At 67.8% G+C, this 54,959-nt stretch carries 64 protein-coding genes, 1 tRNA gene and 1 pseudogene (1 of these 66 running past the window's edge); 4 read left to right on the top strand and 62 right to left on the bottom strand.

The features are described from left to right. Positions 1-1,435: the 5' portion of a HAMP domain-containing protein gene (locus tag EAO75_RS13020; protein WP_147995275.1), read on the bottom strand. Its footprint begins 833 nt before the window's first position; only the first 1,435 of its 2,268 coding nucleotides appear in the window; its start codon is at positions 1,433-1,435; its stop codon lies off the left edge, out of view. Between the two features lie 210 nt (positions 1,436-1,645). Continuing rightward, the gene (locus tag EAO75_RS13015; RefSeq protein WP_261989256.1) at positions 1,646-2,848 is read right to left on the bottom strand and encodes a CapA family protein; all 1,203 of its coding nucleotides are present in this window, start codon (positions 2,846-2,848) and stop codon (positions 1,646-1,648) included. A 167-nt stretch (positions 2,849-3,015) separates the two neighbouring features. Between EAO75_RS13015 and EAO75_RS13010 the strand changes: the two genes are divergently transcribed. Beyond that, positions 3,016-3,828 (top strand): hypothetical protein, encoded by an 813-nt coding sequence (locus EAO75_RS13010; RefSeq protein WP_261989255.1) that lies wholly within the window; start codon positions 3,016-3,018, stop codon positions 3,826-3,828. A gap of 17 nt (positions 3,829-3,845) precedes the next feature. Here the strand turns inward: EAO75_RS13010 and truA are convergent, their stop codons facing one another. The 55 genes from truA to EAO75_RS12725 form a co-directional block, all read right to left on the bottom strand. Continuing rightward, a complete protein-coding gene (truA, locus tag EAO75_RS13005; protein WP_147995170.1) occupies positions 3,846-4,706 on the bottom strand; it encodes a tRNA pseudouridine(38-40) synthase TruA in 861 nt (286 codons plus the stop codon). Positions 4,707-4,847: 141 nt separating this feature from the next. Further along, positions 4,848-5,348, bottom strand: coding sequence for a 50S ribosomal protein L17 (gene rplQ / locus EAO75_RS13000; RefSeq protein ID WP_147995169.1), 501 nt, complete (start codon positions 5,346-5,348; stop codon positions 4,848-4,850). 118 nt (positions 5,349-5,466) lie between these two features. After that, on the bottom strand, positions 5,467-6,489 hold the full coding sequence (locus tag EAO75_RS12995; RefSeq protein WP_003966937.1) for a DNA-directed RNA polymerase subunit alpha: 1,023 nt from the start codon (positions 6,487-6,489) through the stop codon (positions 5,467-5,469). Between the two features lie 152 nt (positions 6,490-6,641). After that, positions 6,642-7,046, bottom strand: coding sequence for a 30S ribosomal protein S11 (gene rpsK, locus EAO75_RS12990; protein ID WP_003956432.1), 405 nt, complete (start codon positions 7,044-7,046; stop codon positions 6,642-6,644). Positions 7,047-7,112: 66 nt separating this feature from the next. After that, positions 7,113-7,493, bottom strand: coding sequence for a 30S ribosomal protein S13 (gene rpsM / locus EAO75_RS12985; protein WP_037680379.1), 381 nt, complete (start codon positions 7,491-7,493; stop codon positions 7,113-7,115). Between the two features lie 189 nt (positions 7,494-7,682). Further along, on the bottom strand, positions 7,683-7,796 hold the full coding sequence (rpmJ, locus tag EAO75_RS12980; protein WP_003998809.1) for a 50S ribosomal protein L36: 114 nt from the start codon (positions 7,794-7,796) through the stop codon (positions 7,683-7,685). Between the two features lie 59 nt (positions 7,797-7,855). Next, positions 7,856-8,077 (bottom strand): translation initiation factor IF-1, encoded by a 222-nt coding sequence (gene infA / locus EAO75_RS12975; protein ID WP_003948620.1) that lies wholly within the window; start codon positions 8,075-8,077, stop codon positions 7,856-7,858. 180 nt (positions 8,078-8,257) lie between these two features. Next, entirely contained in the window at positions 8,258-9,094 is an 837-nt protein-coding gene (map, locus tag EAO75_RS12970; protein WP_147995168.1) for a type I methionyl aminopeptidase, read from the bottom strand. 141 nt (positions 9,095-9,235) lie between these two features. After that, positions 9,236-9,898, bottom strand: coding sequence for an adenylate kinase (locus tag EAO75_RS12965; RefSeq protein ID WP_147995167.1), 663 nt, complete (start codon positions 9,896-9,898; stop codon positions 9,236-9,238). Beyond that, positions 9,898-11,214, bottom strand: a complete 1,317-nt coding sequence (secY, locus tag EAO75_RS12960; protein WP_147995166.1) for a preprotein translocase subunit SecY — start codon at positions 11,212-11,214, stop codon at positions 9,898-9,900. The genes EAO75_RS12965 and secY overlap by 1 nt, the downstream gene beginning before the upstream one ends. Positions 11,215-11,459: 245 nt before the next feature. Next, positions 11,460-11,915, bottom strand: a complete 456-nt coding sequence (gene rplO / locus EAO75_RS12955; RefSeq protein ID WP_023547373.1) for a 50S ribosomal protein L15 — start codon at positions 11,913-11,915, stop codon at positions 11,460-11,462. 2 nt (positions 11,916-11,917) lie between these two features. Further along, the gene (gene rpmD, locus EAO75_RS12950; RefSeq protein WP_005481207.1) at positions 11,918-12,100 is read right to left on the bottom strand and encodes a 50S ribosomal protein L30; all 183 of its coding nucleotides are present in this window, start codon (positions 12,098-12,100) and stop codon (positions 11,918-11,920) included. Continuing rightward, the gene (gene rpsE / locus EAO75_RS12945; RefSeq protein WP_007494753.1) at positions 12,100-12,705 is read right to left on the bottom strand and encodes a 30S ribosomal protein S5; all 606 of its coding nucleotides are present in this window, start codon (positions 12,703-12,705) and stop codon (positions 12,100-12,102) included. The genes rpmD and rpsE overlap by 1 nt, the downstream gene beginning before the upstream one ends. Before the next feature lie 40 nt (positions 12,706-12,745). Continuing rightward, positions 12,746-13,129: a 50S ribosomal protein L18 gene (gene rplR, locus EAO75_RS12940; protein ID WP_147995165.1), complete on the bottom strand. Its 384-nt coding sequence runs from the start codon at positions 13,127-13,129 to the stop codon at positions 12,746-12,748. Between the two features lie 3 nt (positions 13,130-13,132). Then, positions 13,133-13,672: a 50S ribosomal protein L6 gene (gene rplF / locus EAO75_RS12935; RefSeq protein ID WP_147995164.1), complete on the bottom strand. Its 540-nt coding sequence runs from the start codon at positions 13,670-13,672 to the stop codon at positions 13,133-13,135. A 24-nt stretch (positions 13,673-13,696) separates the two neighbouring features. Next, positions 13,697-14,095, bottom strand: coding sequence for a 30S ribosomal protein S8 (gene rpsH / locus EAO75_RS12930; RefSeq protein WP_030046382.1), 399 nt, complete (start codon positions 14,093-14,095; stop codon positions 13,697-13,699). Between the two features lie 213 nt (positions 14,096-14,308). Further along, the gene (locus tag EAO75_RS12920) at positions 14,309-14,494 is read right to left on the bottom strand and encodes a type Z 30S ribosomal protein S14 (protein ID WP_003948630.1); all 186 of its coding nucleotides are present in this window, start codon (positions 14,492-14,494) and stop codon (positions 14,309-14,311) included. 5 nt (positions 14,495-14,499) lie between these two features. After that, the gene (gene rplE / locus EAO75_RS12915; protein ID WP_020135807.1) at positions 14,500-15,057 is read right to left on the bottom strand and encodes a 50S ribosomal protein L5; all 558 of its coding nucleotides are present in this window, start codon (positions 15,055-15,057) and stop codon (positions 14,500-14,502) included. Next, positions 15,057-15,380: a 50S ribosomal protein L24 gene (gene rplX / locus EAO75_RS12910; protein ID WP_147995163.1), complete on the bottom strand. Its 324-nt coding sequence runs from the start codon at positions 15,378-15,380 to the stop codon at positions 15,057-15,059. The genes rplE and rplX overlap by 1 nt, the downstream gene beginning before the upstream one ends. A 2-nt stretch (positions 15,381-15,382) precedes the next feature. Further along, the gene (gene rplN / locus EAO75_RS12905; RefSeq protein WP_003998823.1) at positions 15,383-15,751 is read right to left on the bottom strand and encodes a 50S ribosomal protein L14; all 369 of its coding nucleotides are present in this window, start codon (positions 15,749-15,751) and stop codon (positions 15,383-15,385) included. Between the two features lie 106 nt (positions 15,752-15,857). Further along, positions 15,858-16,142 carry a 30S ribosomal protein S17 gene (gene rpsQ / locus EAO75_RS12900; protein WP_147995162.1) on the bottom strand — a complete coding sequence of 95 codons (285 nt, stop codon included), beginning with the start codon at positions 16,140-16,142 and terminating at the stop codon, positions 15,858-15,860. Then, positions 16,142-16,366 (bottom strand): 50S ribosomal protein L29, encoded by a 225-nt coding sequence (rpmC, locus tag EAO75_RS12895; RefSeq protein WP_003998824.1) that lies wholly within the window; start codon positions 16,364-16,366, stop codon positions 16,142-16,144. The genes rpsQ and rpmC overlap by 1 nt, the downstream gene beginning before the upstream one ends. After that, positions 16,366-16,785 (bottom strand): 50S ribosomal protein L16, encoded by a 420-nt coding sequence (gene rplP, locus EAO75_RS12890; protein ID WP_009327094.1) that lies wholly within the window; start codon positions 16,783-16,785, stop codon positions 16,366-16,368. Before rplP ends, rpmC begins: the two co-directional genes overlap by 1 nt. 5 nt (positions 16,786-16,790) lie before the next feature. Further along, entirely contained in the window at positions 16,791-17,615 is an 825-nt protein-coding gene (gene rpsC, locus EAO75_RS12885; RefSeq protein WP_147995161.1) for a 30S ribosomal protein S3, read from the bottom strand. After that, positions 17,615-17,962: a 50S ribosomal protein L22 gene (rplV, locus tag EAO75_RS12880; RefSeq protein WP_026290933.1), complete on the bottom strand. Its 348-nt coding sequence runs from the start codon at positions 17,960-17,962 to the stop codon at positions 17,615-17,617. Before rplV ends, rpsC begins: the two co-directional genes overlap by 1 nt. Before the next feature lie 44 nt (positions 17,963-18,006). Beyond that, positions 18,007-18,288, bottom strand: coding sequence for a 30S ribosomal protein S19 (gene rpsS / locus EAO75_RS12875; protein ID WP_147995160.1), 282 nt, complete (start codon positions 18,286-18,288; stop codon positions 18,007-18,009). 12 nt (positions 18,289-18,300) lie between these two features. Next, the gene (rplB, locus tag EAO75_RS12870) at positions 18,301-19,137 is read right to left on the bottom strand and encodes a 50S ribosomal protein L2 (RefSeq protein ID WP_147995159.1); all 837 of its coding nucleotides are present in this window, start codon (positions 19,135-19,137) and stop codon (positions 18,301-18,303) included. A gap of 38 nt (positions 19,138-19,175) precedes the next feature. Next, positions 19,176-19,595, bottom strand: coding sequence for a 50S ribosomal protein L23 (gene rplW, locus EAO75_RS12865; protein ID WP_147995158.1), 420 nt, complete (start codon positions 19,593-19,595; stop codon positions 19,176-19,178). Then, positions 19,595-20,251 (bottom strand): 50S ribosomal protein L4, encoded by a 657-nt coding sequence (rplD, locus tag EAO75_RS12860; RefSeq protein WP_147995157.1) that lies wholly within the window; start codon positions 20,249-20,251, stop codon positions 19,595-19,597. Before rplD ends, rplW begins: the two co-directional genes overlap by 1 nt. An 8-nt stretch (positions 20,252-20,259) precedes the next feature. Continuing rightward, positions 20,260-20,904 carry a 50S ribosomal protein L3 gene (gene rplC / locus EAO75_RS12855; RefSeq protein WP_053753931.1) on the bottom strand — a complete coding sequence of 215 codons (645 nt, stop codon included), beginning with the start codon at positions 20,902-20,904 and terminating at the stop codon, positions 20,260-20,262. A gap of 17 nt (positions 20,905-20,921) precedes the next feature. Continuing rightward, complete coding sequence (rpsJ, locus tag EAO75_RS12850; protein WP_003948644.1) at positions 20,922-21,230, bottom strand: 30S ribosomal protein S10; 309 nt, start codon at positions 21,228-21,230, stop codon at positions 20,922-20,924. A 405-nt stretch (positions 21,231-21,635) separates the two neighbouring features. Further along, positions 21,636-22,775 (bottom strand): pyrroloquinoline quinone biosynthesis protein PqqE, encoded by a 1,140-nt coding sequence (gene pqqE, locus EAO75_RS12845; protein ID WP_147995156.1) that lies wholly within the window; start codon positions 22,773-22,775, stop codon positions 21,636-21,638. Beyond that, positions 22,772-23,044 (bottom strand): pyrroloquinoline quinone biosynthesis peptide chaperone PqqD, encoded by a 273-nt coding sequence (gene pqqD / locus EAO75_RS12840; RefSeq protein WP_147995155.1) that lies wholly within the window; start codon positions 23,042-23,044, stop codon positions 22,772-22,774. The genes pqqE and pqqD overlap by 4 nt, the downstream gene beginning before the upstream one ends. After that, on the bottom strand, positions 23,041-23,778 hold the full coding sequence (pqqC, locus tag EAO75_RS12835; RefSeq protein WP_147995154.1) for a pyrroloquinoline-quinone synthase PqqC: 738 nt from the start codon (positions 23,776-23,778) through the stop codon (positions 23,041-23,043). The genes pqqD and pqqC overlap by 4 nt, the downstream gene beginning before the upstream one ends. Then, entirely contained in the window at positions 23,775-24,674 is a 900-nt protein-coding gene (gene pqqB, locus EAO75_RS12830; RefSeq protein ID WP_147995153.1) for a pyrroloquinoline quinone biosynthesis protein PqqB, read from the bottom strand. Before pqqB ends, pqqC begins: the two co-directional genes overlap by 4 nt. An 8-nt stretch (positions 24,675-24,682) precedes the next feature. Continuing rightward, positions 24,683-24,820 (bottom strand): pyrroloquinoline quinone precursor peptide PqqA, encoded by a 138-nt coding sequence (gene pqqA, locus EAO75_RS12825; RefSeq protein ID WP_147995152.1) that lies wholly within the window; start codon positions 24,818-24,820, stop codon positions 24,683-24,685. Positions 24,821-24,878: 58 nt separating this feature from the next. Beyond that, positions 24,879-25,985 carry a PQQ-dependent sugar dehydrogenase gene (locus EAO75_RS12820; RefSeq protein ID WP_147995151.1) on the bottom strand — a complete coding sequence of 369 codons (1,107 nt, stop codon included), beginning with the start codon at positions 25,983-25,985 and terminating at the stop codon, positions 24,879-24,881. 41 nt (positions 25,986-26,026) lie between these two features. Further along, a complete protein-coding gene (locus EAO75_RS12815) occupies positions 26,027-27,127 on the bottom strand; it encodes a PQQ-dependent sugar dehydrogenase (protein WP_147995150.1) in 1,101 nt (366 codons plus the stop codon). Positions 27,128-27,293: 166 nt separating this feature from the next. Next, a complete protein-coding gene (gene tuf, locus EAO75_RS12810; protein ID WP_147995149.1) occupies positions 27,294-28,487 on the bottom strand; it encodes an elongation factor Tu in 1,194 nt (397 codons plus the stop codon). A 154-nt stretch (positions 28,488-28,641) separates the two neighbouring features. Next, complete coding sequence (fusA, locus tag EAO75_RS12805; protein ID WP_147995148.1) at positions 28,642-30,768, bottom strand: elongation factor G; 2,127 nt, start codon at positions 30,766-30,768, stop codon at positions 28,642-28,644. Positions 30,769-30,807: 39 nt separating this feature from the next. Then, positions 30,808-31,278, bottom strand: a complete 471-nt coding sequence (gene rpsG / locus EAO75_RS12800) for a 30S ribosomal protein S7 (protein ID WP_003992340.1) — start codon at positions 31,276-31,278, stop codon at positions 30,808-30,810. Between the two features lie 2 nt (positions 31,279-31,280). Further along, positions 31,281-31,652 (bottom strand): 30S ribosomal protein S12, encoded by a 372-nt coding sequence (gene rpsL, locus EAO75_RS12795; RefSeq protein WP_003948652.1) that lies wholly within the window; start codon positions 31,650-31,652, stop codon positions 31,281-31,283. A 318-nt stretch (positions 31,653-31,970) separates the two neighbouring features. Further along, the gene (locus tag EAO75_RS12790) at positions 31,971-32,531 is read right to left on the bottom strand and encodes a DUF1707 and DUF4190 domain-containing protein (protein WP_147995147.1); all 561 of its coding nucleotides are present in this window, start codon (positions 32,529-32,531) and stop codon (positions 31,971-31,973) included. A 166-nt stretch (positions 32,532-32,697) separates the two neighbouring features. Further along, complete coding sequence (locus EAO75_RS12785; RefSeq protein WP_147995146.1) at positions 32,698-36,597, bottom strand: DNA-directed RNA polymerase subunit beta'; 3,900 nt, start codon at positions 36,595-36,597, stop codon at positions 32,698-32,700. A gap of 97 nt (positions 36,598-36,694) precedes the next feature. Beyond that, a complete protein-coding gene (rpoB, locus tag EAO75_RS12780) occupies positions 36,695-40,180 on the bottom strand; it encodes a DNA-directed RNA polymerase subunit beta (RefSeq protein WP_147995145.1) in 3,486 nt (1,161 codons plus the stop codon). A 580-nt stretch (positions 40,181-40,760) separates the two neighbouring features. Next, a complete protein-coding gene (rplL, locus tag EAO75_RS12770; protein ID WP_147995273.1) occupies positions 40,761-41,144 on the bottom strand; it encodes a 50S ribosomal protein L7/L12 in 384 nt (127 codons plus the stop codon). A gap of 123 nt (positions 41,145-41,267) precedes the next feature. Further along, positions 41,268-41,798: a 50S ribosomal protein L10 gene (gene rplJ, locus EAO75_RS12765; RefSeq protein WP_147995144.1), complete on the bottom strand. Its 531-nt coding sequence runs from the start codon at positions 41,796-41,798 to the stop codon at positions 41,268-41,270. Between the two features lie 282 nt (positions 41,799-42,080). Further along, positions 42,081-42,932, bottom strand: coding sequence for a hypothetical protein (locus tag EAO75_RS12760; RefSeq protein ID WP_261989254.1), 852 nt, complete (start codon positions 42,930-42,932; stop codon positions 42,081-42,083). A gap of 109 nt (positions 42,933-43,041) precedes the next feature. Continuing rightward, entirely contained in the window at positions 43,042-43,857 is an 816-nt protein-coding gene (locus EAO75_RS12755; protein WP_147995143.1) for a hypothetical protein, read from the bottom strand. Positions 43,858-43,988: 131 nt separating this feature from the next. Further along, positions 43,989-44,714 (bottom strand): 50S ribosomal protein L1, encoded by a 726-nt coding sequence (gene rplA, locus EAO75_RS12750; RefSeq protein ID WP_147995142.1) that lies wholly within the window; start codon positions 44,712-44,714, stop codon positions 43,989-43,991. Positions 44,715-44,794: 80 nt separating this feature from the next. Next, positions 44,795-45,229: a 50S ribosomal protein L11 gene (rplK, locus tag EAO75_RS12745; protein WP_016645192.1), complete on the bottom strand. Its 435-nt coding sequence runs from the start codon at positions 45,227-45,229 to the stop codon at positions 44,795-44,797. Between the two features lie 225 nt (positions 45,230-45,454). Next, positions 45,455-45,982, bottom strand: coding sequence for a hypothetical protein (locus EAO75_RS12740; RefSeq protein ID WP_147995141.1), 528 nt, complete (start codon positions 45,980-45,982; stop codon positions 45,455-45,457). Positions 45,983-46,282: 300 nt separating this feature from the next. Beyond that, complete coding sequence (nusG, locus tag EAO75_RS12735) at positions 46,283-47,131, bottom strand: transcription termination/antitermination protein NusG (RefSeq protein ID WP_147995140.1); 849 nt, start codon at positions 47,129-47,131, stop codon at positions 46,283-46,285. Positions 47,132-47,212: 81 nt separating this feature from the next. Beyond that, positions 47,213-47,497, bottom strand: coding sequence for a preprotein translocase subunit SecE (gene secE / locus EAO75_RS12730; RefSeq protein ID WP_147995139.1), 285 nt, complete (start codon positions 47,495-47,497; stop codon positions 47,213-47,215). Between the two features lie 109 nt (positions 47,498-47,606). Next, positions 47,607-47,679: transfer RNA gene (locus tag EAO75_RS12725), tRNA-Trp, on the bottom strand. 283 nt (positions 47,680-47,962) lie between these two features. Between EAO75_RS12725 and EAO75_RS12720 the strand changes: the two genes are divergently transcribed. After that, a complete protein-coding gene (locus EAO75_RS12720; protein WP_147995138.1) occupies positions 47,963-49,189 on the top strand; it encodes a pyridoxal phosphate-dependent aminotransferase in 1,227 nt (408 codons plus the stop codon). Positions 49,190-49,319: 130 nt separating this feature from the next. Next, positions 49,320-50,357 carry an adenosine deaminase gene (locus EAO75_RS12715; protein WP_147995137.1) on the top strand — a complete coding sequence of 346 codons (1,038 nt, stop codon included), beginning with the start codon at positions 49,320-49,322 and terminating at the stop codon, positions 50,355-50,357. A gap of 37 nt (positions 50,358-50,394) precedes the next feature. On the opposite strand, the gene EAO75_RS12710 is transcribed toward EAO75_RS12715, so the two are convergent. Continuing rightward, complete coding sequence (locus tag EAO75_RS12710; protein ID WP_147995136.1) at positions 50,395-50,991, bottom strand: TetR/AcrR family transcriptional regulator; 597 nt, start codon at positions 50,989-50,991, stop codon at positions 50,395-50,397. Between the two features lie 149 nt (positions 50,992-51,140). Between EAO75_RS12710 and EAO75_RS12705 the strand changes: the two genes are divergently transcribed. Further along, positions 51,141-51,773 (top strand): NAD(P)-dependent oxidoreductase, encoded by a 633-nt coding sequence (locus tag EAO75_RS12705; protein ID WP_147995135.1) that lies wholly within the window; start codon positions 51,141-51,143, stop codon positions 51,771-51,773. Positions 51,774-51,803: 30 nt separating this feature from the next. Here the strand turns inward: EAO75_RS12705 and EAO75_RS12700 are convergent, their stop codons facing one another. From EAO75_RS12700 to EAO75_RS12685, 4 genes and pseudogenes are all read right to left on the bottom strand, one after another. After that, the gene (locus EAO75_RS12700; RefSeq protein ID WP_147995134.1) at positions 51,804-52,859 is read right to left on the bottom strand and encodes a UDP-N-acetylmuramate dehydrogenase; all 1,056 of its coding nucleotides are present in this window, start codon (positions 52,857-52,859) and stop codon (positions 51,804-51,806) included. 86 nt (positions 52,860-52,945) lie between these two features. Then, positions 52,946-53,326 (bottom strand): DUF3291 domain-containing protein, encoded by a 381-nt coding sequence (locus EAO75_RS12695; protein ID WP_147995133.1) that lies wholly within the window; start codon positions 53,324-53,326, stop codon positions 52,946-52,948. A 37-nt stretch (positions 53,327-53,363) separates the two neighbouring features. Further along, complete coding sequence (locus EAO75_RS12690; RefSeq protein WP_261989253.1) at positions 53,364-54,737, bottom strand: MFS transporter; 1,374 nt, start codon at positions 54,735-54,737, stop codon at positions 53,364-53,366. 52 nt (positions 54,738-54,789) lie between these two features. Continuing rightward, positions 54,790-54,959: pseudogene (locus EAO75_RS12685) on the bottom strand (GntR family transcriptional regulator); the annotation flags it as partial.

Below are 54,959 nucleotides of genomic sequence, written 5' to 3'. Positions count from 1 at the left end.
CGAGCACACCCGTGGTGGCGTCGGGGTCGTCCACGTCGATCAGCCGGGTGATGGAGACGAGGTCGGCCTGGGCCTCGTTGAGGGCCCTGCGGACCCGGTCGGCGACAAGGTCGGTGCGGTCGCGCTGGTCGCTGACCATGCTGCTCGGCACGCTCACGGAGGCGTCCGTGCGGTTCAGCAGCAGCCCGACCGGCACGCACCACAGCAACAGCAGGACGGCGGTCAGCGCCAGCGGCACCCGCAGTCCGAGCCGTCCCCTGCGGCCGACGCCGACGCCGTCGCCGGAGCCGGGCTCGGCCGCCCCGCCGGACAGCTGCACCCGCAGCCGCTCCAGGGCGGCACCGACGCGTGCGGTCTCGCCCCAGCGGGGCACCTCGACGGGGCGGGTCAGATCGCCGCGGGCCAGCCGGCGGGACTCCAGGAAGAGCCCCAGCAGGGGCCGCTGCACGGCCACCCACAGCAGGGCCGCCGCCACCAGCCCGAACAGCACCAGGATGCCGGCCGCGACCAGCCCGTACAGCTCGCGTTCCTGCCCGACGGCGTGCTCCTGCACCACGGGCAGCATGGCCACGACCGTCAGTCCGAGGCCCGCGCCGACGCTCCCCCGCTGCGCGGGGTCGGCGGAGGCGAGGGAGGCGTATCCGGCGGTGGCGATACGGCCGTTGTAGGAGTCGCCGAGCAGGGTTCCGCTGACGCCCGGGTAGCCGCGGGAGCCGGGCTCCCGTGCGCTGACGGGGTCCTCCTCGGTCTCCTTGGCCGACCGATCGGACAGCCGGCTCATCTGCTTCTGCAGGAAGTTGAGCTCGCTGCGCTCCGCGTCCGAGTTGAGCGCCTCGGCCTGCTCGAAGCCGGCCGTGGCGAGGACCTCGCCGCCGCGGGCCACGACCGCCATCGCGCGGAAGGGGCCCAGGTTGATGGCGGGCACGGAGAGGCTGTTGGAAGCGATCAGCAGCTGCTGCGGACGGTCCTTCCAGTCGAGGAGGGCCATCGTCATCAGCCGGACGTCGCCGGTCTTCAGGCGCACCATGCGGGGCGTCAGGGCGTTCTCGCCGGTCAGGACGTCCTTGTCCAGCCAGGCAAGGGGAATCGTTTCACCCCGCGCGGCGAGCACCTTGCCGCTCTCCAGGTCCAGCACCGTGGTGCCGGTCCACTTCTGGTACGTGTTGCTCAGGTCCGACAGCACCCGCTCCGGGTCCGCCGGCTTGCCCGCGTTCAGCGCGGCCGCGGTGCGGTCCAGGTCGGTGACCCGCTCGTCGATCGACGCGCGTAGGGCGATCGCGCCGTCCTCGGCGAAGTGCTGCTGCGAGCCCAGCACCGCCTTCGGTACGACCGGGTCGCCGGCCGGGCCCAGCACCTTGGCGGTCAGCCCGGCCAGGGCGAGGATCAGCAGGCACAGCAGCGCGATGGGCGGTCGTATACCGCCCAGGAGCGGCATGTCCGCGCGTCTGCGCATGCGGCGCCGCCCGCCCCGTGCGGGACGCCGTGCACCTCGGGTTGAAGTCACCGGTGGTTTCCTTCGCCTCTTCACTACTCAGGCGCTCGCAGGAGCCACCGCTGACGCGGGCATGAGACGCCGTCCCTTTAAAAGACTGTTAACTCGCGCCGGGGTTGGGTCCCGGGACGCAACAGCTGCGTGTGTCGCTCGTCACGTTCCGAGAGAGAGCTGCTCAAGGCCGTCTCCGCCCGGGGCGCCCCGGTTGTAGAGGAAGCCGCGGGTGCGGTCGGCCGCCAGCTGGTAGCGGGCGAGCCGGTCCTCGGACAGTTCGCCCGGGTGGTCGAGCACTTCCTGCACGTCCACCATCCGGTGATCCGCGACCGCGCCCTCGGGCGCCTTCTCGCCTTCCTCCAGCTCCGGCGGGATGTCGACCAGCGTGGTGCGGTAGCGGGCACTGACGTCCCAGCCGTCGGTCGTCTCCTTGAACTCGAACCAGCCGATCGCGCCCTCCTCGGTGAGGCCGCTCGGCGAGGAGTGACGGGCCACCTGGTTGCCGAGGCTGTAGGCGACCCAGGTGCCGTTGAGCTTCTGGATGGGCTGCACCACGTGGGCGTGGTGCCCGATCACCAGGTTGATCCCGGTGTCCTTGGTGATCCGCTCCGCCAGCTGCAGCTGCGGGACGCTCGGCTCGTTGTAGTGCTCCAGGCCCCAGTGCAGCGAGAGGATCACCACCTCGGCGCCCTTCTTGCGGGCCGTCGCCTCGGCCTTCTTGATGGCGTCGAAGCCGATCCGGTTGAAGGCCCAACGCTCCTTCTCGGGCGTGGGGTTGAGGAAGGACTCCCAGGAGTAGGCGAGATGGGCGACCTTGACGCCGTTGACGTCCCGGATGTTGATCTGCTCTGCTTCCTCGGGCGTACGCGCGGAACCGGTGTGGCCGAGGCCCGCCTTGTCCATCGCGTCCAGGGTGCGCTTCACGGCCTTGAGACCGTGGTCGTAGGTGTGATTGGAGGCCGTCGAGCAGGTGTCGTACCCCACGTCCTTGAGCGTCGTGAGGATCTGCGGTGGAACCAGGAACTCCGGGTACCCCTCGAAGGGGCCCTTGGGTGAGCCGACGGGCGTCTCCATGTGACAGATGGCCAGATCGGCCTTGCTGATGACCGGCTTCACCCCGGCCATGAGTGGTCCGAAGTCCAGCCCGGCCTGCCCCTCACCGGTCTTCTTGGCATCCTTGGCCGCCTGTTCGACCAGCTCGGGGTGGATGAGCACATCACCCGCGGCGGCGACGGTGAACGAGCGCCCACCCGGCTTCACCTGCGATCCGGCCGACTCGGAGGTACAGGCGGCGACGAGGCCGGCCAGAGCCCCCAGAATCGCCAGTGAGCGACCTATACGGAGAGACTTACGAAATGTCACCGCGACATATTCACACGCGCCCCACAACCCAACCGGTCTCTCACGTCACAAGACAGTCACGTTTTGCTCGCATTCTTGCTCAAACGGTTTTGATCCTGGCCTTGGCCGGTTGTCATACGAGTTCGCCCGAAGCGTCGGAACATTCCGTTCCGCAGGCGCGCGAACTCGTGGACCTGCGCAGCCGGATCCTCACGTACACGGCCGACTTCGCACCCGAAGACCCGTACACCGCGCCCGGCGAGTCCCAACTCGACCAGCTGGCAGACGGCGTGGGGCACCTCCTGGACGGCGACGCGGCCGAGGCGGAGCGACAGCTGGCCCCCCTCGGCCTCGGCGTCACCCGCCTCACCGACACCGACTCGGGCCGGCGCTACGACGAGATCGCCGCCCTACGGCCGAACGGCGAGGCCGCACGCTGGGGCCGCCTCTACCTGACCGCGGACTCCGACCTGCGCTGGAACGTCCAGGTGCCGCACCCCGTGTCCGACCGCGACACCGAGGCACTGGGCATCCGGCTGCTGGAGAGCACCGCGTCGGGCTCCCTGGTCGTCGCCGGGGCGCATCGCGACGCCGGCCGATCGGACGCCGCGGACGTCGCCCACCGCGAGGACAGCGTCTTCCACACCATCGTCGTGGAACTCCAGAAGCGCGGGGTGCCCGGTCTCCAACTGCACGGCTTCGCCGAGTCGTCCGAGCGCCCCTACGAGGCCGTCGTCTCCGGCGGCTCCGCCCAGAGCACGTCCCGCGAGGCCTCGGCACTGGCCGACCGCCTGGAGGGGGACGGTCTGCGGGTCTGCCGGGGCTGGTCCGCGCGCTGCCCGCTGGAGGGCACCACGAACGTCCAGGGCAGGTCGGCCGAGCACCGGCACGCCCCGTTCCTGCACGTGGAACTGGCCCCCGACGCCCGCGACGACGGCCACGACGCCGACGAGACCGAGGAGGCCCTCGGCGACCTCCTGCAGACCTGGTCGAACGACTGAGGACCAGGCCTCCCCCCTCAGCAGCAGCCCGCCGCCCCCGGCAACGACCGCTTGTTCCGCGCCTCTTTGTTCCGCGCCGCCAGCAACTCGTCGGCGGGGTAGCCGACCTCTTCCAGCGTCAGCCCGTGCGGCCGTACGACATGCACGGCGGAGTCCCGGACACCGGCGGCCAGCACCTTGCCCGGCCAGTCGGCGGGCCGGTGCCCGTCCCCCACGAACAGCAGCGCCCCGATGAGCGAGCGCACCATGTTGTGGCAGAAGGCGTCGGCCCGCACAGTGGCGGTGACGATCCCGTCGTCCCCCCGCACCAGGCTCAGCTCCTGAAGCGTACGGATGGTGGTGGCACCCTCCCGCTTCTTGCAGTAGGCGGCGAAGTCGTGCTCCCCGAGCAGCCGTCGCGCCGCCTCGTTCATGGCGTCGACGTCAAGCGGCCAGTCGTGCCAGAGCACATGACCCCGCAGCAGCGGATCGACACCGCCGGGGTTGTCGGTGACGCGATAGGCGTACCGCCGCCAGATCGCCGAGAACCGCGCGTTGAACCCGCTGGGCGCCTCCCGCAGCGCCCACACCCTCACGTCCTTGGGCAGCCGCCCGGCAAGCCGCTTCAGCAGCTTCTCGTGATGCTCACGCCACACCTGCTCGGGCAGATCGACATGCGCGACCTGCCCCCGCGCATGCACCCCGGCGTCGGTGCGCCCGGCGACGGTCAGCTCGTACGTCGTCCCGCCCGACCGCGTGACGGTCCGCAGGGCATCCTCGATCTCCCCCTGCACGGTCCGCCGCCCACCGGCCTGCTTGGCCCACCCGGAGAACTCGGAACCGTCGTACGACAGATCAAGGCGAACACGGACGTACCCGGGTGCTACTTCATCACTCACGCACAGATCCTCTCAGCAACACAAGAGCGGGCCCGCTCCTCGAAAGGAACGGGCCCGCAATCGCCCTGAAGGGGCGCGGGGAACTGCGCGACCAGCCGCGACGGCGCCGCAGCCGCAAACCGAACAGCCCCCGGCAGACGCCTAGGCGTCCTTGGACTCCTCGGCGGCAGCCTCGTCGGCCTTGGTCGTGTCGACCTTGGCCTCGGCAACCTCGGCAACCTCGGCGTCCTTGGCGGCACGCTTGGTGGCAGCCTCGGCCTCGCCCGTGGCCTCCTGAGCGACCGTCAGCGCCTCGACCAGCTCGATGACAGCCATGGGCGCGTTGTCGCCACGGCGGTTACCGATCTTGGTGATACGGGTGTAGCCACCCGGACGGTTCTCGTAGCGCGGGCCGATCTCGGTGAAGAGCGTGTGCACGATGCTCTTGTCCGTGATGACCTGCAGCACCTGGCGGCGGTTGTGAAGGTCGCCCTTCTTCGCCTTGGTGACCAGACGCTCGGCGTAGGGCCGCAGACGGCGGGCCTTCGCCTCGGTGGTGGTGATACGGCCGTGCTCGAAGAGGCTCTTCGCCAGGTTCGCGAGGAGGAGCTTCTCGTGCGCGGCACCGCCGCCCAGACGGGCACCCTTGGTGGGCTTCGGCATTTCGTTTCTCCTGTGTGTCTGCCCCGGCCGTATCAGGTACCGAGGTCAGTATCCGAGCAGACGGTTGTCTGTCGGAGATCCGGGGTCCGCTCGCGCGAACCCCGGAGGTGGAGACCGATCAGTACTGCTCGGTCTCCACGAAACCCGCGTCCGCGTCGTCGTCGGCGCCGAAGGCGTCGGCAGCGGCCGTGGGGTCGAATCCGGGCGGGCTGTCCTTCAGGGCCAGGCCCATGCCGGCCAGCTTCGCCTTGACCTCGTCGATGGACTTCGCACCGAAGTTACGAATGTCGAGGAGGTCGGCCTCGGAGCGGGCGACGAGCTCACCCACGGAGTGGATGCCCTCACGCTTGAGGCAGTTGTACGACCGAACGGTGAGCTCCAGCTCCTCGATCGGCAGCGCCAGATCAGCGGCAAGGGCGGCGTCCGTGGGGGACGGGCCCATGTCGATGCCCTCGGCGTCGATGTTGAGCTCGCGGGCGAGCCCGAACAGCTCGACCAGCGTCTTACCGGCGGAGGCCATGGCGTCACGCGGACGCATCGCCTGCTTGGTCTCGACGTCGACGATCAGCTTGTCGAAGTCGGTGCGCTGCTCGACACGCGTGGCCTCGACCTTGTACGTGACCTTCAGCACCGGCGAGTAGATCGAGTCGACCGGGATGCGCCCGATCTCCTGACCGACCTGCTTGTTCTGAACGGCGGAGACGTAGCCGCGACCGCGCTCGACGGTCAGCTCCATCTCCAGCTTGCCCTTGCCGTTGAGCGTGGCGAGGACCAGGTCGGGGTTGTGCACCTCGACACCGGCCGGCGGCGCGATGTCGGCGGCGGTGACCAGACCCGGGCCCTGCTTGCGCAGGTACATCACGACCGGCTCGTCGTGCTCCGAGGAGACGACCAGCTGCTTGATGTTGAGGATCAGGTCGGTGACGTCCTCCTTGACGCCCGGCACGGTGGTGAACTCGTGCAGCACGCCGTCGATACGGATGGACGTGACCGCCGCACCCGGAATCGAGGAGAGGAGGGTCCGGCGCAGGGAGTTGCCGAGGGTGTAACCGAAGCCCGGCTCCAGCGGCTCGATCACGAACCGGGAGCGGAACTCGTCGACGACCTCTTCGGTCAACGAGGGACGCTGAGCGATCAGCATGTGTGGATCAGATCCTTCTTTCGTGGACGCCCGCTATTTGACGTCCGACGGAACCGTCCCCGGCAAAAGGGACGGGTACTGCAAGGGTACGGGCGGCACGACCCGAAGGAGCCGTACCGCCCGGAACCAAGCCTGCGTGAAGCAGCCGTGCGTCAGACGCGACGACGCTTCGGCGGACGGCAGCCGTTGTGCGGGGTCGGGGTGACGTCCTGGATGGAGCCGACCTCGAGACCGGTCGCCTGAAGCGAACGGATCGCGGTCTCACGACCGGAACCCGGACCCTTCACGAACACGTCGACCTTGCGCATGCCGTGCTCCTGGGCGCGGCGGGCAGCCGACTCGGCAGCCATCTGCGCGGCGAACGGCGTGGACTTCCGGGAACCCTTGAAGCCGACGTGGCCGGCGGAGGCCCAGGAGATCACGTTGCCGGACGGGTCCGTGATGGAGACGATCGTGTTGTTGAACGTGCTCTTGATGTGCGCGTGGCCGTGAGCGACGTTCTTCTTTTCCTTGCGGCGCACCTTCTTGGCAGCGCCCTGACGACCCTTGGGGGGCATCTGTACTCCTACGGGAGGTGGTCGGTCCTACAGCGAAGACCGCTGGACGGCGAAGTCCGCTGTGGACTACTTCTTGCCCGGCTTCTTCTTGCCGGCGATGGCGCGACGCGGGCCCTTGCGGGTACGAGCGTTCGTGCTGGTGCGCTGACCGCGGACGGGCAGGCCGCGACGGTGACGAAGACCCTGGTAGCAGCCGATCTCCACCTTGCGGCGGATGTCGGCCTGGATCTCACGACGGAGGTCACCCTCGGTCTTGATGTTGTTGTCGACGTACTCGCGGATCGCGACGAGCTGCTCTTCGCTCAGGTCACGAACACGGGTGTTCGGGTCGATACCCGTCTCCGCCAGCGTCAGCTGCGAAAGAGTCCGGCCGATGCCGAACACGTAGGTGAGGGCAACCTCCACGCGCTTTTCGCGCGGGATGTCAACACCGGAAACGCGTGCCATTCAATGGCTCCAGTTGTCGTTCGGAGGTCTTCCGCAGAACCGGATCCCAGCCGCCGTATCAGGTACGAACTGGGTCCCCGGCCTCCGAGCCGGGGGTGTCGGGCGATGGCTCACCCGGGTTCTGCGTATGAACATATTTACTTGCGTCGCGCGAATCTCTGCGATGGATGCAGAGGGATCGGTCGTGCGTCAGCCCTGGCGCTGCTTGTGGCGCGGGTTCTCGCAGATGACCATGACCCGACCGTGACGGCGGATCACCCTGCACTTGTCGCAGATCTTCTTGACGCTCGGCTTGACCTTCATGGGATTGAGGTTCTCCGGGTCAGTGCCACCACCCCGCCGAAGCGGAGTGCGGGCAAGATCTACTTGTAGCGGTAGACGATCCGGCCACGCGTCAGGTCGTACGGAGACAACTCCACCACGACCCGGTCGTCAGGGAGGATGCGGATGTAGTGCATACGCATCTTGCCGCTGATGTGTGCCAGGACCTGGTGGCCGTTCTGGAGCTCGACCTTGAACATGGCGTTCGGCAGAGACTCGACGACAGTGCCCTCGATCTCGATGGCACCTTGCTTCTTGGCCACGCTTCGCCCTTCGGAATCGACTACCTTGATCGACCCCTGCACTTTCCCTTGCGGGGTGCATGCGGACATGCGAGTGCACGAGAGCCGACGAGTCAGTCTACGTCAGCGCCCCCGGAAAGACGAATCGGGGAAGTCTGCCCTGACAGACAGATCATTAAGCGCCAGGCCTGCGGAAGGCGCTCAGGCCAGCGGATCCGGCGCGGCGACGATCCCGAACTCGGCCAGCTTGGCCTTGCCCGCGTCGGGAGCGGTCAGCACCAGCGGACCCTCCTCCGTGAGCGCGACGGAGTGCTCCCAGTGGGAGGACCAGGTGCCGTCGGTGGTGATGACCGTCCAGTCGTCCGAGAGGACCTCGGTCTTCGGGGTGCCCAGGGACACCATCGGCTCGATCGCCAGGCAGAACCCGGGGACCAGCTTCGGCCCCTTCCCCCGCCGGCGCTCCACGTAGTTCAGCAGGTGCGGGTCCATGTGCATCTCGGTGCCGATGCCGTGGCCGCCGTAGTCCTCGATGATTCCGTAGCGGCCACCACCGGGCTTCGGCTGCCGGCGGATGTACGTCTCGATGGCACGGGAGACGTCGACGAGACGGTTCCCCTGCTTCATCGCCGCGATGCCCGCCCACATCGACTCCTCGGTCACCCGGGAGAGCTCGACCAGCTCCGGAGCGTGACCGGAGCCCACGAAGGCGGTGTAGGCGGCGTCGCCGTGCCAGCCGTCGATGATGGCACCGCAGTCGATGGAGATGATGTCGCCGTCCTTGAGGACGACGTCCTCGGACGGGATGCCGTGGACGACGACGTCGTTCACGGACGTGCAGATCGTCGCGGGGAAGCCGCCGTAGCCGAGGAAGTTCGACTTGGCGCCGTGCTCGGCGAGCACCTTGCGGGCGACCTCGTCCAGATCCTTGGTGCTGGCCCCGGGCACCGCGACCTCGCGCGTGGCCGCATGAATGGCGGCGACGACCAGCCCCGCCTCACGCATCTTGGCGATCTGCRCGGGGCTCTTGATCTGCACCATGGGGACGGGGGCCTTTCCTGCGCCGAATAAAGGGGACTGCATCAACGATAAGGGCGGAGCCGGGGCGCCCCACCCCACGCAGCAGCCGCGGCCCCCTCAGTGGGAACCGCGGCCTGAGCTACGTACGAGCTGAGAACGCTCCTACTCGCCGTCCTCGTCACGCTTGAGCGCCTCCATGGCGCGCGCCGTGACCTCTTCGACCTTGCCGAGCGCGGAGATGGTGACCACCAGTCCCTGCGTCTTGTAGTAGTCGATGATCGGCTCGGTCTGCGTGTGGTAGACCTCGAGCCGCTTGCGGACGGTCTCCTCCGAGTCGTCGTCCCGCTGGTACAGCTCGCCGCCGCAGGCGTCGCAGACGCCTGCGTTCTTCGGCTGGCTGTACGTGACGTGGAAGACGTGGCTGGAGTCCTTGCGGCAGATCCGCCGACCGGCGATCCGCTTGACGACCTCTTCCTCGGGGACCTCGAGGTCCAGCACCGCGTCGAGCTTCATGCTCTCGGACTGGAGCATCTCGTCGAGCGCCTCGGCCTGGGACACATTGCGCGGGAAGCCGTCCAGCAGGAAGCCGTTCTCGGCGTCCGGCTTCTCCATGCGGTCCTTGGCCATCCCGATGGTGACCTCGTCCGGCACCAGGTTGCCCGCGTCCATGTAGGACTTCGCGAGTTTCCCGAGCTCCGTCTGCTGGCTGATGTTGGCGCGGAACAGGTCGCCCGTGGAGATGTGCGGGATCGACAGGTTCTTGGCGAGGAACGCAGCCTGCGTTCCCTTACCGGCGCCCGGCGGCCCGACGAGGACGATACGCATCAGCGGAGGAACCCTTCGTAATTGCGCTGCTGGAGCTGGCTCTCGATCTGCTTCACCGTTTCGAGACCGACACCCACGATGATCAGGATGCTGGTACCACCGAACGGGAAGTTCTGGTTTGCCCCGAAACCAGCCAACGCCATCGTCGGCACGAGAGCGATCAGACCCAAGTACAGCGAGCCCGGCCAGGTGATCCGGTTGAGCACGTACGAAAGGTACTCAGCGGTCGGTCGGCCAGCCCGGATGCCCGGGATGAAGCCACCATACTTCTTCATGTTGTCCGCGACTTCCTCGGGGTTGAACGAGATGGCCACGTAGAAGAACGCGAAGAACACAATCAGGAAGAAATAGAGGGTGACGTGCACGGGTGCCCCCGTGTCCGCCAGGTTCTTTGTGATCCAGGTCGCCCATCCGGACTGACTGGAGTTGGAGAACTGCACGATCAGCGCCGGAATGTAGAGCAGCGAAGACGCGAAGATGACGGGAATCACACCCGCCTGGTTCACCTTGAGCGGGATGTAAGTCGACGTACCGCCGTAGGAACGGCGGCCGATCATTCGCTTCGCGTACTGCACCGGAATTCGACGCTGCGCCTGCTCGACGAAGACCACGAGGCCCACCATGACCAGGCCCACGGCGATGACGGTGCCGAACTCGATCCAGCCGCCGGCCAGGTCGCCCTGCTGCTTGATGGCCCACAGCGCGGACGGGAAGGTCGCGGCGATCGAGATGAACATCAGGATCGACATGCCGTTGCCGATGCCGCGGTCGGTGATGAGCTCACCGAGCCACATGACGACGGCCGTACCGGCGGTCATGGTGACGACCATGGTGATGGTCGTGAAGATCGACTGGTCGGGGACGARCTGGCCGGCGACCGGGCAGCCCTGGAAGAGCGCGCCGCTGCGGGCGGTGGCGACCAGGCCGGTGCCCTGGAGGATGGCGAGGGCCACGGTCAGATAGCGGGTGTACTGCGTGATCTTCGCCGTACCCGACTGGCCCTCTTTCTTGAGGGCTTCCAGACGCGGGATCACAACGGTGAGCAACTGAAGGATGATGCTCGCCGTGATGTACGGCATGATGCCCAGCGCGAAGATCGTGATTTGAAGCAGTGCGCCGCCGCTGAACATGTTGACCAGGCCGAACAAGCCCGTGTTGGTGCTGGCCTGGTCGATACAGGCCTGGACGGCCGTGTAGTCGACGCCCGGGATCGGAACGTGTGTACCGACCCGGTACACGACGATGATGCCGAGCGTGAAGAGCAGCTTCTTGCGCAGGTCGGGCGTCTTGAACGCCCGGGCGAACGCGGTGAGCACGGTGCCTCCTGCGACCCCCGCGCTACTGCGTCAAGGGTGACGGTCTTGAGGTTCGACTAATAGGAACGACTTAGCTAACGGTCAGCTGCCGCTCAGAGTGCCCCACAAGAAGCACTCCGTAAAAGTGGGCAGTGCAGGCCACCTTACCCGCGGGACTGCCCCCCTTGGAACGACCAACCGGGGATACCCCATTTGTGGGGTATCCCCGGTCGGGATCGTTCAAGTCATCGAGACGTCCGATGTGTTCAGACGAGCTCGGTGACGGTGCCGCCGGCGGCGGTGATCTTCTCCTTGGCGGAGCCGGAAACGGCGTCAACCGTCACCTGCAGCGCCACGGAGATCTCGCCCTGGCCGAGGACCTTGACGAGGCTGTTCTTGCGAACGGCACCCTTGGCCACCAGACCCTCGACGGTGACTTCGCCACCCTCGGGGTAGAGCGCGGCCAGCTTGTCGAGGTTCACGACCTGGAACTCGGTCTTGAACGGGTTCTTGAAGCCCTTCAGCTTCGGAAGACGCATGTGGAGGGGCATCTGGCCACCCTCGAAGCGCTCCGGAACCTGGTAACGGGCCTTCGTACCCTTGGTACCACGACCAGCCGTCTTACCCTTCGACGCCTCACCACGACCGACACGGGTCTTGGCGGTCTTGGCGCCCGGGGCGGGACGGAGGTTGTGGATCTTGAGCGGGTTCTGCTCCGCCATGATCAGTCGACCTCCTCGACCGTCACGAGGTGGCGGACGGTGTGCACCATGCCGCGGAACTCGGGACGATCCTCCTTGACGACCTGCGTGTTGATCCCCTTGAGACCAAGGGAACGCAGGGTGTCACGGTGGTTCTGCTTGCTGCCGATGTACGACTTCGTCTGCGTGATCTTGAGCTGCGCCATTACGCACCAGCCCCGGCACGCGCACGCAGCAGAGCCGCGGGAGCGACGTCCTCGAGCGGCAGACCGCGGCGGGCCGCGACCTCCTCGGGACGCTGCAGGCCCTTGAGGGCCGCCACGGTCGCGTGCACGATGTTGATCGCGTTGTCGGAGCCGAGCGACTTCGACAGGATGTCGTGGATACCGGCGCACTCGAGCACGGCACGCACCGGACCACCGGCGATAACACCGGTACCGGGCGACGCGGGCTTGAGCAGCACGACGCCGGCAGCCTTCTCACCCTGGATCGGGTGCGGGATGGTGCCCTGGATACGGGGGACCTTGAAGAAGTGCTTCTTGGCCTCCTCAACACCCTTGGCGATGGCGGCCGGCACCTCCTTGGCCTTGCCGTAACCGACACCCACGGTGCCGTCACCATCGCCCACCACGACCAGCGCGGTGAAGCTGAAGCGACGACCACCCTTCACAACCTTGGCGACACGGTTGATCGCGACAACGCGCTCAACGTAAGCGGTCTTCTCGGCGGCAGCTGCGCCGCCGTCACGGCCCTTCCGGTCCCGCCGCTCGCCGCCACCGGCACCGCCACCGCGGCGCTGGGGTCCAGCCATTGGAATTACCTCTCTCTGTTTCCGCTAGCTACGGAACCGACTAGAACTTCAGGCCGGCTTCGCGGGCGGCGTCCGCCAGGGCGGCGATGCGCCCGGCGTACTGGTTGCCACCACGGTCGAATACGACAGCCTCGACGCCGGCGGCCTTGGCGCGCTCGGCGACCAGGGCTCCGACCTGCTTGGCCTGAGTGGACTTGTCGCCCTCGCCACCGCGGATCGAGGTGTCCAGGGTGGACGCCGACGCCAGGGTGTGACCCTTGATGTCGTCGATCACCTGGGCCACGATGTGGCGGTTCGAGCGGGTAACGACCAGACGCGGACGCTCCGCCGTTCCGTTGATGTGCTTACGGATCCGGATGTGGCGGCGCTTGATCGCGGCGCGCTTGTAGGCGTCGCCCTTGAGGATCTTCTGTCCGTATGCCATGGCTTACTTACCCGCCTTTCCGACCTTGCGGCGGATGACTTCGCCCTCGTACTTGACGCCCTTGGCCTTGTACGGGTCGGGCTTGCGCAGCTTGCGGATGTTGGCCGCAACCTCGCCGACCTTCTGCTTGTCGATGCCCTCGACCGAGAACCGGGTCGGGTTCTCCACCTTGAAGGAGATCCCCTCGGGGGCCTCGACGGTGATCGGGTGGCTGTAGCCCAGAGCGAACTCCAGGTTCGAACCCTTGGCGGTTACGCGGTAACCGACACCACTGATCTCGAGCTTCTTCACGTAACCCTGGGTCACGCCGGTGATCATGTTCGCCACCAGCGTGCGGGACAGGCCGTGCAGGGCCTTGTTCTGACGCTCGTCGTTGGGGCGGGTGACGTTGAGAACGCCGTCCTCACCCTTGGCGATGTCGATCGGCGCGGCAACGGTGTGGGTCAGCGAGCCCTTGGGGCCCTTGACCGAAACCGTACGGCCGTCGATGGTGACGTCCACGCCGGCGGGAACCGTGATGGGGAGCTTGCCAATACGCGACATAGCTGTTTCCTCCGTTCCCTTCCGCTACCAGACGTAGGCGAGGACTTCCCCACCCACGCCCTTCTTGCCGGCCTGCTTGTCGGTGAGGAGCCCGTGCGACGTGGAGATGATCGCCACGCCGAGGCCGCCGAGCACCTTCGGCAGGTTGGTGGACTTCGCGTAAACCCGGAGACCGGGCTTGGAGATCCGCTTGATGCCCGCGATGGAGCGCTCACGGTTCGGGCCGAACTTCAGCTCGAGGACGAGGTTCTTGCCCACCTCGGCGTCCTCGACGCGCCAGCCCGTGATGAAGCCCTCCTGCTGGAGGATCTCCGCGATGTGCGACTTGATCTTCGATGCCGGCATCGTCACGGAGTCGTGGTATGCCGAGTTCGCGTTCCGCAGACGCGTAAGCATGTCTGCGATCGGATCAGTCATGGTCATGAATTGGCCTTCGGCCTCTCTCGCCGTGGTTTCCTGGTGCGCCATCCCTCTCCCCGATCCGAGACGGGACGGGTGCGGCGCGGTGGACCTACGGCGTAGTAAGTCGTACGGGCGACCGTCAGGCGCCCAACCCTCCAAGCCTAAGCCATGGAGAGGAGGGCGCCTGACACGCCCATTGCTTACCGAGAGCCTCTGGAATCCCTAAAAGGGGGATTACCAGGAGCTCTTGGTCACGCCCGGCAGCTCGCCACGGTGAGCCATCTCACGAAGGCACACGCGGCACAGGCCGAACTTGCGGTACACGGAGTGGGGACGGCCGCAGCGCTGGCAGCGCGTGTAACCACGCACGCCGAACTTGGGCTTGCGAGCAGCCTTCGCGATCAGAGCCTTCTTCGCCATCTCGCTCACGCCTCCTTGAAGGGGAAGCCGAGGTGACGAAGGAGCGCGCGGCCCTCAGCGTCGTTGGTCGCCGTGGTCACCACGGTGATGTCCATACCCCGGGTGCGGTCGATCTTGTCCTGGTCGATCTCGTGGAACATGACCTGCTCCGTGAGACCGAAGGTGTAGTTGCCACGGCCGTCGAACTGCTTGGGGGACAGACCACGGAAGTCGCGGATGCGCGGCAGCGCGAGCGACAGGGTGCGGTCCAGGAACTCCCACATGCGGTCGCCACGGAGCGTGACGTGGGCACCGATCGGCTGACCCTCACGCAGCTTGAACTGCGCGATGGACTTACGGGCCTTGGTGACGGCCGGCTTCTGACCGGTGATGGTGGTCAGGTCGCGGATCGCGCCCTCGATCAGCTTCGAGTCACGGGCGGCGTCGCCGACACCCATGTTGACCACGATCTTGACGAGGCCGGGGATCTGCATGACGTTCTCGTACTTGAACTCGTCACGCAGCTTGCCCGCGATCTCCTCGCGGTACTTCGTCTTGAGACGCGGAGTGGTGGTGGTAGCCATCAGATGTCCTCACCCGTCCGCTTGGCAACGCGAACCTTGTTGCCCTCATCGTCGAAGCGGTAACCGACACGCGTGACGACCTTGTTGCCGTCCTTCTCAACGACCAGCTGGACGTTGGAGACGTGGATCGGCGCCTCGGTCGTGACGATGCCACCGGCCTGCGAACCCTTGGCGGTCGGGCCGGCCTTGGTGTGCTTCTTGACCCGGTTGACACCCTCGACCAGAACACGGTCCTCGCGGGGGTAGGCCGCGATGACCTTGCCCTGCTTGCCCTTGTCCTTACCGGTGATGACCTGGACCAGGTCGCCCTTCTTGATCTTCATGCTTACAGCACCTCCGGCGCGAGCGAGATGATCTTCATGAACTTCTTCTCGCGCAGCTCACGGCCGACGGGGCCGAAGATACGGGTGCCGCGAGGGTCGCCGTCGTTCTTCAGAATGACGGCGGCGTTCTCGTCGAAGCGGATGTACGAGCCGTCCGGACGGCGGCGCTCCTTGACGGTGCGAACGATGACCGCCTTGACGACGTCACCCTTCTTCACGTTGCCGCCGGGGATCGCGTCCTTGACGGTGGCGACGATGACGTCACCGATGCCCGCGTAGCGGCGACCGGAGCCACCGAGCACACGGATGCAAAGGATTTCCTTCGCACCAGTGTTGTCGGCGACGCGCAGTCGCGACTCCTGCTGGATCACGTCTATCTCCTGTTTGTCTGCCGGTTCCCGGCAGGGGCCGTTCTCTTACGAGACGAGCCCCTGCCGAGCCTGGCGGAACTGACCTGCGGGATTTGCCCCGCAGGAATTACTTGGCCTTCTCGAGGATCTCGACGATGCGCCAGCGCTTGGTCGCCGACAGCGGACGCGTCTCCATCAGGAGGACGCGGTCGCCGACGCCGGCAGCGTTCTGCTCGTCGTGCGCCTTGAGCTTGTTCGTACGGCGGATGACCTTGCCGTACAGCGCGTGCTTCACACGGTCCTCGACGGCGACGACGACGGTCTTGTCCATCTTGTCGCTGACGACCAGACCCTCACGGGTCTTACGGAAGCCACGGGCCTCTGCGTTCTCAGTCACGTTGCTCTCGCTCATCAGGCGCTCTCCACCGTCTCGATGCCCAGCTCGCGCTCACGCATCAGGGTGTAGATCCGCGCGATGTCCTTACGGACGGCCTTCAGCCGACCGTGGTTCTCGAGCTGACCCGTCGCCGCCTGGAAGCGGAGGTTGAACAGCTCTTCCTTGGCTTCGCGGAGCTTCGCGAGAAGCTCCTCGTCACCCAGTTCGCGCAGCTCGGACGCCTTGGTACCGGCCGACATCACGCTTCACCTGCCTCGCGCTTGACGATCCGGCACTTCATCGGCAGCTTGTGGGCCGCACGAGTCAGCGCCTCACGGGCGATCTTCTCGTTGGGGTACGACAGCTCGAACATCACGCGTCCGGGCTTGACGTTGGCGATCCACCACTCCGGAGAACCCTTACCGGAACCCATGCGGGTCTCGGCAGGCTTCTTGGTGAGGGGACGGTCCGGGTAGATGTTGATCCAGACCTTGCCACCACGCTTGATGTGACGCGTCATGGCGATACGAGCGGCCTCGATCTGACGGTTCGTCACATACGCCGGGGTCAGCGCCTGGATGCCGTACTCGCCGAACGCAACCTGCGTGCCGCCCTTGGCAGCGCCGCTGCGCTTGGGGTGGTGCTGCTTGCGGTGCTTGACCCTACGGGGGATCAGCATGTCGGTCAGGCCTCCGTTCCGGTGCTCTCAGCCGGAGCGGCGGGGGCCTCGGCCTTGGGGGCCTCGGCGCCGGCAGCCTGCTGCGGCTTGCGACCGCGCCGCTCGCCACCACGGCCACCACGGGCCGGGCGGTCGGAGCCGCCGCCACCGCGAGCCGGGCGGTTACCCGCACGGGCGGCAGCGTTCTCGGCGCGGACCTCGGCGATGTTCTTGACGTCGCCCTTGTAGATCCAGACCTTCACGCCGATGCGGCCGAAGGTCGTCTTGGCCTCGAAGAAGCCGTAGTCCACGTTCGCGCGGAGCGTGTGCAGGGGCACACGGCCCTCGCGGTAGAACTCCGAGCGGGACATCTCGGCGCCACCGAGGCGGCCACCGCACTGGATCTTGATGCCCTTGGCGCCGGCCTTCATGGCGGACTGCATGCTCTTGCGCATGGCCCGACGGAAGGAGACACGGGAGGAGAGCTGCTCGGCAACGGCCTGGGCAACCAGCTGAGCGTCGGTCTCGGGGTTCTTGACCTCGAGGATGTTCAGCTGGACCTGCTTGCCCGTGAGCTTCTCGAGGTCACCGCGGATGCGGTCGGCCTCGGCGCCACGGCGGCCGATGACGATGCCCGGACGAGCGGTGTGGATGTCCACACGCACGCGGTCACGGGTGCGCTCGATCTCAACCTTCGAGATACCGGCGCGCTCCATGCCGGACGTCATCATCCGACGGATGGCGACGTCTTCCTTGACGTAGTCCTTGTACAGCTTGTCGGCGTACCACCGGGACTTGAAGTCCGTGGTGACACCGAGCCGGAACCCGTGCGGGTTTACCTTCTGGCCCATTACCGGGTTCCTTCCTTGCTGCTGACGACCACAGTGATGTGGCTGGTCCGCTTGCGGATCCGGTAGGCACGGCCCTGGGCACGCGGACGGAACCGCTTCAGGGTCGGGCCCTCGTCGACGTACGCCTCGCTGATGACCAGCGAGGAGGCGTCCGGGTGGTCGTAGTTGTGCGCGGCGTTGGCGATGGCGCTGTCGAGCACCTTGCCGACCGGCACGGAGGCTGCCTGCGGAGCGAATCGCAGAACAGCCTGAGCCTCCGTGGCATCCATGCCACGGATAAGGTCCACCACGCGGCGGGCCTTCATGGGCGTAACGCGGATGTACCGCGCCTGGGCCCTGGCTTCCATGGTTGTCCCTCTCAGTTACTTACGTGTCTGAATGCGATCCGCTACTAGCGGCGCTTCGACTTCCGGTCGTCCTTGACGTGGCCCCGGAAGGTGCGCGTCGGCGAGAACTCGCCGAGCTTGTGGCCGACCATCGACTCGGTGACGAACACCGGGATGTGGGTCTTGCCGTTGTGCACCGCGAGCGTGTGGCCGAGCATGGCCGGCACGATCATGGAGCGACGGGACCAGGTCTTGATGACGTTCTTGGTGCCTGCTTCGTTCTGCGTTTCCACCTTCTTGATCAGGTGGTCGTCGACGAAGGGCCCCTTCTTGAGACTGCGCGGCATCTAAACCCGCTCCTAGCGCTTCTTGTTCGTCTTGCGGCGGCGGACGATGTACTTGTTCGACGCCTTCTTGGGCGAACGAGTACGACCTTCCTTCTGGCCCCAGGGGCTGACCGGGTGGCGACCACCGGAGGTCTTGCCCTCACCACCACCGTGGGGGTGGTCAACCGGGTTCATCGCCACACCGCGAACGGTCGGGCGGATGCCCAGCCAGCGCTTGCGGCCGGCCTTGCCCCAGTTGATGTTGCTCTGCTCGGCGTTGCCGACCTCGCCGACCGTGGCGCGGCAGCGCTGGTCGACCAGGCGGATCTCACCGGACGGCATGCGGAGGTGGGCCATCGAGCCCTCCTTCGCGAGCAGCTGCACGGAGGCACCGGCGGAGCGGGCGAACTTGGCGCCGCCACCGGGACGGAGCTCGATCGCGTGGATCGTGGTACCGACCGGGATGTTGCGCAGCGCCAGGTTGTTGCCCGGCTTGATGTCGGCCCCAGGACCGTTCTCGACGCGGTCGCCCTGGTTCAGGCCACGCGGCGCGACGATGTAGCGCTTCTCGCCGTCCGCGTAGTGCAGGAGCGCGATGCGCGCGGTGCGGTTGGGGTCGTACTCGATGTGCGCGACCTTCGCCGGCACGCCGTCCTTGTCGTGACGACGGAAGTCGATCACTCGGTAGGCGCGCTTGTGTCCGCCACCCTGGTGGCGAACGGTCACACGACCGGCGTTGTTACGGCCGCCCTTGCTGTGCAGCGGGCGGACCAGCGACTTCTCCGGCGTGGACCGCGTGACCTCGACGAAGTCGGCGACGCTGGAGCCACGACGGCCCGGCGTAGTCGGCTTGTACTTGCGGATTCCCATTTCTCAGTCCTCGTCCGATATCGGACGATCCGACCCGCTTATGCGGTCGGACCGCCGAAGATGTCGATACGGTCGCCCTCGGCGAGGGTCACGATCGCGCGCTTGGTGGCGGCACGCTGGCCGAACCCGGTGCGGGTCCGCTTGCGCTTGCCGGCGCGGTTGATCGTGTTGACCCCAGTGACCTTGACGTCGAAGACCGCCTGGACGGCCTCCTTGATCTGGGTCTTGTTGGCACGCGGGTCGACGACGAACGTGTACTTGTTCTCGTCGAGGAGCGCGTAGCTCTTCTCGGACACGACCGGCTTCAGCAGCACGTCACGGGGGTCCGTGTACGCCTTGCTGGCCGGGGTGACGACGGTGTTCTTGCCCTCGGCGGCGTGGCGACGCGCCTTGGCGACGCGCGCGGCCTTGGCGACCTTGGCCGCCTTGGAGGCAATGCTCGGGTGACGCGTAGCCATCAGGCCTCGCTCCCTTCGGTGTCAGTGGCCTTCGGGCCCGACACGAAGGACTCGAACGCGGCCTGGGTGAAGACCACGTCGTCCGAGACGAGAACGTCGTACGTGTTCAGCTGGCCCGGCTCCAGGATGTGGACCTGGGGCAGGTTGCGGGCGGACAGCCACGCGGCCTCGTCGGCGCGCTCGACGATCAGGAGCAGGTTCTTGCGCTCCGAGATCTTGCCGAACAGCGTCCTGGCGGCCTTGGTGCTGGGGTTCTCGCCCTCGATCACGCCGGAGACGACGTGGATGCGGTTGTTGCGGGCCCGGTCGGTGAGGGCGTGGCGCAGGGCCGCGGCCTTCATCTTCTTCGGGGTCCGCTGCGAGTAGTCACGCGGCACGGGACCGTGCACGACGCCACCACCGGCGAACTGCGGCGCGCGGGTCGAACCCTGACGGGCTCGGCCGGTGCCCTTCTGGCGGTACGGCTTCTTGCCGCCACCACGGACTTCGCCGCGGCGCTTGGTCTTGTGCGTGCCCTGACGGGCAGCGGCCAGCTGTGCGACGACGACCTGGTGGAGCAGCGGAACGCTGATCTTCTCTACGTCGAAGATCTCCGCGGGGAGCTCGACGGAACCGGCCTTGTCGCCCGCCGGCGAAAGGATGTCAACAGTGCTCATCGGTTACCTCAGGCCCCCTTGGCCGCGGTGCGGACCAGGACGAGGCCGCCGTTCGGACCGGGAACCGCGCCCTTGATGAGCAGCAGACCCTTCTCCGCGTCAACGGCGTGGACGGTCAGGTTCTGGGTGGTGACCCGCTCGTTGCCCATACGACCCGCCATGCGGAGGCCCTTGAACACACGGCCCGGGGTGGCGCAGCCACCGATGGAACCGGGAGAGCGGTGCTTGCGCTGGGTGCCGTGACCGGCGCCGAGGCCCTTGAAGTTGTGACGCTTCATGACACCGGCGAAGCCCTTGCCCTTGCTCTTGCCGGTCACGTCGACCTTGATGCCGGCCTCGAACACCTCGGCGGTGATCTCCTGGCCGAGGGTGTACTCGCTGGCGTCAGCGGTACGGATCTCGACGAGGTGGCGGCGGGGAGTGACGTCGGCCTTGGCGAAGTGGCCCTTGAGGGGCTTGTTCACCTTGCGCGGGTCGATCTCGCCGAAGGCGATCTGGACCGACTCGTAGCCGTCGCTGTCGTTCGTGCGGACCTGGGTGACGACGTTCGGGCCGGCCTTGACGACGGTGACGGGAACAACACGGTTGTTCTCGTCCCACACCTGCGTCATGCCGAGCTTCTCGCCCAGGATGCCCTTGATCTGCTTAGCCATTCTCAGATCACCGGCCCCTAGAGCTTGATCTCGATGTCGACACCGGCCGGGAGGTCGAGTCGCATCAGAGAGTCAACGGTCTTGGGCGTCGGGTCGAGGATGTCGATCAGGCGCTTGTGCGTGCGCATCTCGAAGTGCTCGCGCGAGTCCTTGTACTTGTGCGGCGACTTGATGACGCAGTACACGTTCTTCTCGGTGGGGAGCGGCACCGGGCCCGCGACCGACGCACCAGTGCGGGTCACCGTCTCGACGATCTTCTTCGCCGAGGAGTCGATGACCTCGTGGTCGTAGGCCTTGAGCCGGATGCGGATCTTCTGTCCCGCCATGGCTACTCAGTAGTCCTGTCTCTTTTAACGCTCTGGAACCCGGTGTTCCGTCTTCCCGCTTCCGACCCACGCGGTCGGGTGTGTCGCGCTCTCACCGACACAGATGCCCCTTGTTCGAGCATCCCCAGTCTGGGAGCACGGCCCTTCCGGAACCGCAGGCCGGGGGCGGAAGGCCCACCGGGTGCCTGGCCGGTATTGCACTGTCACTTCCCGAAAGATTCCCGTACGTCCGCCCCAGCGCTGCCTTACGGCAGTTAGGGCGACGAGTACTGTGGGACTCGCTTCCGGTCCTCCCGGCGGGAGGCGCGCAGCATCAACACTCGACCGAGCAACTCCGACAGTCTGCCATATGGGGCGGGGGCTCCGCCAATCGAGCCGGAGAGAATACCCCGAGGGTGACGCAGGTCAAACCCGGCCCGCGGCGTCCCTGGACCGACCGGGCACCCGGCGTCTGATCCGTACCGTCCCGTCCGAGTTGTCCTCGGCCAGCCCCCGGATCAGCCCATGGTCCGGCGAGAGCCCGCACGCGGGGTCCGTACGGGCGGCGTCCCCCGTGAGCGCGTAGGCCTGGCAGCGGCAGCCGCCGAAGTCCTCCTCGCGGCGGGAGCAGCTGCGGCAGGGGTCGGGCATCCAGTCGGTGCCGCGGTAGCGGGTGAACGCCCCCGAGTGGTCCCAGATCCAGTCCAGCGGGTGGTCCCGGACGTTCGGCGGGTCCAGGTCCGGCAGCGAGGCGGCGGCCGGGCAGGGCAGGACGGTGCCGTCCGGGGTGACGGTGAGCGAGACCGCTCCCCAGCCGCCCATGCAGGGCTTGGCGACGCCGTCGAAGTAGTCGGGGACGACCCAGACCAGCTCGGGCCCGTTCGGGAGCCGCCCGCGCCACCGCTGCACCGCCTCCCGCGCGCCGGCGAGCTGCTCACGGGTGGGCAGCAGCGCGGCGCGGTTGAGCAGGCCCCAGCCGTAGAACTGGACGTTGGCGAGCTCGATGCGGTCCACGCCCCAGGACACGCCCAGCTCGACGAGCGCGTCGAGGGCGTCAAGGTTCTCGCGGTGCAGGACGACGTTGAGGCCGAGAGGCAGGCCCGCGGCCCGCACCAGTTCGGCGGCCCGTTCCTTCTCGGCGAAGGAGCGGCGTCCGGCGATGCGGTCGGAGGCGCGCGGGTCGGCGTGCTGCACGGACAGCTGGACGCTCTTCAGTCCGGCGGCGGCGAGTGCGGCCAGGCGCAGCTCGCTCAGGCCCACGCCGCTGGTGACCAGCTGGGTGTAGATGCCGGCCGCCTCGGCCGCGGCGACGATCTCCACCAGGTCCCGGCGCAGCAGCGGCTCGCCGCCCGACAGATGCATCTGGACGACGCCGAGCTCGCCCGCCTGGCGCAGCACGTCCGCCCACTGTGCGGTGGTCAGTTCGCGTGAACGGCGCGTCAGCTCAAGGGGGTTGGAGCAGTACCCGCAGTGCAGCGGGCAGGCGTGGGTGAGCTCGGCGAGCAGGGCCCAGGGTCGGGCGGGGGCCGCGGCTGCCGGGCCCGGCGGCGGATCGGTCGGGGTCATCGCAGCCAGCCCTCCGTGCGCAGCCGTTCCAGGAACAGGGGAACGTCGGTGGCCACCGGGGCGTCGGGGAAGCGCGCGGCCAGTTCCTCGACGATGTCGCCGACCCTGCGTGTGCCGTCGCACAGGCCGACCACCGCGCCGGCCGAGCCCGTCAGGACGCCGACGCGCTCCGGGAGGAGCAGCAGGTCCGCGTCCCGTACGGGGTCGTGGCGCCGCACGATGGCGGGGGCCAGGGCGGGCCGCCAGTCGGTGCCGGGCGGCGCGTTCACTCCTGCTCCCCGCGGCTCGCCCCGTCCACGGTGTCCAGCAGCGACCACAGCACGTCGCACTTGAAGCGCAGCGCGGCCACGGCACGCTCCTGGTCGTCGCGGGTGCGGGCCCAGCCCATCACCAGGTCGAGCGCCTCGCGGCTGTCGCGGCGCCCCTGGGAGACACGGGTGCGGAAGTAGGCGAGGCCCTCGGCGTCGATCCACGGGTAGTGGCGCTCGAAGGCGTCGATACGGGTGCGCATCAGGTCAGGGGCGGACAGTTCGGTCAGTGAGGCGGCGACGGCCTCCAGGGGTGGACGCAGCCGGCAGAAGTTGACGTATCCGTCGACCGCCAGCCGTACGCCCGGCAGCACCGAGTCGGCGCGCAGCAGCATCTCGCGGTCCAGGCCGGCCGCCTCACCGAGCCGCAGCCAGCGCTCGATGCCGCCCTCGCCGGTCTGCGCCCCGTCGTGGTCCTGGATGCGACGCAGCCACATCCGGCGCAGCTCGGAGGTGGGCAGCTTGGCGGTGATCAGGGCGTCCTTGACGGGGATGTGGCGCTGGTAGTGGAAGCGGTTGACGATCCAGCGGCGCAGTTCCTCCGGGCTGAGGTCGCCGCTGTGCATCCGGAGGTTGAAGGGGTGCAGGTGGTGGTAGCGCTGCTCCCCCACCGCGCGCAGCCGTGCCTCGAACTCCGTGGGGCTCCAGGGCTGCGCCGGCGGGGCGAGGGTCGTGTTCGCAGCTGGCGTGTTCATGGCTCGATCACCATCCCGTCGTACGCCACCTCGATGCCCAGCCGGGCGAGCCGCTTGTGCTGGGGTGCGGCCGGGTCGACGAGGGGGTTGGTGTTGTTGAGGTGGGTGTACAGGCACCGGGCGGAGAGGCCGGCCAGCCGCTCGGCGGTGCCGTCCGGGCCGTCGATGGGCAGATGGCCCATGCCGGTGGAGGTGCGGGAGGAGATGCCGGTGCGACGAGGCTCCTCGTCGTCCCAGAAGGTGCCGTCGACGATGACGCAGTCGGCCTCGGCGGCGGCCTGCTGGAGCCGGTCGGGCCAGGCGGCCAGCGCCGGGGCGTACAGGACCGAGGCGCCGGAGGCGGGGTCGTACAGGCGCAGCGCGACGACCCAGGCGTCGTCGTCCGGGGCGTCGGCGGCGTATCGCGGGCGCTTGCCGGACACCGGGATGCCGGTGACCTGAAGGCCTCCTCCCGCGCCGTCCAGCGGCTCGGCGCCGCGCCCGGGCAGCTCCCGCCAGGTCACGTCGGTGTACGGCGCCAGCACCTCGCCGAGGCGCAGGCGGTCCAGCAGCGCCTGCCGGACCGGGGCCGTCGCCAGCACCTGGAGCCGCTCGGCCTCGCGCAGCCGGGCGATGCCCAGGGTGTGGTCGAGTTCGGCGTCGGTGAGGATCACTCCGGCAACCGGGGTCTGCCGGGGGCCGGGCCCCGGGTGGAGCTCGGGCCGGGCCTCGATCTGGTCGCCGATGTCGGGGGTCGCGTTGACGACGTACCAGCGGCCCTCGCCGGTGCGTACGGCGAGCGAGGCGTGCCGGCGGCGCCGGTGGGGGTGGGCGCGTGCCCCGGAGCAGCCGGGGCACGCGCAGTTCCACTGGGGGATGCCGCCGCCGGCGGCGGTGCCGAGTACCAGCAGCAGCATGGCAGCGGCTAGCGGGTGCTGAGCGAGTAGGCGGTGACTTCCAGCGCGGTGTCGACGACCTCGAAGGCGGGGGCCTGCCAGGTGGTGTCGTCCGTCGTCGCGGGGGTCTGCTCGACCGGCTTCAGCGGTTCCTTGGTCTCGTGCATCGGTCGTACGTCCCTTCTGGTGGGGTTACTTGACGGGTTACTCGGGGAAGGGGCCGGGTCACTTGATCGGGACGCGGAGGATCTTGTCGTTGCCGTATCCCAGGTCGCTGGTGCCGACCCACAGTTCGTCCGCGCCGGGCACCTTGGCGATGGCGCGCAGCCGGCCGTACGTTCCGGGGTAGAAGGCGCTCTTCGTGCCGAGGCGTTCGCTGTTGCCGTCGATCGGGACGCGCCACAGCCGCTGCCCGCGCAGCGACGACACGTACAGGACGTTGCGTACGACGGCGAGCTGGGCCGGCACGCCCTTGACGGGGCTGAAGGTGGCCTTCGGGCCGGTCATGCCCTTGACGGAGCAGGAGCCCTCGCAGCTGGGCCAGCCGTAGTTGGCGCCCCGCTTGATCAGGTTGAGCTCGTCGTGGGTCTGCTGGCCGATCTCCACCGACCACAGCCGGCCCTTGCGATCCCAGGCCAGGCCCTGCGGATTGCGGTGGCCGTAGCTGTAGACGTGGTTGCCGAAGGGGTTGCCGGGGGCCGGCTTCCCGCTCTTGGTGATCCGCAGGATCTTGCCGTTGATCGAGTTCTTGTTCTGCGCGAGCTTCGGCTGGAGTGCCTCGCCGGTGGTGACGTAGAGGTACTTGTCGGGGCCGAACGCGATCCGGCCGCCGTTGTGGTCGCCGCCCCGCCGGATGCCGGTGAGGATCGGCTTGTAGTTGCGCAGCGAGGAGCCGTCGTAGTCCATCCTGACGACGCGGGTCTCGTTCTTCGTGGTGTGCATGAAGAACACCTGCTTGTCCTTCTTGCCGTCCCAGGTCGGCGACGGAGCGACCCCGAGCAGCCCGCCGGCGCCCTCGTCGTACGGCTCCGGAACCGTGTACGGCACCTCGCCGACCCATTTCTTGTTGCCGGCCCGGTCGAGGCGGTAGACCTGGTAGGACAGCCGCTCGGTCACCAGGGCGGTCCGGCCGTTCGGCAGGAACGAGATGCCCCAGGGGGTGTGCCACCCCTTCGACAGCGTCTTGGCGCCGGCCGGGGCGCCGCCGTCGGCGGCGGTGGGGGCGGCAGTCACCGGCTGGGCCAGGCCGGTCGCCAGCAGCGCGACCGCGGTGGCGAGCGAGGCTATCCCGAACCGGGACGAATGCCGCATCGAGCGGCGTATGTCGGTCATGTGGACGTCCTTCGTCGTACTCGAATTGACGGTGGGCAGCGCTACTTGACGACGACGCGGAGGATCCGGTCGCCGTCCGGGTGCCTGGACGTGCCCATCCACAGCTCATTGCGGCCGGGGACCTTCGCGAGGGCACGCAGTGCGTACCCGGAGAAGACCTTGGTCTTCGCGCTGTCGCCCTTGCCCGCGAGAGCCGAGGCGATCGGGACGCGCCAGAGCTTCCAGCCGCGCAGCGACGACACATACAAGTGATCGCCCACGACAGCGACCTGGGCGGGGGCCGTGGTGTGATCCCAGGTGACCTTCGGATTGGTCATGCCCTTGACGGAGCAGTGGCCCTCACAGCTGGGCCAGCCGTAGTTGGCGCCCCGCTTGATCAGGTTGAGCTCGTCCTTCGCTTCCTGCCCTATTTCCGCCGACCACAGCCGGCCCTTGCGGTCCCACGCCAGGCCCTGCGGATTGCGGTGGCCGTAGCTGTAGACGTGGTTGCCGAAGGGGTTGCCGGGAGCCGGCTTCCCGCTCTTGGTGATCCGCAGGATCTTGCCGTTGACCGAGTTCTTGTCCTGCGCGAGCCTCGCGTGCGTGGCCTCGCCGGTCGCGACGTAGAGGTACTTGTCGGGGCCGAAGGCGATCTTGCCGCCGTGGTGGTTGGAGCCCCGCTTCAGCCCGCCGAGGATCACGGTGTAGCCGCTCAGCGACTTGCCGTCGTAGTTCATCCGCACCACCCGGCTCTCGGTCGCCGTGGTGTGCATGAAGAACACCTGCCTGTCCCTGCGGCCGTCCCAGGTCGGGGACGGGGCGACTCCCAGGAGCCCGCCCTTGGCGGCGTCACCGGGCTGGAAGACAGCCACCTTCGGCACCTTGCCGATCAGGGTCCTGCTGCCGTTGTCGCGCAGGCGGTAGACACGGGCGCTCTCGTTCTCCGTCACCAGTGCCGAGCGCCCGTCCGGCAGGAAGGAGATGGCCCACGGGTTCGACCAGCCCGTGGACAACTTCGTTACGTCGACGGCGGCTTGCGGGGCGAGATCCGTGGCCGCGGCGGTGGTGGACGGCACCGCACCGGCCAGCAGGGCGGCCGCAGCGGTGAGCGAGGTTATGCAGAACCGGGACGAATAACGCACCCAGTGGCCTGAATGTGCCATGCCGACACCTTTCTTGATTCCTCACAGCACTCTTTTCGAGGCGTGATCGGCATGCCACTCGGGGGGAGCCACGAGGGTGAGAAAACAGCGAAAGGGCCCGTACGACCGAAGTCGTACGGGCCCTCTCAGGTGCTCGCGCTGGAGCTACCAGGTCAAATCAACAAGCTTACTTGTTGATCTTGGTGACCTGGCCGGCGCCCACGGTCCGGCCACCCTCACGGATGGCGAACTTCAGGCCCTCTTCCATGGCGACGGGCTGGATGAGCTCAACGGTCATCTCAGTGTTGTCGCCCGGCATGACCATCTCGGTGCCCTCGGGGAGGGTCACGACGCCGGTCACGTCCGTCGTACGGAAGTAGAACTGCGGACGGTAGTTGTTGAAGAACGGCGTGTGGCGGCCGCCCTCGTCCTTGGACAGGATGTACGCCTGCGCCTCGAACGAGGTGTGCGGGGTGACCGAGCCGGGCTTGATGATGACCTGGCCGCGCTCGACGTCCTCGCGCTTGATGCCACGGAGCAGCAGACCGACGTTCTCACCGGCCTGGCCCTCGTCGAGCAGCTTGCGGAACATCTCGATGCCGGTGACCGTGGTGGTGGTCTTCTCGGTCTTGATGCCGACGATGTCGACGGTCTCGTTGACCTTGAGGACACCACGCTCGATACGGCCGGTGACGACCGTGCCACGACCGGTGATCGTGAAGACGTCCTCGATCGGCATCAGGAACGGCTTGTCGACGTCACGCTCGGGCTGCGGGATGTTCTCGTCGACGGCCTTCATCAGGTCGAGGACGGTCTTGCCCCACTCGGCGTCGCCCTCGAGGGCCTTGAGCGCCGAGACCTTGACGACCGGCAGGTCGTCGCCCGGGAACTCGTACTCGGAGAGCAGCTCACGAACCTCGAGCTCGACGAGCTCCAGGATCTCCTCGTCGTCCACCATGTCGGCCTTGTTCAGGGCGACAACGATGTAGGGAACGCCGACCTGGCGGGCCAGGAGCACGTGCTCCTTGGTCTGCGGCATCGGGCCGTCGGTGGCGGCAACCACGAGGATGGCGCCGTCCATCTGCGCCGCACCCGTGATCATGTTCTTGATGTAGTCCGCGTGACCGGGGCAGTCGACGTGGGCGTAGTGACGCGTCTCGGTCTGGTACTCGACGTGCGCGATGGAGATGGTGATACCGCGCTGGCGCTCCTCAGGAGCCTTGTCGATCTGGTCGAAGGCCGAGGCCTCGTTCAGGTCCGGGTACGCGTCGTGCAGCACCTTGGTAATGGCGGCCGTAAGGGTCGTCTTACCGTGGTCGATGTGACCGATGGTGCCGATGTTGACGTGGGGCTTAGTCCGCTCGAACTTCGCCTTCGCCACGGGGTCCTCCTGTGGAGTGGTTCTGAACGCCTTGCTTCATCGGCGCCAGGTGATCTTTGCTGGAAAGCCCGGGCCTCGGGGCAAACATCCACGTTTGCGGGTGTTTGCCCCTCAAGGCTCCGGAGTCAAGCCTAAAGCGTGTGAACGCGGAGCGTTACTCGCCCTTGGCCTTCGCGATGATCTCCTCGGCGACGTTCCGCGGAACCTCGGCGTAGGAGTCGAACTGCATGGAGTAGCTGGCCCGGCCGGACGTCTTGCTGCGCAGGTCGCCGACGTAACCGAACATCTCCGAGAGGGGCACGAGGCCCTTCACGACGCGGGCACCCGCCCGCTCCTCCATGGCCTGGATCTGGCCACGGCGGGAGTTGATGTCGCCGATGACCTCACCCATGTAGTCCTCGGGCGTGGTGACCTCGACGGCCATCATCGGCTCAAGGAGCACGGGGCTGGCCTTGCGCGCGGCCTCCTTGAAGGCCTGCGAACCGGCGATCTTGAAGGCGAGCTCCGAGGAGTCGACCTCGTGGTAGCCACCGTCGATGAGGGTGACGCGCACGCCGGTCATCTCGTAACCGGCGAGGATGCCGAACTGCATGGCCTCCTGCGCACCGGCGTCGACCGAAGGGATGTACTCCTTCGGGATACGACCACCGGTCACCTTGTTCACGAACTCGTACGAGGCGTCGCCGCCCTCGATCGGCTCGATCGCGATCTGCACCTTGGCGAACTGGCCGGTACCACCAGTCTGCTTCTTGTGCGTGTAGTCGACGCGCTCGACGGCCTTGCGGATCGTCTCGCGGTAGGCGACCTGCGGCTTGCCGACGTTGGCCTCGACCTTGAACTCACGGCGCATACGGTCGACCAGCACCTCGAGGTGCAGCTCGCCCATACCACCGATGATGGTCTGGCCGGTCTCCTCGTCCGAGTGGACCTGGAAGGACGGGTCCTCCTCGGCCAGGCGCTGGATCGCGACGCCCAGCTTCTCCTGGTCACCCTTCGACTTGGGCTCGATGGCGACCTGGATGACCGGCGCCGGGAAGTCCATGGACTCCAGGATGACCGGGTTCTTGTCGTCGCTCAGCGTCTCACCGGTGGTGGTCTGCTTGAGGCCCATGACGGCGATGATGTCGCCGGCGCCCACCGAGTCGATCTCCTCACGCTTGTTCGCGTGCATGCGGTAGATCTTGCCGATGCGCTCCTTCTTGCCCTTGACGGAGTTCAGCACGGCGGTGCCGGACTCCAGGCGGCCCGAGTAAACCCGGACGAAGGTGAGCTTGCCCAGGTGCGGGTCGCTCATGATCTTGAACGCCAGCGCGGACAGCGGCTCGTCGTCGGACGGCTTGCGCTTGACGACCAGCTCGGGGTCCTTCACGTCGTGGCCCTCGATGGCCTCGACGTCGAGCGGGGTCGGCAGGTAGCGCACGACCGCGTCGAGCAGGGGCTGGACGCCCTTGTTCTTGAACGCGGTGCCACAGAACACCGGGGTGACCGTGGTGTCGTTGGACTTGCCGGACGCGATGGTGATGCGACGGATCGCGGCGTACAGCTGCTCCTCGGTGGGCTCCTGGCCCTCCAGGTACAGCTCCATGATCTCTTCGTCGTTCTCCGCGACGGCCTCGATCAGCTTGCCGCGCCACTCTTCAGCGGCCTCGGTGTGCGTGGCCGGGATGTCGACGACGTCGTACATCTCGCCCTTGGCGGCCTCGGCGGACCACACGAGCGCCTTCATGCGGACCAGGTCCACAACGCCCTTGAAGTCCATCTCGGCGCCGATCGGCAGCTGCATGACGAGCGGCTGGGCGCCCAGGCGGTCCGAGATCATGTCCACGCAGCGGTGGAACTCGGCGCCGGTACGGTCCAGCTTGTTCACGAAGCAGATGCGCGGCACGCCGTAACGGTCGGCCTGACGCCACACCGTCTCGGACTGCGGCTCGACACCGGCGACACCGTCGAACACCGTCACGGCACCGTCGAGCACACGCAGGGAGCGCTCCACCTCAACGGTGAAGTCGACGTGCCCCGGGGTGTCGATGATGTTGATGGTGTAGTCGTTGTCCTCGAGCGGCCAGTGACAGGTGGTCGCAGCAGACGTGATCGTGATGCCACGCTCCTGCTCCTGCTCCATCCAGTCCATGGTGGCGGCGCCGTCGTGGACTTCACCGATCTTGTAGCTGACGCCGGTGTAGAAGAGGATCCGCTCGGTGGTGGTCGTCTTGCCCGCGTCGATGTGGGCCATGATCCCGATGTTGCGGACCTTGGCCAGGTCAAGTGAAGTGGTAGCCATAAGGCTTCAGTCTTCTCTCGGTCTCGATGGGGTCTGCGACTACCAGCGGTAGTGCGCGAAGGCCTTGTTGGACTCGGCCATCTTGTGGGTGTCCTCGCGCTTCTTCACGGCCGCACCGAGGCCGTTCGAGGCGTCGAGAAGCTCGTTGAGGAGACGCTCGGTCATGGTCTTCTCGCGACGGGCGCGGGAGTAACCGACCAGCCAGCGCAGCGCGAGCGTGTTGGCACGACCGGGCTTGACCTCGATCGGAACCTGGTACGTCGCACCACCGACACGGCGGGACTTGACTTCGAGGGTCGGCTTGATGTTCTCAAGCGCGCGCTTCAGCGTGATGATCGGGTCGTTGCCCGTCTTCTCACGCAGACCCTCCATGGCGCCGTAGACGATGCGCTCGGCGGTGGAGCGCTTGCCGTTCAGCAGCACCTTGTTGATGAGCGACGTGACAAGAGGAGAACCGTAGACCGGGTCGATGATGACCGGGCGCTTCGGGGCGGGGCCCTTACGAGGCATTCTTACTTCTCCTTCTTGGCGCCGTAGCGGCTGCGGGCCTGCTTGCGGTTCTTGACACCCTGGGTGTCAAGCGAACCTCGGATGATCTTGTAGCGAACACCCGGCAGGTCCTTCACACGGCCGCCGCGCACGAGCACGATGGAGTGCTCCTGCAGGTTGTGTCCCTCACCCGGAATGTAAGCGGTGACCTCGATCCCGCTGGTCAGACGCACACGCGCGACCTTACGCAGGGCCGAGTTCGGCTTCTTCGGGGTGGTCGTGAACACACGCGTGCAGACGCCACGACGCTGAGGGGAACCCTCGAGTGCGGGCGTCTTGTTCTTCTCGACCTTGTCCTGCCGGCCCTTACGGACCAGCTGCTGGATCGTAGGCACTACTTCTCCGGTTTCTGTGTGCCGAATGGTGAAGCTAACCTGGAACGTCGCCGACCCACGCGGTCGGGTGTGTCGAATCCAGCGAACTTCCGCCGCGAGGCGAAAAGAGCACAGATTACGGTGGCCGCTCACGGCTCGCTATGCGGTTGAAGGCACGCACAAGAGCCAGGGCACACCCCAGGCACAAGGTCTGAGCGTACCTACCTCATTCGCTGCGGTCAAAACAAATGGGCCCCGCCCGCATCGCCATACGGCCGATGTCAAGACCGCACGGCGGGTTTGATCTTCGAATCGCCGATCCGGACATGCCCGGGTCCCTCAGCCGGCCCCGGATTCGGACACGGCGGCGGCCACCATCAGCAGCGTCAGCAGCACCACCCAGCCCGCGGTCGACAGCCACCCGAGCACGAGCCCGGTCAGCGCCAGCGCGTCACCGCCCTGCCCGGTGCGGCGTATCTCGGTACGCGCCGCGTGCCCCAGGACCACGGCCGGAATGCCGGTCAGCCCGAAGCTCACGAGACAGAGCACCCCGCACACCGCCGACCCGACGGCCTTGCTGTTGGTCTGCGGACGCGGCGACGCCAGGAACGTCCCAGGTACGGGCGTGACGGGCGCCGGCTGCGGCATGGGGCCCTGCGGCAGGTCGGAGACGAGCAGAGCCAGCTCCCCCACCGTACGGGCCGTATAGGCCCGCGTGACCCGCTTCTCGAACTCGGGCTGCTCCAGCCGCCCTTCCCCGTAGCCGGCCCGGAGCACATCCACGGCCCGCTCACGGTCGGCGTGCGAGGCGAGCATCGACGGGGCGCTGGGCCCGGACCACGGCTGTGGCGCGCTGCTCCCCTGCCATGGAGGCCACGGCTGCCACGACGGATGCGTCATGGAACACCTCCCCCGTACTGGTCGGAGTCCTTCCATGATGCGCCGAACCGGCATAGCGGGCATCGGGGTCCACCCGGAGAAAACCCCGAGACGGCCCCGGGAACGCCGAAGGGCGGCCACCTCGAAAGGTGACCGCCCTCGACTGCGCCTGAGTCAGGCTGCTCGCTTACTGGTTGTACGGACCGTAGTCGTAGTCCTCCAGCGGAACGGCCTGGCCGGAGCCGGTGCCGAACGGCGAGTAGTCGATGTCGTCGTAGCCGACGGCCGAGTACATCGCGGCCTTGGCCTCCTCGGTCGGCTCGACCCGGATGTTGCGGTAGCGGGACAGACCCGTACCGGCCGGGATGAGCTTACCGATGATGACGTTCTCCTTGAGGCCGATGAGCGAGTCGGACTTGGCGTTGATCGCCGCGTCCGTGAGGACTCGCGTCGTCTCCTGGAAGGACGCCGCCGACAGCCAGGACTCCGTGGCCAGCGAGGCCTTGGTGATACCCATGAGCTGCGGACGACCGGAGGCCGGGTGACCGCTCTCCTGGACCACACGACGGTTCTCGGTCTCGAACTTCGAGCGCTCGACCAGCTCGCCGGGCAGCAGCTCGGCATCGCCGGACTCGATGATCGTCACACGGCGCAGCATCTGCCGGATGATGATCTCGATGTGCTTGTCGTGGATCGACACACCCTGCGAGTTGTAGACCTTCTGGACCTCGCCGACCAGGTGGACCTGGACGGCACGCTGACCCAGGATGCGCAGCACATCGTGCGGGTTGGTGGCACCCACGGTGAGCTTCTGGCCCACCTCGACGTGCTCGCCCTCGCTGACCAGGAGTCGGGCACGCTTCGAGATCGGGAACGCCGTCTCGTCGCTGCCGTCGTCCGGGGTGACGACGAGCTTCTTGGTCTTCTCGGTCTCCTCGATCCGGACGCGGCCGGTGGCCTCGGAGATCGGGGCGACACCCTTCGGGGTACGGGCCTCGAAGAGCTCGACGACACGCGGCAGACCCTGGGTGATGTCGTCACCGGCCACACCACCGGTGTGGAAGGTACGCATCGTCAGCTGGGTACCGGGCTCACCGATGGACTGGGCGGCGATGATGCCGACCGCCTCACCGATGTCGACCAGCTTGCCGGTGGCCAGCGAACGGCCGTAGCACATCGCGCAGGTGCCGACGGCGGACTCGCAGGTCAGGACCGAGCGGGTCTTGACCGTCTCGATGCCGGCCGCGACCAGCTGGTCGATGAGAACGTCACCGAGGTCGACGCCCGCCGGGGCGAGCACCTTGCCGTCCACGACGATGTCCTCGGCGAGGCAGCGTGCGTACACGGACGTCTCGGCGTTGTCCGCCTTGCGCAGGACGCCGTCGGCGCCACGCTCGGCGATGGCCAGCTTGAGACCACGGTCGGTGCCGCAGTCCTCCTCGCGGATGATGACGTCCTGGGAGACGTCGACCAGACGACGGGTGAGGTAACCCGAGTCGGCGGTACGCAGGGCGGTGTCCGCCAGACCCTTACGGGCACCGTGCGTGGAGATGAAGTACTCCAGCACGGACAGACCCTCACGGAACGAGGCCTTGATCGGACGCGGGATGGTCTCGTTCTTCGCGTTCGACACCAGACCACGCATACCGGCAATCTGACGCATCTGCATCATGTTGCCTCGTGCACCCGAGTTCACCATCATGAAGATCGGGTTGGTCTTCGGGAAGTTCTCGTTCATCGCCTCGGCAACCTCGTTGGTCGCCTTGGTCCAGATCGCGATGAGCTCCTGCGTGCGCTCGTCCTTGGTGATCAGACCGCGCTCGTACTGCTTCTGGACCTTCTCGTCCTGCGCCTCGTAGCCCTTGACGATCTCCTTCTTCGCGTCGGGAACGACGACGTCGGAGATGGCGACGGTGACGCCGGAACGGGTGGCCCAGTAGAAGCCGGCCGCCTTCAGGTTGTCGAGCGTCGCCGCCACGATGACCTTCGGGTAGCGCTCGGCGAGGTCGTTGACGATCTCGGAGAGCTGCTTCTTGCCGACCTCGTAGTCGACGAACGGGTAGTCCTCGGGCAGCAGCTCGTTGAAGAGCGCGCGGCCCAGGGTCGTCCGCAGACGGAACGAGTCACCCTGCTGCCACTCCGGCTCGCCCTCTTCCTGCYCCGGCGGCATCCAGCCGCGGGGCGGGATGGTGCCGACCGGGAAGCGGATGTCGATCTTCGACTGGAGCGAGAGCTCGCCCGCGTCGAAGGCCATGATCGCCTCGGCCACGGACGCGAAGGAGCGGTCCTCGCCCTTCACGTTCCGCATCTCGCTGTCGGTCGTCAGGAAGAACAGACCGAGGACCATGTCCTGGGTCGGCATCGTCACCGGACGGCCGTCGGCGGGCTTGAGGATGTTGTTCGAGGACAGCATCAGGATGCGGGCCTCGGCCTGCGCCTCCGCGGACAGCGGCAGGTGCACGGCCATCTGGTCACCGTCGAAGTCCGCGTTGAACGCGGTGCAGACGAGCGGGTGGATCTGGATGGCCTTGCCCTCGACCAGCTGCGGCTCGAAGGCCTGGATGCCGAGGCGGTGCAGGGTGGGCGCACGGTTCAGCAGAACCGGGTGCTCGGCGATGACCTCTTCGAGGACGTCGTACACGACCGTGCGGCCGCGCTCCACCATGCGCTTGGCGCTCTTGATGTTCTGCGCGTGGTTCAGGTCGACCAGGCGCTTCATCACGAACGGCTTGAAGAGCTCCAGCGCCATCGCCTTGGGCAGACCGCACTGGTGCAGCTTCAGCTGCGGACCGACGACGATCACGGAACGCGCGGAGTAGTCCACACGCTTGCCGAGCAGGTTCTGACGGAATCGACCCTGCTTACCCTTCAGCATGTCGCTGAGGGACTTCAGCGGACGGTTACCGGGGCCGGTCACCGGACGGCCGCGACGACCGTTGTCGAAGAGGGCGTCAACAGCCTCCTGAAGCATGCGCTTCTCGTTGTTGACGATGATCTCGGGCGCGCCGAGGTCGAGGAGCCTCTTCAGACGGTTGTTGCGGTTGATCACACGGCGGTACAGGTCGTTCAGGTCGGAGGTCGCGAAGCGGCCACCGTCCAGCTGCACCATCGGGCGAAGGTCCGGCGGGATGACCGGGACGCAGTCGAGGACCATGCCCTTGGGGCTGTTGGAGGTCTGCAGGAAGGCAGACACGACCTTCAGCCGCTTCAGCGCACGGGTCTTCTTCTGGCCCTTGCCGGTACGGATGATCTCGCGGAGCTTCTCGGCCTCCTCGTCGAGGTCGAAGGACTCCAGGCGCTTCTGCAGCGCCGCGGCACCCATCGAACCGTCGAAGTAGGTGCCGAAGCGGTCCCGCAGCTCGCGGTAGAGCAGCTCGTCGCCCTCGAGGTCCTGGACCTTGAGGTTCTTGAAGCGGGTCCACACCTCGTCGAGGCGGTCGATCTCGCGCTGCGCACGGTCACGCAGCTGCTTCATCTCGCGCTCGGCACCCTCGCGCACCTTGCGGCGCACGTCGGCCTTGGCACCCTCGGCCTCAAGCTCGGCGAGGTCCGTCTCGAGCTTCTTGGCGCGGGCCTCCAGGTCGGCGTCCCGGCGGTTCTCGACCTGCTGACGCTCCACGGAGACGTGCGCCTCCAGGGAGGGCAGGTCGCGGGTGCGGCGCTCCTCGTCGACGAACGTGATCATGTACGCCGCGAAGTAGATGACCTTCTCGAGGTCCTTCGGCGCCAGGTCCAGCAGGTAGCCGAGGCGCGAAGGAACACCCTTGAAGTACCAGATGTGCGTGACGGGCGCGGCCAGCTCGATGTGGCCCATCCGCTCACGGCGCACCTTGGCGCGAGTCACCTCGACGCCACAGCGCTCACAGATGATGCCCTTGAACCGGACACGCTTGTACTTGCCGCAGTAGCACTCCCAGTCCCGGGTCGGACCGAAGATCTTCTCGCAGAAGAGTCCGTCCTTTTCGGGCTTGAGGGTGCGGTAGTTGATGGTCTCGGGCTTCTTGACCTCGCCGTGGCTCCACTGACGGATGTCGTCAGCGGTGGCCAGACCGATCCGGAGCTCATCGAAGAAGTTGACGTCGAGCACTATGCGTCAATCCCTCTCAGGGTTGTAAGTCTTTGGTCTGATACGGGGGCCTGGGGGTCGGCGGGGCCCTGTGGGTGAGGGCCCCGCCGGACTCCCGTCAGACCTCTTCGACGCTGCTCGGCTCGCGCCGGGACAGGTCGATGCCGAGCTCCTCCGCCGCGCGGAAGACGTCCTCGTCGGTGTCACGCATCTCGATGGACATACCGTCGCTGGACAGCACCTCCACGTTCAGGCAGAGCGACTGCATCTCCTTGATGAGCACCTTGAAGGACTCGGGGATGCCGGGCTCGGGGATGTTCTCGCCCTTGACGATGGCCTCGTAGACCTTCACGCGGCCGGTGACGTCGTCGGACTTGATGGTCAGCAGCTCCTGGAGGGCGTAAGCGGCGCCGTATGCCTCCAGCGCCCACACCTCCATCTCACCGAAGCGCTGGCCACCGAACTGGGCCTTACCACCCAGCGGCTGCTGGGTGATCATGCTGTACGGACCGGTCGAGCGGSCGTGCAGCTTGTCGTCGACCAGGTGGTGCAGCTTCAGGATGTACATGTAGCCGACCGAGATCGGCTCCGGGAAGGGCTCACCCGAGCGGCCGTCGAACAGCGGCGCCTTACCGGTCGGGAGCACCATGCGCTCGCCGTCGCGGTTCGGGATCGTGTGCTCCAGCAGACCGGCGAGCTCGTCCTCACGCGCACCGTCGAAGACCGGGGTGGCGACGTTGGTGCCGGGCTCGACGCTGTCGGCGCCGATCGCCTGGAGGCGCTGCGCCCACTCCTCGCCGAGACCGGAGACGTCCCAGCCGCGGCTGGCGAGCCAGCCGAGGTGGATCTCCAGGACCTGTCCCGGGTTCATTCGGGACGGCACACCCAGCGGGTTGAGGATGATGTCGACCGGAGTTCCGTCCTCGAGGAACGGCATGTCCTCGATGGGCAGGATCTTCGAGATGACACCCTTGTTGCCGTGACGGCCGGCGAGCTTGTCACCGTCCGTGATCTTGCGCTTCTGCGCCACGTAGACACGAACCAGCTGGTTCACGCCCGGCGGCAGCTCGTCGCCCTCTTCACGGTCGAAGACGCGGACGCCGATGACCTTGCCGGTCTCGCCGTGCGGCACCTTCAGCGAGGTGTCACGGACCTCACGGGCCTTCTCACCGAAGATCGCGCGCAGCAGGCGCTCCTCGGGGGTCAGCTCGGTCTCACCCTTCGGGGTCACCTTGCCGACAAGGATGTCGCCGGCGATGACCTCGGCACCGATGCGGATGATGCCGCGCTCGTCGAGGTCGGCGAGGACCTCCTCGGAGACGTTCGGGATGTCCCGGGTGATCTCCTCGGGGCCGAGCTTGGTGTCACGGGCGTCGACCTCGTGCTCCTCGATGTGGATCGAGGAGAGGACGTCGTCCTGCACGAGGCGCTGCGACAGGATGATCGCGTCCTCGTAGTTGTGACCCTCCCACGGCATGAACGCCACGAGCAGGTTCTTGCCGAGCGCCATCTCACCGTTCTCGGTGGCCGGACCGTCGGCGAGGACCTGGCCCTCGACGATGCGGTCGCCCTCGAGGACGATGACCTTCTGGTTGACCGAGGTGCCCTGGTTGGACCGGGAGAACTTGGCCAGGCGGTACGTGATGTACGTGCCGTCGTCGTTGGCGGTGGTGATGTAGTCCGCGGAGACCTCCTGGACCACACCGTCCTTCTCGGCCTTGACCACGTCGCCGGCGTCGACCGCGGAGCGGTACTCCATGCCGGTGKCGACGAGCGGCGCCTCGGACTTAATCAGCGGCACGGCCTGACGCATCATGTTCGCGCCCATGAGGGCACGGTTGGCGTCGTCGTGCTCGAGGAAGGGGATCATGGCGGTCGCGACCGACACCATCTGGCGCGGCGAGACGTCCATGTAGTCCACGTCGTCACCGGCGACGTAGTCGACCTCGCCGCCACGACGGCGGACCAGGACGCGGTTCTCGGAGAAGCGCATGTCGTCGTTCAGGCCGGCGTTGGCCTGCGCGATGACGAAGCGGTCCTCCTCGTCGGCGGTCAGGTAGTCGACCTCGTCGGTGACCTGGCCGTCGATCACCTTGCGGTAGGGGGTCTCGACGAAACCGAACGCGTTGACCCGGCCGTACGACGCGAGCGAGCCGATCAGACCGATGTTCGGGCCTTCGGGCGTCTCGATCGGGCACATGCGGCCGTAGTGCGACGGGTGCACGTCACGGACCTCGAAGCCGGCCCGCTCACGGGAGAGACCACCCGGGCCAAGAGCCGACAGACGGCGCTTGTGGGTGAGACCCGACAGCGGGTTGTTCTGGTCCATGAACTGCGACAGCTGGCTGGTGCCGAAGAACTCCTTGATGGAGGCGACGACCGGCCGGATGTTGATCAGGGTCTGCGGCGTGATCGCCTCGACGTCCTGAGTCGTCATGCGCTCACGGACGACGCGCTCCATACGAGCCAGACCCGTGCGGACCTGGTTCTGGATGAGCTCGCCGACGCTGCGCAGACGACGGTTGCCGAAGTGGTCGATGTCGTCGGTCTCGACGACGATCGTCTGACCGCTGTCGGCGACCGTCTCGGTCTCACCCGCGTGCAGCTTGACCAGGTACTTGATCGTCGAGATGACGTCCTCGACGGTCAGGATGCCCGCGTCCAGCGGAGCGTCSGCACCCAGCTTCTTGTTGACCTTGTAGCGGCCGACCTTGGCGAGGTCGTAACGCTTCGGGTTGAAGTAGAGGTTCTCGAGCAGCGTCTGCGCGGCCTCACGGGTCGGGGGCTCGCCCGGACGCAGCTTGCGGTAGATGTCGAGCAGCGCGTCGTCCTGGCCCTGGGTGTGGTCCTTCTCCAGGGTGGCGCGCATCGACTCGTACTCGCCGAACTCCTCGAGGATCTGCTCGGTGGTCCAGCCGAGCGCCTTGAGCAGGACGGTGACGGACTGCTTGCGCTTGCGGTCGATACGGACACCGACCATGTCGCGCTTGTCGATCTCCATCTCCAGCCAGGCACCCCGGGACGGGATGATCTTGGCGGAGAAGATGTCCTTGTCGGACGTCTTGTCGATGGAGGAGTCGAAGTAGACACCGGGGGAACGGACCAGCTGCGACACCACGACACGCTCGGTGCCGTTGATGACGAACGTGCCCTTGTTCGTCATGAGCGGGAAGTCGCCCATGAAGACCGTCTGGGACTTGATCTCACCGGTCTCGTTGTTGGTGAACTCCGCCGTCACGAAGAGCGGGGCGGCGTAGGTGAAGTCGCGCTCCTTGCACTCGTCGATCGAGTTCTTCGGAGGCTCGAAGCGGTGGTCGCGGAACGTCAGCGACATCGACCCGGAGAAGTCCTCGATCGGAGAGATCTCCTCGAAGATCTCCTCCAGACCGGACTTGGTGGGGACGTCCTGACCGGACTCCAGAGCCGCCTCGACCCGACTCTGCCAGGCGGTGTTCCCGAGCAGCCAGTCAAAGCTCTCGGTCTGCAGCGCGAGCAGGTTGGGAACCTCGAGGGGCTCCTTGATCTTTGCAAAGGAGATGCGCAGCGGGGCAGTGCTGGCGCCGTTGTTCATATTCGCGGTCGAGGCGTTGCGCGAGGCGGCCAAGAGGGGGTCCTTCCGAGGGCTCGGACTCACTACGCGCGTACCGGCCCCTCACCGGCGCACAGAGACAGGGGGTCCTTCTCCGACCAAAGAATGGCCAGGTCAGGGATGGTCCGGTCATCGGTGCTCAAGCGAGGGCATGCCCCTGGTGACGGGCAGGGGACAGCTAACAGGCAGCGCAAAGGGTCAGTGTAGCCACTTGGCACACTGATGTCCAGTGCGGGTTTTTCGCGACCCTCGTTGTTCTCAACGCCCTCGGCATGCTCGCCCTCAATGCACGTTGATACTGCCCTCTTCGTCGCCGATCCATGCCTCGGATTCGGATCCTTGTGGCGACGCGTCCTGAGAATTGCGCGCTGCGTGCGGTTCGTCAAGGCCCCCATGCCCGAACCGAGGACGGCCCGGAGACACGATGAAGATCACCATACCCCCCGCCGTAGCGGGCGCAAGGTAACCGTGGCCGCGCCCCCAGGAACGCCGAAGAGCGACCACCCGAATGGATGATCGCTCTTCGGTGCGACTGCGTTACAGCCTCAGGAGGCCGGATTCAGCAAGCGCGACGGTCGTGCTCGACCGAAAGGTGTTACTTGACCTCGACGGAGGCGCCGGCGCCCTTGAGGGACTCGGCGGCCTTCTCGGCGGCGTCCTTGGCGACCTTCTCGAGAACGGGCTTCGGAGCGCCGTCCACGAGGTCCTTGGCCTCCTTCAGACCCAGGGAGGTCAGCTCACGCACGACCTTGATGACCTGGATCTTCTTGTCGCCGGCGCCGGTGAGGATGACGTCGAACTCGTCCTTCTCCTCGGCAGCCTCGACCGGGGCGCCGGGGACGGCGGGGCCCGCAACGGCGACCGCGGCGGCGGCGGTGACGTCGAACTTCTCCTCGAACGCCTTCACGAACTCGGAGAGCTGGATGAGGGTCATGCCCTCGAACTCGGCGAGCAGTTCGTCCTGGGTGAGAGCCACGATGGCTTTCCTTCCACTAATTTCGGCTGGTGCCGGGATGTACATGTCTGGCGGGCGTACGTTCGGCCCGCTACGACCTCTGCCTCAGGCGGAGCGCCTCAGGCGGCGGTCATTTCGCGAGCCGAGTTACTCGGCACCGCCCTGCTCGTCCTGCTTGGCGCGAAGCGCGTCCACGGTGCGGACGAGCTTCGACGGGAGCGCCTGGAAGACCTGAGCAGCCTGCGTCTGCTTGCCCTTCAGGGCGCCCGCCAGCTTGGCGAGCAGAACCTCGCGGGACTCAAGGTCCGCAAGCTTCTTGATCTCGTCGGCGGACAGCGCCTTGCCGTCAAGGACACCGCCCTTGATGACGAGGTTCGGGTTGTCCTTGGCGAAGTCACGAAGACCCTTCGCCGACTCCACCGGGTCACCGGTGACGAAGGCGACCGCCGTCGGACCGTTGAACAGGTCGTCGAGCGTGTCGATCCCGGCCTCGTTGGCCGCAATCTTGGTCAGCGTGTTCTTCACCACGGCGTACTGGGCGTTCTCACCGAGCGAACGACGCAGCGTCTTGAGCTGCGCCACGGTGAGACCCCGGTACTCGGTCAGCACAGCGGCGTTCGAGCTGCGGAACTGCTCCGTCAGCTCGGCTACCGCGGCAGCCTTGTCGGGCCTTGCCATAGAGCGTCGGCCTCCTTCCGGGTGATGGGACCGCTCAGAAGGGGCTGGGAAAACGAAACGCCCCGGCGCAGGCGCTCGGGGCGTAGCTCGACCGGGCATTCACAGCGTGAGCAGCGAACTCCGGGAGCACTTCCACAATCACCTGCGCGGGTCGTCCGCGGTTCAGCGGATCCTTCGGCCACCGCACTCTCTGACGAGCGCACGGCAACGACCAGCGGTCTTTGGCTTCTGTAGGAGAGTACGGGACTCGATCGCCGTCAGGCAAATCGGTCCCTACGGCCGTCAGCTCCCGTTCTTCTCCAGCGGCTTGCGCAGGTCCGCCGTGTCGTCGGGGCGGGGTGCGCGGACCGTCACGGACTTGCCGTAGTCGAGGAAGGTGATGGTGAGGTCGAGCTCACCGTGCCGGCCGAAGCCCTGGGTGCGCAGCCGCTTGACGCGGTCGTCGCCGTCGATCCAGACGTCCAGGGTGAGCTCGTCCACGCCCGCCTTGTCGTACTGGTCGAGACTGCGCTCGCGTCCCTCCCGGGTGGCCTTTTCCTCGATCTCCTTCAGCGAGGCACGGAGGTCGTCGATGGCGGCCGTGCCCGCGTAGTGCGTGCTGTCGGTGCCGTCGACCTTCTCGTCGCCGACCTTCTTCACGTCCTGCGCGGTGGCCAGGAACGCGGCCTCCCGGGCCGGGTTGCGGCCTACCTGGTCACGCAGGCTGCCGACGTCCATGCGCAGGCCGCTGTCCGTGGTGAAGTTCGCGGCCGGGCCGTAGCTGATCCAGTGCCGGCCGCCGATCCGCTCGACCATGTCGCTGGTCGCGCTGCCGTACAACACCCCGCCGACCAGGCGCAGCTCGGTCGTGCCCCGCTCCTCACCGCTCAGGTTGGTCGTCCTGAGGCCGGCCACCACCGGCTTCGTACGGACGGTCCCCTCGTCGGATATGCGCCCCCGCTCCGGGAACTGTCCGGTCACCCGGTAGTGCAGCGACGTGACGCTCTCGGTCTTCTCCACGGCCCGCGTGACGGCGTCGGCGGCCGATGAGCCCGCGGCGGGCTGCTCGGCGCCGGATCCCGTCCCGCAGCCGGCGAGGAGCAGCGCGGCGGCGGGCAGGGCGGCACGGGCAGCGGCGCGTACGGAAAGCCTCAATTGATTCCCCCCAAGGAACACATGGCCGGTGCGTGGTCGGCTCACGGCAAGATCGGGAGCGTAGCCCAGGAGTGCGGCGGCGGTCCTGCGAATACCTGTGCGCCGAGATCTACGAGGTGCCGCCGAGGGTCCCTTCCTTCAGCAGCTCCTCCAGGTCCGCTGTGTCCCCGGCCGGCGGCTTCTCGACCGTGGCCTGCACGCCGTAGTCGCTGTAGTACGCGGTCTGCGTCAGCTGCCCCGTGGCCGTGCGGCCCTTCTCGACCTTCTTGACCAGCAGGTCCCGGTCGTCGACCCATATGTCGACGGTCTGCGAGGTGGCGCCGGTCACCCGAACCGTGCCGGAGTAACGCGTGGTGCGCTCCCCGCTCACCTTCTCCTCACCGACCTTGCGCACGTCCGTGGAGGACAGCAGCAGCTTCACCGAGGTGTGCGGGGCGGTGCCGCGCATCTGGTCGGCGAGATCGGCTCCGGAGCTGCCGGCGAGGCGCTCCAGGTCGTCGTAGGCGTACTTGATCCAGTGCTTGCCGTCGGCCTTCTCGGCGAACGCCTCGCCCATGCGCGCGTAGTAGGCGTCGGGGAGATAGCGGGCCTGCATCGACGTGGTGCCGAGGCGGCGCATCGTCTCGGCCGTGGTGCCGCCCGTGTACGTGATCGTCAGGGCGCCGGTGAGGTCGTCGTGCCAGGCGAGGGTGCCGTGGGCCTTCATGGAAAGGGCCGAGCCGACCGTGGTCGTGGACCGCACGCGCGCGGAGTCGGCCCGGTCGGTGGACCGCTCGACGGTGCGCAGGGCGGCCGTCACGGCACGGGAGGGGGTCGGGCGGTCCCGCCCCTCGGAGCGGTCGGAGGAGGTGCAGGCGGCCAGGGCCGTCAGCGCGGTCAGCAGCGCTACCCAGAGCGCCGATCGGCGCGCCCTCGTGCTCGTCATCCGTCCCCCCTGAGCGAATCCCGTGAATGCACGTTAACCCAGGGCACTGACAAACGGAGGGAGAGAAAAGGGACGGACCCCGCACCCGGGAAGGGTGCGGGGCCCGTCGTCGAGCCTGGTGAGCCGTTGGCTCAGACCGCGGCCGGGTCCTCCTCGACGAGGAGGTTGCGGGTGCGGTTCGGGTCGACCGGAATGCCGGGGCCCATCGTGGTGGTGATGGCGGCCTTCTTGATGTAGCGACCCTTGGCGGCGGACGGCTTCAGACGGAGGATCTCCTCCAGCGCGGCGCCGTAGTTCTCCACCAGCTTGGTGTCGTCGAAGGACGCCTTGCCGATGATGAAGTGCAGGTTCGAGTGCTTGTCGACGCGGAACTCGATCTTGCCGCCCTTGATCTCGGTCACGGCCTTGGCCACGTCCGGGGTCACGGTGCCGGTCTTCGGGTTCGGCATCAGACCACGCGGGCCGAGGACGCGGCCGAGGCGGCCGACCTTGCCCATGAGGTCCGGGGTGGCGACGACGGCGTCGAAGTCCAGGCGGCCCTTCGAGACCTCGTCGATGAGCTCGTCGGAGCCGACGATGTCGGCGCCCGCGGCAGTCGCGGCCTCGGCACGGTCACCGGTCGCGAAGACCAGGACCCGGGCGGTCTTACCGGTGCCGTGCGGAAGGTTCACGGTGCCACGGACCATCTGGTCGGCCTTACGCGGGTCGACACCCAGACGGAAGGCGACCTCGACGGTGCCGTCGAACTTGGTCGCGGACGTCTCCTTGGCGAGACGGACGGCCTCGAGCGGGGCGTAGAGCTTCTCCCGGTCGACCTTGGCGTCCGCAGCGCGGAGAGTCTTGCTGCGCTTGCTCACTACTGCTCCTGTGGTTTCTTAGGAGTTGTGGTCCGGGCCGAGCAGGCCCCGCCACTCACTTCTGCTTCGGGGGGTGGGGATCAGCCCTCGACCGTGATGCCCATGGAACGGGCGGTGCCGGCGATGATCTTGGACGCGGCGTCCAGGTCATTGGCGTTGAGGTCGGGCATCTTGGTGGTGGCGATCTCGCGGACCTGCGCCTCGGTGATCTTGGCGACCTTGGTCTTGTGCGGCTCGCCAGAGCCCTTCTCCACGCCCGCGGCCTTGAGGATCATCTTGGCGGCCGGCGGCGTCTTGGTGATGAAGGTGAAGGAACGGTCCTCGTAGACCGTGATCTCCACCGGGATGACCCAACCGCGCTGCGACTCGGTCGCGGCGTTGTAGGCCTTGCAGAACTCCATGATGTTGACGCCGTGCTGGCCCAGCGCGGGGCCGACCGGCGGCGCCGGGTTGGCCGCACCGGCCTGGATCTGGAGCTTGATAAGCCCCGTGACCTTCTTCTTCTTGGGAGGCATGCTCTCTCCGGGTCCTTAGTGAGAGGTGTTCCGCCGCCATCCGTACCGCTTGGCCACCTGGAACGGTGGACGTCCGGATCATCCGGATGGAGGCATACCGCACAACGATAACGGGTAACGCGTCAGGGCCAAAACCGGCAGCTCAGACGCCCGGCCGTGCGGACCCCGGACAAGGGCGAGTCCCGGCCGCCGCGCGACGGCCGGGACTCAGGGGGCGGGACGAGGTCAGCAGCGCTTGGCCGTGGTGGCCTGGCCCGGCACCGGGTCGCCGGGGGCGCGCAGGGTACCGATGGCCGCCGTGCACTCGCTCACCGTGTCGGCGGGCAGGGACCAGAACTCCTGGCTGTTGGTGGCGTTCCACCAGTCCTGGCCCACGATCTCGTCACGGGCGTAGCTGTAGACGCCGGTGCTGACGTCGTAGTCCTTGATCTTGTCGCGGTAGCTCTGCCAGACCCAGACATAGCCGTAGTTGCTCTTGCACCTGGGCGAGTAGAACTGCTTCACCGAGGCCACGTGTGCGCCGCCTCGGTTGATGTAGGCGGTGGCGCCGATCTGGTAGGCGTCGGAACAGACGCCGGCCGCCTGCGCCCTGGTGCTCAGCGGGTTGCCCGCCTCTGACGGGGCGGCCGAACGGGCGGTCGGGTTCTGCTTGTTGGGCGACGGGGCGGGGCCTGTGCCGGCGACGGCGGAGGTCGTCGGCACGAGGACGCAGGCGGACGCGGCCGCCACGACCAGGATGGTGCGAGCACGCATGAGGAAGTTCCCCCTACTTCTTGGTGACTGACTCGACGGGTACCGATTGCTCACGCGGGCAGCGCGCAGCTCAGGGCGAATCGCCACAAAGAGCTTGAGAACACCATGAAGAACGCTGTCCACGCGTTTCGGTCATCAAGTCAGACCGGCGGAGGCGCCCGATGGTTGTGGTGCAGCACACATTTATTGGGGACAGCTGGCCGGATACGTTCGGCGCGAGCGACGACGTATACGACGAAAGGGCCTCCCACCAGCGGAAAACCGCCGGTCGGGAGGCCCTTCGTGAGAGCTGCTGTGCCGCTAGTTCTTCTGGATCTGGTCGAAGGAGAGCTCGACCGGCGTCTCGCGGCCGAAGATCTCCACCAGGCCCTTGACCTTCTTGGAGTCGGCGTTGATCTCGTTGATCGTGGCCTGCAGCGTGGCGAACGGGCCGTCCGTGACGGTGACCGAGTCGCCGACCTCGAAGTCCAGGACCTGGACCTCGACCTTGCGCTGCGGGGCGGGCTTGCCCTCGGCCTCGGCGGCCTCGCGGGCGGCCTTCTCCTCGGCCTCCGGGGCGAGCATCTTGACGATCTCGTCCAGGGTCAGCGGGTACGGGTCGTAGGCGTTGCCCACGAAGCCGGTGACGCCGGGGGTGTTGCGGACGACACCCCAGGACTCGTTGGTCAGGTCCATGCGGACCAGGACGTAACCCGGGAGCTTGTTCTGCTTGATCGTCTTGCGGTCGCCGTTCTTGATCTGGACGACCTCTTCCTGCGGCACCTCGGCCGCGAAGATGTAGTCCTCGACGTTCAGCGAGACGGCGCGCTGCTCCAGGTTCGTCTTCACGCGGTTCTCGTAACCGGCGTAGGTGTGGATGACGTACCACTCGCCGGGAAGCGTGCGCAGCTCCTCGCGCAGGGCCGCGACGGGGTCGACCGGCTCGGCCTCCTCCTCGGGGGCCTCTTCCTCGGCCGCCTCTTCCTCGGTGGCCTCGTCCGCGTCCTCGGCGTCCTCGACGTGCAGAGCGGCCTCTTCGGCCGGCTCGCCCGCCTCGGCATCGGCAGCCTCGACCTCGTCCAGGTCCTCGTCCGCGCCCTCGACGATGTCGAGCTCGTCTTCCACGGACTCGTCCGGCTCGACGGCGTGGTTCAGGTTCTGGTCAGACACGGTGGCTGCTTCTTCCTGGATACATAGGGGTGGAACATGCGAAAAGGGGCGCCGGTAACCACGGCGCCCTTCGCTCTCGGCTCAGCCGAACACGTACTTGGCGGCGTGGTCGAGCCCATAGTCAATCACGGTCACCAGGGCGATCATGATGGCGACGAAGAAGATCACCACGGTGGTGTACGACGTCAGCTGATTGCGCGTCGGCCAGACGACCTTGCGGAGCTCCGCAACGATCTGGCGGTAGAAGAGGGCAAGCCGCTTCAGCGGGCCCTTCTTCGCACGCTTGCCACCCTTGCGGGCCTTCTTCTTCTCCTGCGCCTCGTCCTGGGCGTCAGGCGTGTCGATGGAGCCCACGGCGTCCGCCATTCGTCCTCACCTGAATCCCGGGTCGTGGCCGTGCCGCGCCCGGACTGAGCCGCACGGCGTTGCAATACTGTACGTACATGCGCACACATCCTGGCGATGGTGTGTGTAGCAGGGCCGGAGGGACTTGAACCCCCAACCGCCGGTTTTGGAGACCGGTGCTCTACCAATTGAGCTACGACCCTTTGTGTGTCCCCCAACGTACCGCATCCGGGCGAGTGCACGCTGTGCACCGTTCGAGTGCGGCTGCTGAAGGCCAACGAGGTGAGAGTGTACGTGGTCCTGGGCGCGCCGTCGAACAGAAAGTGCCCGCCAGGGGCTTGATACACGAAAGATCGACGGGTGCCGAACCGGGCCTCGACGCAAGATCGCCCAGGCCGGGGGCCCGATCCGGACGGATGTTCAGTCGGTGTTCAGTCCGTGAAACCCGCGTGCCGCCCGCGTTTCCGGTCTGAAACGATGGGTCCCATGAGCGCTGCAACCCCTTCGACCGAGCGCCGGGTCTCCGCCCGAGTCGGCGCGATCTCCGAGTCCGCCACCCTCGCCGTGGACGCCAAGGCCAAGGCCCTCAAGGCCGCCGGGCGTCCGGTGATCGGCTTCGGCGCCGGTGAGCCCGACTTCCCGACCCCGGACTACATCGTCGAGGCCGCCATCGAGGCCTGCAAGAACCCGAAGTACCACCGCTACACCCCGGCCGGCGGTCTGCCCGAGCTGAAGGCCGCGATCGCCGCGAAGACGCTGCGCGACTCCGGCTACGAGCCGGACGTCTCGCAGATCCTCGTCACCAACGGCGGCAAGCAGGCCATCTACGAGGCCTTCGCCGCGATCCTCGACCCGGGCGACGAGGTCATCGTCCCGGCGCCGTACTGGACGACGTACCCGGAGTCGATCCGCCTGGCCGGCGGTGTCCCGGTCGATGTCGTCGCCGACGAGACCACTGGCTACCGCGTCTCCGTGGAGCAGCTGGAGGCGGCCCGTACGGAGAAGACGAAGGTCGTCCTCTTCGTGTCGCCGTCCAACCCGACCGGCGCCGTCTACAGCGAGGCCGAGACCGAGGCGATCGGGCGCTGGGCCCTCGAGCACGGCCTGTGGGTGCTGACGGACGAGATCTACGAGCACCTGGTCTACGGCAAGGCCGCCGCGGTCTCCCTGCCGGGCCTGTTCCCCGAGCTGCGCGACAAGTGCATCGTGGTCAACGGTGTCGCCAAGACGTACGCCATGACGGGCTGGCGGGTCGGCTGGGTCATCGGCCCGAAGGACGTGGTGAAGGCCGCGACCAACCTCCAGTCCCACGCGACGTCCAATGTCTCGAACGTGGCGCAGGTGGCCGCCCTCGCCGCCGTCTCCGGCGACCTGGACGCCGTCGCGAAGATGGGCGAGGCCTTCGACCGCCGCCGCAAGACGATCGTGCGGATGCTCAACGAGATCGACGGCGTGCTCTGCCCGGAGCCCGAGGGCGCCTTCTACGCGTACCCGTCGGTGAAGGCCGTGCTCGGCAAGCAGATCCGCGGCAAGCGCCCGCAGAGCAGCGTCGAGCTGGCCGAGCTGATCCTGGAGGAGGCCGAGGTCGCGGTCGTCCCGGGTGAGGCCTTCGGCACGCCGGGCTATCTGCGGCTGTCGTACGCGCTGGGTGACGAGGACCTCGTCGAGGGCGTGAGCCGGATCCAGAAGCTGCTGGCGGAGGCCAGGGACTGACGTCCGCCTCCTGCCATGGGGGCACCACRTCCGGATTTCCGGAAGTGGTGCCCCCATTTGTTTGTGCGAGCAAGACCACTAAAGGGGAAACCGCTACCGGGACGGTGCGGACGTACGGCAGGATCCTGGAATGGAGCGTGTACGTGATGTCTCTGAACTGCCGAAAGCCCATCTGCACCTGCACTTCACCGGCTCGATGCGGCCGGCGACCCTGCTGGAACTGGCCGACAAATACGGTGTGCGCCTGCCCGAGGCGCTGACCGACGCACTGACCAGTGGGGAACCGCCGAAGCTACGGGCGACGGACGAGCGCGGCTGGTTCCGCTTCCAGCGGCTGTACGACGCGGCGCGCTCGTGCCTGCAGCGGCCGGAGGACATCCAGCGGCTGGTCAGGGAGGCCGCGGAGGAGGACATCAAGGACGGCTCGGGCTGGCTGGAGATCCAGGTCGACCCGACGTCGTACGCTCCCCGGCTGGGCGGTCTGATCCCGGCGCTGGAGATCATCCTGGACGCGGTGGAGACGGCGTCGCGGGACACGGGCCTCGGGATGCGCGTCCTGGTCGCCGCGAACCGGATGAAGCACCCCCTGGACGCCCGCACGCTGGCGAGGCTCGCGGTGCGGTACGCCGAGCGGGGTGTGGTCGGCTTCGGGCTGTCGAACGACGAACGCCGGGGCATGGCAAGGGACTTCGACCGCGCCTTCCACATCGCCCGCGAGGGCGGCCTGCTGTCGGCCCCGCACGGCGGCGAGCTGACCGGCCCGTCCTCGGTCCGTGACTGCCTGGACGACCTGCACGCGAACCGGATCGGCCACGGGGTGCGGGCGGCCGAGAACCCGCGGCTGCTGGAGCGCCTCGCCGACAAGGGCGTGACCTGCGAGGTGTGCCCCGCCTCGAACGTCGCCCTCGGCGTCTACGAGAAGCCCGAGGACATCCCGCTGCGGACCCTGTACGAGGCCGGCGTCCCCATGGCCCTCGGCGCCGACGACCCCCTGCTCTTCGGCTCGCGTCTCGCCGCCCAGTACGACCTCGCGCGCCGCCACCACGCCTTCACGGACGAGGAGCTGGCGGAACTGGCCCGGCAGTCGGTGCGCGCGTCGGCGGCGCCGGAGGAGATGAAGGGCAAGCTGCTGGCGGGGGTGGACGACTGGCTCGCCCAGGCCACGTAGGTCGGCGACGCGGGCGAGTCGGCCGGCGGCGGCCAGGTCAGTCGGCGATCCCGGCGAGCAGTGTGCGGGCCAGCCGGGCGGCGAACTCGTCCACCGGCGGCCGCACCGCCTCCCTGGTCGCGTCATAGGCGAACGCCCGCTGCGCGCAGGCCCCCATCAGCAGCGACGCCGCCGCGAACGTGTCCGCGTCCGTACGGACCCGGCCCCTCTCCTGCTCGGCCCGAAGGTAGGTGTCGAGCTCCTGGATCGGCACGTGCGGGCCCGCCCCCATCTGTCGTACGGCCTCGTCGTGTCGCCGCTTGAGCTCGGTCTGCGCATACAGCGAGGCGGCAATCGGGAAGCTCTGCTCGTAGAACAGCGCGGCCTGGCGGGCGATCTCAGTGAGGTTCTCCTCCAGGGATTGCCGACCGGGCTCGGCCGCGAGGCCGCTGAGCAGCGGGCGGAGCGGGGGCAGCCGCTCGGTGAGCACCTGGATGAAGAGCTCCTCCTTGCTCGCGAAGTGCTTGTACAGCGCCGCCTCGGAGCACCCGGCCGCCCGCGCGATCTCCTTCGTCGTGGCACGTGCCAGCCCGACCGTGAGCATCAGGTCGTGGGCGGCGTCGAGCAGTCGAACGCGGGTGGGTCGGTTTTCCATGAATCGTCCAATCGCCCTTGACGGGTGGGTGAGTACTTACTCACTCTAGAGGAGAAGGGGTGAGTGAATACTCACCCACCAGTTCTCACTCCACCAGTTCTCACCCCATCAGTTCTGACCCATCAGCTCTCACCCACACGGGAGACCTCATGAAACTCACCGTCTTCGGTGCCACCGGAGGCACCGGCAAGGAGATCGTCCGCCAGGCGCTGGACGCCGGTCACGAGGTCACGGCCGTCGTACGGGACCCTGCCCGCTTCCCCTTCACCGGGGACCGTCTGGAGGTGTTCCGCGCAGATCTGACCGACCCGCAGGCCTTGCGCCCCGCCGTCGCAGGACGGGACGCGGTGCTGTCCGGGCTCGGCGCCCGCAGCCGCAAGGACGCCGGGATCGCGGCGCGGCTGACGCGTACGGTGCTCGGTGCCCTGGAGGCCGAAGGGGTGCGGCGGCTGGTCGTGGTGAGCGCGGCGCCGGTCGGCCCCGAGCCGGAGGGTGACGGGTTCGCCGACCGGGCGGTGCGCGGCATCGTCTCGGCCGTCCTCAAGGACATCTACGCCGATCTGCGCGAGATGGAGGCGGAGTTGGCCCGCAGCACCACGGACTGGACGGCCGTACGGCCGCCCCGCCTTCAGGACAAGCCGCTCACCGGCTCGTACCGGAAGGTCGTGGGCGGATTCCCGGTCCGGGGCCGCTTCTTGGCGCGCGCCGATGTGGCGCACGCCATGCTGGCGGCGGTCGGCGACCCGGCCACGGTGAAGCAGGGCGTGGGCGTCGCCTACTGAGGGCCGCCCGAAGGACCCGGTGAGACGGGGTTACAGGCTGACGCCGACCGTCACCGGCTCGTTGACCAGCGTGATGCCGAAGGCCTCACGCACACCGGCGACGACCTCGCGGGCGAGCGCGAGGAGGTCCTCGGTGGTCGCCTCACCGCGGTTGGTGAGGGCGAGGGTGTGCTTGGTGGAGATACGGGCGGGGCCCGTGCCGTAGCCCTTGGTGAAGCCGGCCTTGTCGATCAGCCAGGCCGCGGAGGTCTTGGTGTGCCCCTCCCCCGCCGGGTAGGCGGGCGGCTCGACGCCCTCGCCGAGGTGCTCACGCACGCACGCGTGGAACGCCGCGAACTGCTCGTCGGTGAGGATCGGGTTGGTGAAGAAGGATCCGGCCGACCAGGTGTCGTGGTCCTCGGGGTCCAGGACCATGCCCTTGCCGGTACGCAGCTTCAGCACCGTCTCGCGGGCGGTGGCCAGGGGCACGCGGTCGCCCACCTCGACGCCGAGGGCGCGGGCCGTCTCGGCGTACTTGACGGGGGCGGAGAGCCCGTCGGCGTCCTCCAGGCGGAAGCGGACGCGCAGGACGACGTAGCGCTCGGGGTCGGCCTTGAAGCGGCTGTGGCGGTAGGAGAAGCCACAGTCGGCGTTCGGGATGACGACCGTCTCGCCGGTCCGGCGGTCGTAGGCGATCACCTCGGTGATCGTCGAGGAGACTTCCTGGCCGTAGGCGCCGACGTTCTGGATCGGCGTGGCGCCTGCGGAGCCGGGGATTCCGGCGAGGCACTCGATCCCGGCGAGCCCGGCCTCGACGGTGCGGGCGACGGCTTCTGTCCACACCTCGCCGGCGGCCAGTTCGAGCGTGGTGCCGTCCAGCTCGAAGCCCTTCGTGGCGATGACGAGCGCGGTGCCCGCGAAGCCCTTGTCGCCGATGACCAGGTTCGATCCGCCGCCGATGAGCAGCAGCGGGGTCCCGGCGGCATCGGCCTCGCGCACCGCGTCGATCACCTCGGCGTCGGTGGTGGCGGTGACCAGGCGGGTGGCGGGGCCGCCCAGCCGGAAGGTGGTGAAGGGGGCGAGGGGGGCGTCGTGGAGTTCCTGCACGCGCTCAAGACTACGAGACGGCACCGACAGCCCCGGCACCCCTGGGGAGTACCGGGGCGAAGGCGCGCACCACGCGCGCGTGCCGTTCAGGTCAGCCGTCGGAACGCCTCCGTCCAGTCGAGCGGGAGCACGTCGCTCGACACCTGCCAGGTGGCGAACTTCGCGTCCCGCATCTGGGCCGACAGACCCCGCGAGGTCGGGGCATGGGTGCCCGAGCGGGCGAAGTCCTTCAGCGCCGCGGGCGACTCCCAGGCGGACAGCGTCCAGAAGGTCCGCTTGAAGGGCTCGGCCTTCAGGGAGGCCCCGTACGCGCCGGGCGCCCGGCTCACCTGCCGCCACACGCCCGGCGTGCGGGCGAGGAAGCGCAGCGCTCCCCAGAGGGTGTGGGTCTCGAAGCGGGAGGCGAAGACATGCACCTCGGTGCCGTGCGGTGCCGGGTTCGGGACGGTCCAGGGAAGGGTGGGCATGATTCCTCCTCATCGTTCGGGGGGGGTCGGCCGGCGGTCAGTGCGCGGCCGCCTCCAGCACGGGCTCCGGTACCTGCTCGGTCGGGCCCGCGGCCTTGCCGCCACGCCGCTGCGACGGGATCGCCAAGGCCGCGAGGCCGGCGACGGCGACGACGGCGGCGCCGGTGACCAGGGCGGGCTGCAAGCCGTCGACGAAGGTCTGGCCGGTCTCGTAGCCGCCCTGTGCGGAGAAGATCGACGCCATGACGGCGATGCCGAGCGCGCCGCCGACCTCGCGCAGGGCGTTGTTCGCGCCGGAGGCGATGCCCTGCTCCGAGGCGCGGACGCTGGACATGACCAGGTGGGCGGCCGGGGCGAAGAACAGGGCCATGCCGACGCCGCTGATGATCAGGCCGGGCAACTGGGCGGCGTAGGAGACGTCGACGGTGACCACGGACGCCAGGTAGGCGAGGCCGGCGGCCTGGAGGAACAGTCCGGTGGCGACGACGGGCCGGCCGCCGATGCGGTCGGCGAGGATCCCGGCGATCGGCGCGACGAGCATCGGCATGCCGGTCCACGGCAGCATCCGCAGCCCCGCCTCGGTCGGCGAGTAGCCGAGCACGCCCTGCATGTACTGGCTGAGCAGGAAGATCGACCCGAACATGCCGAGGAACATCAGCATGCTCGCGGCGTTGATCCCGGAGAAGGCCCGGGAGCGGAAGAGCCGCATCGGCAGCATCGGGTTCTTGGCGCGGGTGCTGTACAGGATGAACCCGACGAGCAGCGCGCCGCCGGCGAACAGGCCGGTCAGGACGAGACGTCCGGTCCAGCCGTCGGCCGGGCCGCGCACCAGGCCGTACACGATCCCGAACAGGCCACCGCTGGCGAGCAGGGTGCCGGAGATGTCGAGCGGGGCGCCGGTGCCGTGCGACTCGGCGAGGCGCAGGCGGGCGAGCGGCAGCAGGGCGAGGCCGAGCGGAACGTTCAGCCAGAAGATCCACTGCCAGGAGATGTGTTCGGTGAGGGCACCGCCGATGAGCGGCCCGGACGCGATCGCGAGACCGTTGACGGCGCCCCAGATGCCGTACGCCATCCCACGCTTGGCCACGGGCACGGCCGCGGTCAGCAGGGTCAGCGTCAGCGGCATCATGATCGCCGCGCCGGCGCCCTGCACCGCGCGGGCGGCGATCAGGGAGTCGATGCCGGGTGCGAGGGCCGCGGCGGCGGAGGCCACGGTGAAGATCGAGATGCCGACGAGGAAGAGCCGGCGGCGGCCGAAGCGGTCGCCGAGGGCCGCGCCGAACATCAGCAGGACGGCGAAGGTGAGTGTGTACGCACTCACAGTCCACTCCAGGTCATGCAGCGCTCCGCCCAGGTCCTTGCGGATGGAGGGCAGTGCGGTGGTGACGACGAGGTTGTCGAGCGCGGCCATGAACCCGGCGACGCTGGTGATGACGAGGGCCCATACTGCTCCGCCCGGGCGGGCTGTCCGCGCGGTAGGTGGCGACGGAGAGCGCGGCGGTGCGGCCCTCGGCCAGGTAGCGGGTGGTCACGACGAGGACGGGCGCCCCGGGGAGGCGGTCCAGCGCCTTGGCGTCGTCCGCCCGCGCGGAGCCCAGCTCGACGGCGCTCTCCTGACCCTCCAGCTCCAGGC

It is taken from the genome of Streptomyces sp. UW30, assembly GCF_008042075.1.
Classification (GTDB): domain Bacteria; phylum Actinomycetota; class Actinomycetes; order Streptomycetales; family Streptomycetaceae; genus Streptomyces.
Note: the sequence above shows the minus strand (reverse complement) of the source record. Positions and strands in the feature narration are given on the sequence as shown.

Excerpts from the sequence above, each read along its gene's own strand:
- rplX (WP_147995163.1), bottom strand. The coding sequence starts at position 15,380 with ATGAAGATCAAGAAGGGCGACCTGGTCCAGGTCATCACCGGTAAGGAC.
- pqqC (WP_147995154.1), bottom strand. The coding sequence starts at position 23,778 with ATGAACACGCCAGCTGCGAACACGACCCTCGCCCCGCCGGCGCAGCCC.
- rpsG (WP_003992340.1), bottom strand. The coding sequence starts at position 31,278 with ATGCCTCGTAAGGGCCCCGCCCCGAAGCGCCCGGTCATCATCGACCCG.
- rpsH (WP_030046382.1), bottom strand. The coding sequence starts at position 14,095 with ATGACCATGACTGATCCGATCGCAGACATGCTTACGCGTCTGCGGAAC.
- EAO75_RS12920 (WP_003948630.1), bottom strand. The coding sequence starts at position 14,494 with ATGGCGAAGAAGGCTCTGATCGCGAAGGCTGCTCGCAAGCCCAAGTTC.
- rplP (WP_009327094.1), bottom strand. The coding sequence starts at position 16,785 with ATGCTGATCCCCCGTAGGGTCAAGCACCGCAAGCAGCACCACCCCAAG.
- EAO75_RS12820 (WP_147995151.1), bottom strand. The coding sequence starts at position 25,985 with ATGACCGACATACGCCGCTCGATGCGGCATTCGTCCCGGTTCGGGATA.
- rplR (WP_147995165.1), bottom strand. The coding sequence starts at position 13,129 with ATGGCATACGGACAGAAGATCCTCAAGGGCGACGCCTACAAGCGCGCC.
- EAO75_RS12965 (WP_147995167.1), bottom strand. The coding sequence starts at position 9,898 with ATGCGTATCGTCCTCGTCGGGCCGCCGGGCGCCGGTAAGGGAACGCAG.
- EAO75_RS12995 (WP_003966937.1), bottom strand. The coding sequence starts at position 6,489 with ATGCTGATCGCTCAGCGTCCCTCGTTGACCGAAGAGGTCGTCGACGAG.
- pqqB (WP_147995153.1), bottom strand. The coding sequence starts at position 24,674 with ATGCTGCTGCTGGTACTCGGCACCGCCGCCGGCGGCGGCATCCCCCAG.
- EAO75_RS12705 (WP_147995135.1), top strand. The coding sequence starts at position 51,141 with ATGAAACTCACCGTCTTCGGTGCCACCGGAGGCACCGGCAAGGAGATC.
- rpsJ (WP_003948644.1), bottom strand. The coding sequence starts at position 21,230 with ATGGCGGGACAGAAGATCCGCATCCGGCTCAAGGCCTACGACCACGAG.
- rplD (WP_147995157.1), bottom strand. The coding sequence starts at position 20,251 with ATGAGCACTGTTGACATCCTTTCGCCGGCGGGCGACAAGGCCGGTTCC.
- rpsE (WP_007494753.1), bottom strand. The coding sequence starts at position 12,705 with ATGGCTGGACCCCAGCGCCGCGGTGGCGGTGCCGGTGGCGGCGAGCGG.
- EAO75_RS12710 (WP_147995136.1), bottom strand. The coding sequence starts at position 50,991 with ATGGAAAACCGACCCACCCGCGTTCGACTGCTCGACGCCGCCCACGAC.
- rplQ (WP_147995169.1), bottom strand. The coding sequence starts at position 5,348 with ATGCCGAAGCCCACCAAGGGTGCCCGTCTGGGCGGCGGTGCCGCGCAC.
- EAO75_RS12720 (WP_147995138.1), top strand. The coding sequence starts at position 47,963 with ATGAGCGCTGCAACCCCTTCGACCGAGCGCCGGGTCTCCGCCCGAGTC.
- pqqE (WP_147995156.1), bottom strand. The coding sequence starts at position 22,775 with ATGACCCCGACCGATCCGCCGCCGGGCCCGGCAGCCGCGGCCCCCGCC.
- rpmC (WP_003998824.1), bottom strand. The coding sequence starts at position 16,366 with ATGTCGGCCGGTACCAAGGCGTCCGAGCTGCGCGAACTGGGTGACGAG.
- rpsK (WP_003956432.1), bottom strand. The coding sequence starts at position 7,046 with ATGCCCCCCAAGGGTCGTCAGGGCGCTGCCAAGAAGGTGCGCCGCAAG.
- rpmJ (WP_003998809.1), bottom strand. The coding sequence starts at position 7,796 with ATGAAGGTCAAGCCGAGCGTCAAGAAGATCTGCGACAAGTGCAGGGTG.
- rpmD (WP_005481207.1), bottom strand. The coding sequence starts at position 12,100 with ATGGCGCAGCTCAAGATCACGCAGACGAAGTCGTACATCGGCAGCAAG.
- rplW (WP_147995158.1), bottom strand. The coding sequence starts at position 19,595 with ATGGCTACGCGTCACCCGAGCATTGCCTCCAAGGCGGCCAAGGTCGCC.
- rpsQ (WP_147995162.1), bottom strand. The coding sequence starts at position 16,142 with ATGAGCGAGAGCAACGTGACTGAGAACGCAGAGGCCCGTGGCTTCCGT.
- rplE (WP_020135807.1), bottom strand. The coding sequence starts at position 15,057 with ATGGCTACCACCACCACTCCGCGTCTCAAGACGAAGTACCGCGAGGAG.
- EAO75_RS12690 (WP_261989253.1), bottom strand. The coding sequence starts at position 54,737 with ATGGCCGCGCTCGACAACCTCGTCGTCACCACCGCACTGCCCTCCATC.
- rplB (WP_147995159.1), bottom strand. The coding sequence starts at position 19,137 with ATGGGAATCCGCAAGTACAAGCCGACTACGCCGGGCCGTCGTGGCTCC.
- rplF (WP_147995164.1), bottom strand. The coding sequence starts at position 13,672 with ATGTCGCGTATTGGCAAGCTCCCCATCACGGTTCCCGCCGGCGTGGAC.
- pqqA (WP_147995152.1), bottom strand. The coding sequence starts at position 24,820 with ATGCACGAGACCAAGGAACCGCTGAAGCCGGTCGAGCAGACCCCCGCG.
- rplJ (WP_147995144.1), bottom strand. The coding sequence starts at position 41,798 with ATGGCAAGGCCCGACAAGGCTGCCGCGGTAGCCGAGCTGACGGAGCAG.
- rplV (WP_026290933.1), bottom strand. The coding sequence starts at position 17,962 with ATGGAAGCCAGGGCCCAGGCGCGGTACATCCGCGTTACGCCCATGAAG.
- EAO75_RS12740 (WP_147995141.1), bottom strand. The coding sequence starts at position 45,982 with ATGCGTGCTCGCACCATCCTGGTCGTGGCGGCCGCGTCCGCCTGCGTC.
- EAO75_RS12755 (WP_147995143.1), bottom strand. The coding sequence starts at position 43,857 with ATGACGAGCACGAGGGCGCGCCGATCGGCGCTCTGGGTAGCGCTGCTG.
- rplO (WP_023547373.1), bottom strand. The coding sequence starts at position 11,915 with ATGGCGGAGCAGAACCCGCTCAAGATCCACAACCTCCGTCCCGCCCCG.
- secE (WP_147995139.1), bottom strand. The coding sequence starts at position 47,497 with ATGGCGGACGCCGTGGGCTCCATCGACACGCCTGACGCCCAGGACGAG.
- rpsM (WP_037680379.1), bottom strand. The coding sequence starts at position 7,493 with ATGGCACGCGTTTCCGGTGTTGACATCCCGCGCGAAAAGCGCGTGGAG.
- EAO75_RS12790 (WP_147995147.1), bottom strand. The coding sequence starts at position 32,531 with ATGACGCATCCGTCGTGGCAGCCGTGGCCTCCATGGCAGGGGAGCAGC.
- EAO75_RS12715 (WP_147995137.1), top strand. The coding sequence starts at position 49,320 with ATGGAGCGTGTACGTGATGTCTCTGAACTGCCGAAAGCCCATCTGCAC.
- fusA (WP_147995148.1), bottom strand. The coding sequence starts at position 30,768 with ATGGCTACCACTTCACTTGACCTGGCCAAGGTCCGCAACATCGGGATC.
- EAO75_RS12695 (WP_147995133.1), bottom strand. The coding sequence starts at position 53,326 with ATGCCCACCCTTCCCTGGACCGTCCCGAACCCGGCACCGCACGGCACC.
- rpsS (WP_147995160.1), bottom strand. The coding sequence starts at position 18,288 with ATGCCGCGCAGTCTCAAGAAGGGGCCCTTCGTCGACGACCACCTGATC.
- EAO75_RS12815 (WP_147995150.1), bottom strand. The coding sequence starts at position 27,127 with ATGGCACATTCAGGCCACTGGGTGCGTTATTCGTCCCGGTTCTGCATA.
- rplK (WP_016645192.1), bottom strand. The coding sequence starts at position 45,229 with ATGCCTCCCAAGAAGAAGAAGGTCACGGGGCTTATCAAGCTCCAGATC.
- rpsC (WP_147995161.1), bottom strand. The coding sequence starts at position 17,615 with ATGGGCCAGAAGGTAAACCCGCACGGGTTCCGGCTCGGTGTCACCACG.
- rplC (WP_053753931.1), bottom strand. The coding sequence starts at position 20,904 with ATGGCTAAGCAGATCAAGGGCATCCTGGGCGAGAAGCTCGGCATGACG.